At 67.6% G+C, this 57,671-nt stretch carries 39 protein-coding genes; 17 read left to right on the top strand and 22 right to left on the bottom strand.

The features are described 5' to 3' along the window. Positions 1-76: 76 nt before the first annotated feature. Together AC3WJI_RS08135 and AC3WJI_RS08130 are read right to left on the bottom strand one after the other, a co-directional pair. Entirely contained in the window at positions 77-550 is a 474-nt protein-coding gene (locus tag AC3WJI_RS08135; protein ID WP_492756758.1) for an SRPBCC family protein, read from the bottom strand. A 34-nt stretch (positions 551-584) separates the two neighbouring features. Continuing rightward, positions 585-1,448, bottom strand: a complete 864-nt coding sequence (locus tag AC3WJI_RS08130) for an SDR family oxidoreductase (RefSeq protein WP_492756757.1) — start codon at positions 1,446-1,448, stop codon at positions 585-587. A 105-nt stretch (positions 1,449-1,553) separates the two neighbouring features. Between AC3WJI_RS08130 and AC3WJI_RS08125 the strand changes: the two genes are divergently transcribed. The 3 genes from AC3WJI_RS08125 to AC3WJI_RS08115 are packed head-to-tail and all read left to right on the top strand — an operon-like array spanning position 1,554 to position 4,607. Continuing rightward, positions 1,554-2,447 carry a LysR family transcriptional regulator gene (locus tag AC3WJI_RS08125; protein ID WP_492756756.1) on the top strand — a complete coding sequence of 298 codons (894 nt, stop codon included), beginning with the start codon at positions 1,554-1,556 and terminating at the stop codon, positions 2,445-2,447. A gap of 49 nt (positions 2,448-2,496) precedes the next feature. Next, positions 2,497-3,735 carry a TIGR04063 family PEP-CTERM/XrtA system glycosyltransferase gene (locus AC3WJI_RS08120; RefSeq protein WP_492756755.1) on the top strand — a complete coding sequence of 413 codons (1,239 nt, stop codon included), beginning with the start codon at positions 2,497-2,499 and terminating at the stop codon, positions 3,733-3,735. Further along, the gene (locus AC3WJI_RS08115) at positions 3,732-4,607 is read left to right on the top strand and encodes a hypothetical protein (protein ID WP_492756754.1); all 876 of its coding nucleotides are present in this window, start codon (positions 3,732-3,734) and stop codon (positions 4,605-4,607) included. Before AC3WJI_RS08120 ends, AC3WJI_RS08115 begins: the two co-directional genes overlap by 4 nt. On the opposite strand, the gene AC3WJI_RS08110 is transcribed toward AC3WJI_RS08115, so the two are convergent. Beyond that, positions 4,608-4,922 carry a hypothetical protein gene (locus AC3WJI_RS08110; RefSeq protein ID WP_492756753.1) on the bottom strand — a complete coding sequence of 105 codons (315 nt, stop codon included), beginning with the start codon at positions 4,920-4,922 and terminating at the stop codon, positions 4,608-4,610. Then, complete coding sequence (locus AC3WJI_RS08105; RefSeq protein ID WP_492756752.1) at positions 4,919-5,101, bottom strand: hypothetical protein; 183 nt, start codon at positions 5,099-5,101, stop codon at positions 4,919-4,921. Before AC3WJI_RS08105 ends, AC3WJI_RS08110 begins: the two co-directional genes overlap by 4 nt. 93 nt (positions 5,102-5,194) lie before the next feature. Here AC3WJI_RS08105 and AC3WJI_RS08100 point away from each other — a divergent pair, with 93 nt between their 5' ends. The 3 genes from AC3WJI_RS08100 to AC3WJI_RS08090 all read left to right on the top strand — a co-directional run bounded on the left by AC3WJI_RS08100 (position 5,195) and on the right by AC3WJI_RS08090 (position 6,988). Next, positions 5,195-5,818: a S24 family peptidase gene (locus tag AC3WJI_RS08100; protein WP_492756751.1), complete on the top strand. Its 624-nt coding sequence runs from the start codon at positions 5,195-5,197 to the stop codon at positions 5,816-5,818. A gap of 67 nt (positions 5,819-5,885) precedes the next feature. Further along, positions 5,886-6,662, top strand: a complete 777-nt coding sequence (locus AC3WJI_RS08095; protein ID WP_492756750.1) for a DUF6973 domain-containing protein — start codon at positions 5,886-5,888, stop codon at positions 6,660-6,662. Next, on the top strand, positions 6,659-6,988 hold the full coding sequence (locus tag AC3WJI_RS08090; RefSeq protein WP_492756749.1) for a hypothetical protein: 330 nt from the start codon (positions 6,659-6,661) through the stop codon (positions 6,986-6,988). Before AC3WJI_RS08095 ends, AC3WJI_RS08090 begins: the two co-directional genes overlap by 4 nt. Here AC3WJI_RS08090 and AC3WJI_RS08085 read toward each other — a convergent pair. Beyond that, positions 6,985-7,758: a hypothetical protein gene (locus AC3WJI_RS08085; protein ID WP_492756748.1), complete on the bottom strand. Its 774-nt coding sequence runs from the start codon at positions 7,756-7,758 to the stop codon at positions 6,985-6,987. The genes AC3WJI_RS08090 and AC3WJI_RS08085 overlap by 4 nt on opposite strands. Before the next feature lie 6 nt (positions 7,759-7,764). Next, positions 7,765-7,947, bottom strand: coding sequence for a hypothetical protein (locus AC3WJI_RS08080; RefSeq protein WP_492756747.1), 183 nt, complete (start codon positions 7,945-7,947; stop codon positions 7,765-7,767). Positions 7,948-8,224: 277 nt separating this feature from the next. Between AC3WJI_RS08080 and AC3WJI_RS08075 the strand changes: the two genes are divergently transcribed. The 6 genes from AC3WJI_RS08075 to AC3WJI_RS08050 all read left to right on the top strand — a co-directional run bounded on the left by AC3WJI_RS08075 (position 8,225) and on the right by AC3WJI_RS08050 (position 29,746). Beyond that, the gene (locus AC3WJI_RS08075) at positions 8,225-8,437 is read left to right on the top strand and encodes a hypothetical protein (protein WP_492756746.1); all 213 of its coding nucleotides are present in this window, start codon (positions 8,225-8,227) and stop codon (positions 8,435-8,437) included. A gap of 185 nt (positions 8,438-8,622) precedes the next feature. After that, complete coding sequence (locus AC3WJI_RS08070) at positions 8,623-8,832, top strand: cold-shock protein (protein ID WP_492756745.1); 210 nt, start codon at positions 8,623-8,625, stop codon at positions 8,830-8,832. 66 nt (positions 8,833-8,898) lie between these two features. Continuing rightward, positions 8,899-9,108 (top strand): hypothetical protein, encoded by a 210-nt coding sequence (locus AC3WJI_RS08065; RefSeq protein WP_492756744.1) that lies wholly within the window; start codon positions 8,899-8,901, stop codon positions 9,106-9,108. Positions 9,109-9,214: 106 nt separating this feature from the next. Next, positions 9,215-10,987: an SLC13 family permease gene (locus AC3WJI_RS08060; protein ID WP_492756743.1), complete on the top strand. Its 1,773-nt coding sequence runs from the start codon at positions 9,215-9,217 to the stop codon at positions 10,985-10,987. Positions 10,988-10,998: 11 nt separating this feature from the next. Further along, positions 10,999-11,973, top strand: coding sequence for a quinone oxidoreductase family protein (locus AC3WJI_RS08055; protein ID WP_492756742.1), 975 nt, complete (start codon positions 10,999-11,001; stop codon positions 11,971-11,973). A 310-nt stretch (positions 11,974-12,283) separates the two neighbouring features. After that, a complete protein-coding gene (locus tag AC3WJI_RS08050; RefSeq protein ID WP_492756741.1) occupies positions 12,284-29,746 on the top strand; it encodes a hypothetical protein in 17,463 nt (5,820 codons plus the stop codon). A gap of 181 nt (positions 29,747-29,927) precedes the next feature. Here AC3WJI_RS08050 and AC3WJI_RS08045 read toward each other — a convergent pair whose 3' ends face one another. Beyond that, entirely contained in the window at positions 29,928-30,527 is a 600-nt protein-coding gene (locus tag AC3WJI_RS08045) for an invasion associated locus B family protein (RefSeq protein WP_492756740.1), read from the bottom strand. 203 nt (positions 30,528-30,730) lie between these two features. Between AC3WJI_RS08045 and AC3WJI_RS08040 the strand changes: the two genes are divergently transcribed. After that, entirely contained in the window at positions 30,731-31,519 is a 789-nt protein-coding gene (locus AC3WJI_RS08040; RefSeq protein WP_492756739.1) for a FadR/GntR family transcriptional regulator, read from the top strand. A gap of 124 nt (positions 31,520-31,643) precedes the next feature. Here AC3WJI_RS08040 and AC3WJI_RS08035 read toward each other — a convergent pair whose 3' ends face one another. Both AC3WJI_RS08035 and AC3WJI_RS08030 read right to left on the bottom strand, forming a co-directional pair. After that, a complete protein-coding gene (locus AC3WJI_RS08035) occupies positions 31,644-32,945 on the bottom strand; it encodes a sugar MFS transporter (RefSeq protein ID WP_492756738.1) in 1,302 nt (433 codons plus the stop codon). Positions 32,946-32,973: 28 nt separating this feature from the next. After that, positions 32,974-33,975 (bottom strand): arabinan endo-1,5-alpha-L-arabinosidase, encoded by a 1,002-nt coding sequence (locus AC3WJI_RS08030; protein WP_492756787.1) that lies wholly within the window; start codon positions 33,973-33,975, stop codon positions 32,974-32,976. A gap of 189 nt (positions 33,976-34,164) precedes the next feature. Between AC3WJI_RS08030 and araD1 the strand changes: the two genes are divergently transcribed. From araD1 to AC3WJI_RS08010, 4 genes are all read left to right on the top strand, one after another. Continuing rightward, a complete protein-coding gene (gene araD1, locus AC3WJI_RS08025; protein ID WP_492756737.1) occupies positions 34,165-35,151 on the top strand; it encodes an AraD1 family protein in 987 nt (328 codons plus the stop codon). A 71-nt stretch (positions 35,152-35,222) separates the two neighbouring features. After that, positions 35,223-36,764, top strand: coding sequence for an alpha-N-arabinofuranosidase (locus AC3WJI_RS08020; protein WP_492756736.1), 1,542 nt, complete (start codon positions 35,223-35,225; stop codon positions 36,762-36,764). 1 nt (position 36,765) lies between these two features. Then, the gene (locus tag AC3WJI_RS08015) at positions 36,766-39,096 is read left to right on the top strand and encodes a beta-L-arabinofuranosidase domain-containing protein (RefSeq protein ID WP_492756735.1); all 2,331 of its coding nucleotides are present in this window, start codon (positions 36,766-36,768) and stop codon (positions 39,094-39,096) included. Then, on the top strand, positions 39,093-40,424 hold the full coding sequence (locus AC3WJI_RS08010) for a glycoside hydrolase family 27 protein (protein WP_492756734.1): 1,332 nt from the start codon (positions 39,093-39,095) through the stop codon (positions 40,422-40,424). The genes AC3WJI_RS08015 and AC3WJI_RS08010 overlap by 4 nt, the downstream gene beginning before the upstream one ends. Positions 40,425-40,554: 130 nt before the next feature. On the opposite strand, the gene AC3WJI_RS08005 is transcribed toward AC3WJI_RS08010, so the two are convergent. From AC3WJI_RS08005 to AC3WJI_RS07945, 13 genes are all read right to left on the bottom strand, one after another. Next, positions 40,555-41,106, bottom strand: a complete 552-nt coding sequence (locus AC3WJI_RS08005) for a DUF3617 domain-containing protein (protein WP_492756733.1) — start codon at positions 41,104-41,106, stop codon at positions 40,555-40,557. A gap of 60 nt (positions 41,107-41,166) precedes the next feature. Beyond that, complete coding sequence (locus tag AC3WJI_RS08000; RefSeq protein ID WP_492756732.1) at positions 41,167-45,123, bottom strand: contractile injection system tape measure protein; 3,957 nt, start codon at positions 45,121-45,123, stop codon at positions 41,167-41,169. Between the two features lie 4 nt (positions 45,124-45,127). Continuing rightward, positions 45,128-46,456 carry an ATP-binding protein gene (locus AC3WJI_RS07995; RefSeq protein ID WP_492756731.1) on the bottom strand — a complete coding sequence of 443 codons (1,329 nt, stop codon included), beginning with the start codon at positions 46,454-46,456 and terminating at the stop codon, positions 45,128-45,130. Further along, the gene (locus AC3WJI_RS07990; RefSeq protein WP_492756730.1) at positions 46,453-48,348 is read right to left on the bottom strand and encodes a hypothetical protein; all 1,896 of its coding nucleotides are present in this window, start codon (positions 48,346-48,348) and stop codon (positions 46,453-46,455) included. The genes AC3WJI_RS07995 and AC3WJI_RS07990 overlap by 4 nt, the downstream gene beginning before the upstream one ends. Next, positions 48,342-51,722 carry a baseplate J/gp47 family protein gene (locus AC3WJI_RS07985; protein ID WP_492756729.1) on the bottom strand — a complete coding sequence of 1,127 codons (3,381 nt, stop codon included), beginning with the start codon at positions 51,720-51,722 and terminating at the stop codon, positions 48,342-48,344. The genes AC3WJI_RS07990 and AC3WJI_RS07985 overlap by 7 nt, the downstream gene beginning before the upstream one ends. Beyond that, entirely contained in the window at positions 51,719-52,147 is a 429-nt protein-coding gene (locus AC3WJI_RS07980; protein ID WP_492756728.1) for a GPW/gp25 family protein, read from the bottom strand. Before AC3WJI_RS07980 ends, AC3WJI_RS07985 begins: the two co-directional genes overlap by 4 nt. Further along, positions 52,148-52,447: a PAAR domain-containing protein gene (locus AC3WJI_RS07975; protein ID WP_492756727.1), complete on the bottom strand. Its 300-nt coding sequence runs from the start codon at positions 52,445-52,447 to the stop codon at positions 52,148-52,150. Continuing rightward, the gene (locus AC3WJI_RS07970; RefSeq protein ID WP_492756726.1) at positions 52,447-54,246 is read right to left on the bottom strand and encodes a phage baseplate assembly protein V; all 1,800 of its coding nucleotides are present in this window, start codon (positions 54,244-54,246) and stop codon (positions 52,447-52,449) included. Before AC3WJI_RS07970 ends, AC3WJI_RS07975 begins: the two co-directional genes overlap by 1 nt. Next, positions 54,243-54,935, bottom strand: a complete 693-nt coding sequence (locus AC3WJI_RS07965; RefSeq protein WP_492756725.1) for a CIS tube protein — start codon at positions 54,933-54,935, stop codon at positions 54,243-54,245. Before AC3WJI_RS07965 ends, AC3WJI_RS07970 begins: the two co-directional genes overlap by 4 nt. Position 54,936: 1 nt before the next feature. After that, a complete protein-coding gene (locus tag AC3WJI_RS07960; RefSeq protein WP_492756724.1) occupies positions 54,937-55,143 on the bottom strand; it encodes a DUF5908 family protein in 207 nt (68 codons plus the stop codon). After that, positions 55,143-55,661 (bottom strand): phage tail protein, encoded by a 519-nt coding sequence (locus AC3WJI_RS07955; RefSeq protein ID WP_492756723.1) that lies wholly within the window; start codon positions 55,659-55,661, stop codon positions 55,143-55,145. The genes AC3WJI_RS07960 and AC3WJI_RS07955 overlap by 1 nt, the downstream gene beginning before the upstream one ends. Beyond that, entirely contained in the window at positions 55,661-56,116 is a 456-nt protein-coding gene (locus AC3WJI_RS07950; protein WP_492756722.1) for a phage tail protein, read from the bottom strand. The genes AC3WJI_RS07955 and AC3WJI_RS07950 overlap by 1 nt, the downstream gene beginning before the upstream one ends. A gap of 41 nt (positions 56,117-56,157) precedes the next feature. Further along, on the bottom strand, positions 56,158-57,671 hold a 1,514-nt coding region (locus AC3WJI_RS07945), incomplete at its 5' end, for a phage tail sheath family protein (protein WP_492756721.1).

Below are 57,671 nucleotides of genomic sequence, written 5' to 3'. Positions count from 1 at the left end.
CCCGTCCATGCTCTTGCTTTCGCAGGAGCACAGACAGGCGCCAGGGGCTCTGGCTGCTTTGCCGCTCCGCATTCGATCAGAGCTTGCCTTCCGCCAGTAGCTCGCGAGTGCGCTTCAGGGTCGACAGTAGTGCGCTCTTATAGCCCTGTTCGCTGTCGAACTGTGCCTGCTCCGCCTGCTCCTCGGGGCCGTTGGGCTCCTTGCCGCGAAGGCCCAGATAGCAATAGAAGCGCAGGTGCAGCGCGCCGGTCGCATCCTCGTAGAGCTCGTTGATGATGGCGCCCTCGCGCGGGCCGGCGGCCTGGAAGAACGTCACCTTGGACTGCGCTTCCAGCGTGATGATCTCGCGCAGGTCGGCGCCGCCGATCGTCGCCTCGCGGACGAAATGCGTCGGGCTCTCTTCGGTGACGTCGCAGCGGGTGCACAGGCCCGGCGGGAGGAACAGGCGCGCGTCGCGTGCCTTGCGCTCCAGCCCGGCCCAGGCCTGGGCGCGCGTCAGCGGGGTTTCGCCTTCCGGATTCACCGGCACGGTTGCGGTCGAATAGATCATGATTGTCTCCTCTGAGGTCAGCAAGTTCGAGAAATCAGGCGGCGATCTCGGCGGCGAAGGCGCGATAGGAGCGCAGTGGGCGGCCGAGCAGTGTGGTGAGACGTTCGACCGCGCCGGCTTCGGGGACCATGCCGTCGCTCTGGAAGCGCTCGGCCATCAGCCGCATGTCGAATGCCATCCAGTCGGGCGAGAATTGCCGCATATTCTGTTCGAACGCGGCGGTGTCGTCGCCGGGATAGACGATCTGCCGGCCGAGGACTTCGCTCCAGGTCGCAGCAATGTCGGTGCCGGTCAGCGTGTCGGGGCCGACGAGGGTGATCCGGTCTATAGGGAGCGGCGCATCGGCCTGCTCGCGGCGGAGAAGCTCGATCGCCGCGATCTCGCCGATGTCGCGCGCGTCGATCATCGCTAGTCCCTTGCCGCCGACCGGCATAGGATAGACGCCGTAGCCGGTCACCACGTCCAGGATCGAGAGATCGTTCTGCATGAAATAGGCGGGGCGCAGGATGGTGGCGCCCATGCCCGACTGCTCGATCATGCGCTCAACCGCATACTTCACCGCGAAGTGCGGCACGTTGACGTAGAGGTCGCTGTGGATGACCGAGAGATAGACGATCCGGTCGATCCCGGCCTCGCGCGCCAGGTTGAGCGTGATCAGCGCCTGGGTGAATTCGTCGGCCGTCACTGCGTTGAGCAGGAACAGGGTCGAAACGCCGGACATCGCGGTGCGCACTGCGTCGACGTCGAACAGATCGCCCTGGACCAAGTTGACGCTGGCCGGGAGATTCGCCTTCGCGGGGTCACGGACGAGTGCGCGTACATCGGCGCCGCGAGTGACGAGCTGGTCGACGACTTGGCGGCCGATGCGGCCGGTCGCGCCGGTGATGAGGATGGTCATTGGGATCACTCCTTGGTTGAAGCCGTTTGGCAGCTCCGAAATTAGCGATCCACATTCGAACCAATAGACGCTAAATCTGGACGCATCGTCTCACAGGTGGAACGTATGGATTTGCTCGCCCTCGCCGATTTCAACCTCGTCGCGCGGCACGGCGGCTTCGGCCGCGCCGCGCGTGCCTCGGGGCGGCCCAAGGCGACCTTGTCGCGCAGGGTGGCCGAGCTCGAGGCGAGCCTGGCGCTCCGCCTGTTCGAGCGCGGCGCGCGCTTGCTCAAGCTGACCGAGGAGGGGCGAGCGCTCTACCAGCGGACAGGGGCGTTGCTCACCGAGCTCGACGAGACGGCGGCGGCGATTGCCTCGGGCGGCAGCACGCCGCGCGGGCGGTTGCGGATCAGCGCGCCCTTGCTGTTCTCGCAGGTTGCGATGGGCAAGCTCGCCGCCGGCTTCGCGACGCGCTTTCCCGAGGTCAGGCTCGACGTGACGACCGAGGACCGACCGGTCGACATGATCGAGGAGGGGTACGACCTCGTGATCCGGGTCAACCCAGACCCCGACGAGAATCTCGTCGGCCGCGCCTTTCTGCGCGATCGACTCGTCGTCGTGGCGAGTCCGGCGCTCGTCAGACCGGCGGACGGCGCCGCGGTCGCGGCGGTCGTGCGCGGCGCCGCCGACCGGGCGGCGGATTGGAAGATCCGTACCGCGAACGGAACGGCGAGCTTCGCAGTCGAGCCGATCCTCGGCCTGTCGTCGATGATCATGGTCCGCGATGCGGTTCTGGCGGGGGTCGGCGCGGCGCGGCTGCCGGTGTCGCTGGTCGGCCACGATCTGACGGCGGGCAGGCTCGCGCATTGGGGGGATGTCGACGCGCCCGAGATTGCCCTGTGGACGCTCTATCCGTCGCGCCGCCTGCTCAGCGCGCGCGTGTCGGCGTTCCTCGATTTCCTCAAATCGGCCTTCCCCACCGGAGCGCCCGAGGAACTGGCTGCGTTCATCGCAGGCTGAGCCGTCTCGGTTGACGGCATGTTAAGCGCCCGCGTGCCAGAGCGCGTGCATGCGGATCCTCCACATCCTCGATCACGGGCTGCCGCTGCACAGCGGCTACACTTTCCGGACCCGCGCTATCCTCAAGGCGCAGATGGCGCGGGGCTGGCAAGTCGCGGCGGTGACCGGGTGCCGGCACGGTGCGTTCGATGCCGACGAGGAGACGATCGACGACATCTCTTTCCATCGCACCCCTCGTGTCAGTGCTGGGCTACCGGTGATCGGCGAGCTGCGCGAGATCGCGGCGTTGGCGCGGAGGATCGAGGCGGTGGCACGCCAGTGGCGGCCCGATGTGCTGCACGCGCATTCGCCGGTGCTCGACGCGATGGCGGCGCAGCGCGTCGCCGACAAGCTCGGCCTGCCCTTGGTCTACGAGATCCGGGCGTTCTGGGAGGACGCCGCGGTCGGCAACGGCACCGGGCGCGAGGGCAGCCTGAAATATCGTGCCACGCGTGCGCTCGAGACCCGCGCGGTGCGCAAGGCGGATGCGGTCGCGGTGATTTGCGACGGACTCAAGAACGATCTCGTCGCGCGCGGGATCGATCCCGACAAGATCTTCGTCTCGCCGAACGGCGTCGATCTCGGGCTGTTCGGCGAGCCGTTGCCCCATGACGCTGCGCTGGCGGCCGAACTCGGGATCGACGGTGCCGAGACGATCGGCTTCATTGGCAGCTTCTACGATTATGAGGGCCTCGACGTGCTGATCGCGGCGATGCCCGCGTTGGTCGCGGCGCGGCCGGGCATGCATCTGGTCCTGGTCGGTGGCGGCCCGATGGAAGCGGCGCTCCGCGCGCAGGCCGAGGCCTCGCCGGTCGCGCACCGGATCCGCTTCGTCGGTCGCGTGCCGCACGAGGACGTCGAGCGCTATTACAGCGTGATCGACGTGCTGGTCTATCCGCGCAAGCACATGCGGCTGACCGATCTGGTGACGCCGCTCAAGCCGCTCGAGGCGATGGCACAGCAGCGCCTCGTCGCCGCGTCGGACGTCGGCGGGCACCGCGAGCTGATCCGCGATGGCGATACCGGCACCTTGTTCGCGCCCGACGATCCGGCGGCGCTCGCCGCGTCGGTGGCGCAGCTGTTCGACGCGCGCGACCAATGGGACGCGCGGCGTGCGCGGGGACGCGCATTCGTCGAGGAGGAGCGCAATTGGGCGGTCAACGTCGCGCGCTATCAATCTGTTTACCAGAATCTGACAGGGTCGCTTCTTATGAAGGACTCGCGGTCGCACGCCTCGGTGAACGCATGAACCTGCCGGTTGCCCCCATCGTCGCGGGCGGGCTCGGCGGCGCGGTCGCCTTGTGCGCGCTGCTGGTGCCGACGCCGCTGCTCGAGAGCCTGGTGATGGCGAGCGGGCTGCCTGCGGTGCTTCCGGCTGCCGAGCCGCCGCTGGGCTTTACCGCGCATGCTGCGCTGGCCGTGGTATTGGGCGGCGCCGCCGGGCTGCTCGGCTGGTTCGGGCTCGCCACCCTGCTGGGCGAACGCACCGTGTCGCTCGGCGAAGGCACGGCCTCCGCTGCGGGGACCGTCGTCACGCCAATCATCCGTCGCGCCGACGCGCACCCGGACGCCCCGCCGCGTCCGCCCTTGCTCGCAACGCGCGATCTCGGCAGGCCGTTCGGCGAGCCGCGGCCGCGCGTCGCGCCGATGCCTGAGCCCGAACCCGTCATAGTCGAAGCGCTCGCGCCGATCGAACCGATCGAGCAGCCTTTGCCAAAGGATTTGGATCAGCCGCTCTCGGCCTTCGATCCCGCCGCAGTGCCCGAAGTGCCGATCCCCGCGCCGGTGGTGCCGCACTCGCAGCGCCGCGCTGAGCGGCCGCCGGTCTTCGAGGAGACCGAGCGCTTCGAGACTTTCGAGCTCACGCCGCCGGTCCGGCCGATGCCGTCGCTCGTCGTCGACGATCCGGAACCCGAACCGGCTCCGCGCGAAGAGGCGATCACGCGTCCTGAAACCGATGCCACCGTCCACGCTTTGCTCGAACGGCTCGAACGCGGCATGGTGCGCAAGGCGAGCACGCCGGTCTCGCCCGTGCCTGCGCCCCGCGTCGAACGCCGCGCCCGGCCGCGCGGGATCGAGGACACGCTGGTCACGCTGCGCAACCTCGCTCAGCGGGGCTGATCAACGCTCCTCGACGGTCAGCGCTTCGACGGCGACCGTCACGGTCGGCCCGTCGCGGGTCATGCGCGTGACATTGATATCTGCCACCAGATAGCCGCGCAGCGCAAACTCGGCGTCGCATAAGCCGACAAGCCAGGCGTCGAGCATCGCGCTCGGTCCCGCAGTCAGCGTCAACATGTGCCGCGCGCCGGTGAAGGTGGCGCTCGCCCAGCGTGTCCAGTCGCTCGCGGCAACGGCGATCGGGCAACCTGCCGCCGCAGCTGCTGCGACAAGTGCGCGCTCGAGTTGCGTCGCCGCATCGGGACCGCGGCTCATGACTGCGCCTCCTGCGCGGCGAGGAACGCCTCGAGCCGCGCGGCGGTAGGCGGGCGCAGCTCGCGGCCGTTGCGCAAGTCGAAGACCAGCCGCGGATCGTTGACCGCGAGTCGGCCGAATTTGGTGGCGGGCATCTCCGTCCGCCGCAGGAACTTCTCGATCTTGCGATGCACCGACATGGCCCTTCTCCTACGCGAGTCGCTGAACTATGATCTTGTTTTGTTCTTGTTTTCCTACTTGTCTAGGAAAAATCCTATGGCTATGGAGCAATTATGGAACCGGCTGCGCAACGAGCCGCGCTGGAAGCGCTGATGGCGGAGCAGGGCGCGAGCTTTGCCGAGCTGTCGCGCGTGATCGGGCGCAACCCGGCCTATCTCCAGCAATATGTTCGCCGCGGGTCGCCGCGCGAGCTGGCGGAGCGCGACCGCGCATTGCTGGCGCGCTTCTTCGGGGTGCCCGAGGAGCGGCTGGGCGGCCGCGCGGCCGAAGGCCTGACCGAGATCGCGCGGCTCGACGTGCGCGCCTCGGCCGGGCCGGGCCGGCTGGCCGAGGATGAGGCGGCGCGGCGGCCAGGCGCACTGTCGCAGGCGCTGCTGCGCGAGCTCGGCGTGCGGCCCGCGGCGGCATCAATGATCCGCGTCGAGGGCGAGTCGATGGAGCCGACCCTGTCCGACGGCGATGAGATCCTCGTCGACCGCGATCGCCGCGAGGTGCGTGGCAAGAGCGGGATCTTCGTGATCCGGCTTGACGGCGTGCTGATGGTCAAGCGACTGCACGCGGCGGTCGGCGGCATGGAAGTGATCAGCGACAATCCCGCTTGGCCGACGCAGCTGGTGCGCGGCAACGAGATCGAAGTGATCGGTCGCGTGGCCTGGCTGGGGCGGGCTTTGGTCTAGTCGAAGCGGTTATAGTGCTTGGCGGAGACTTGCTCGATATTGGATCGCATCTTGTAGGAGAGTTGAAATGCTCGCGATCGATGGCGGCGGTTCGGTAAATGCCAGCTATGCCCGCGGACCTGCACCGGCCGGCGGCAGTCCCGACCCCAAGCAGGTCGAGCGCGACTATCAGGTACCCGACGACAAGGTGATCGACTGGAGCCCGAGCCTGTTCGGCGCGATTCCCTTGGGCGGGCTCGGCGGCACGCGGACGATCACTCAGACCGAGGGCAAGCTGCTCGACAACCTCACCCGTGATCGCGGGCTGCTCGGGCTCAACACGTTCAAGAACATCGCCGACCAGGCCTTTTCGGTGTCCGAGAAGCGCGTGCCGCCGCCGAGTTCGATTCCGGTCGAGGCGCAGCGCCAGATCGCCGCGCTGCCGCCCGAGGAACAGGCGCTGGCCGCGCGCGCTTATCCAAAGAATGACGGGCATACCGACGCCTTTCGCCACGCGTATTGGAACGCCCGGCTGACGGCCGAGTTCGGCGAGAACTGGACGAAGCAGTTCACCACGGCGCATGAAGGGCTGCCGGGCAATGGCGCAGTGCGGGAGGCGATGGACTTGTACAACAACGAAGTCGGGCGCCGGATCGCGGTGGAGAATCCCAACGCCTCGCCCGAGGAACTGGCCGATCTCGTCCAGAAGGCGCTCGACAATGGCGAGCTGATGGTGGTCGACCGCAGTGGGCATCTCGCCGCCAGCGACGATGTCGCGCGCGGGCAGCACGGCATGGCGGACCCGACGCCCGCCAACGGCGTGATCGCCACGCCCAAGGGCGATGCGAGCGCCAACGGTTCGTGAGGATGCTGCTCGGATTGGCGCTCGCGCTGGCCGGGTGCGGAGGGGGACAGATGAGCTTCGACAAGGCAGGCTGGGCGGCGGAGCGCGGCAATTATGACGGCGAGAGCCGGCGTGGCGGCATGGTGGCGCAGCTCGACGATGCTGGTATCACAGTCGGCGCGGCGCGCGAGAGCGTCCGCGCCTTGCTCGGCGAGCCCGATTCCACCGGGCCGGGGGCGGATATCTATTTCCTCGGGCGCAGCGCGACCGGGCCGAGCTTCGAGACCTATCGGATCGAATATGATGCCGCGGGCAAGGTGCGCGCGGCGCGGGTCCAGCGCAGCTAGCGCTCGGCCCCAGGAACACGCGTCCAGCCGCGCCAGGTCGGTCCGGCGCGGAAAGCGACATAGATGCCCGAGCCGGCCAGCGCGGCCATCAGCCCGACAACCAGGCTGTCAAATGCCATCAACGGCCAGATCAGCGCTTCGGGCTTGCCGAGCGCCAGCCGGTGGTCGAGCAGGTGGATCGCCTGGCTCGGCAGCATCGCCGCGAAGAATAATAGGAGCATCAAGGCTGCGGTCGGCAGATGCGTGGTGAGCCCCTGGCGCAGCGAGACCGAGCGGTCCTCGACCAGTTCGGCGACCACCCACACGGTCAGGCCTGACTGGAGCACGTTGCTGACTACCAGCACCGCCGCGCCAGGTATCGGCGGGAGCTGGGCGCCGAGCCAGGCCAGCGCCGCGCCGGCACCGAGCATCAGCGCAATGGCGAAGGCGGTGCGCAGCAGCACGCCCGGCGGGATCAGCAAGGCGCGCCGAACCGACTCGCCGAGCGCCCAGAAGCGCGCAGTGAACAGCATCGTCAGCGCGAAGCCGGCGAGCTTGGCATAGCCGAAGCCCCAGCGCAGCGGGCTGTCGGCCAGCGCATGCGCCGCCTCGCGGCTCTCGAACATGCCGATGCGGATCTCGACGACGTGCTGGAGGAATTCGGGGAGCACCGCGATCGCGACGATCAAGGGCGCCACGCGGAACATCGTGCCGCCGCGGCGATAGGTCTCGTAGATGCAGCGCGCAGTGCCGCGGATCGCGCTCCAGATCGCTCGGAAGATCCGGTGCATGCGCTGCTAGCGGACCCTGGAGCGGTCGATCAGCCACACTGCGAGCAGCAGCGCCAGCCCGACGCCGAGCCCCACGACGAAGCCGATCGACGCCTGGCCGCGGCCCGCGCCGATCACCGTGCCGATGACGAGGCTCATCGCAAGCAGGAAGCCGCCGGCCATCGGGGTACGGGAAGGAGTTTGCGCCATGCCCTCGGCTTTAGCGGGTCGCGCGGCGCTGCGCCACTGCCGCCAATCTCCACCCGGACCGATACTTCCCACCCCGGCGAAGGCCGGGGCCCAGTATCGATGAACCCGGCGGCATCCCGTCATCGCAAATCCGCGGCAACTGGGCCCCGGCCTTCGCCGGGGTGAGGCAAAGCTCGGCATATGGTTAGCGGCGCTTCACCTTGCTGAGCCGCGAAAGCTTTAGATTTCCGTGGGTAAGGCGGCGCGTCGGCCCAGTGGCCGCCCCGCCGGAGTATCCATGGAACATCTGCCCTATCTTGCCGATACGCGCGAAGTCGCCGACGCCGCCGAACTGATCAAGGCGTTCGGCGAGGATGCAGGCTCCGAGGCGGCGGCGCGCGCCGATCGCAGCCGCGACCTGGGCAACCACATCCACTTCTGCCGCTGGCGCCAGATCGAGCGGCTGGTGCTGCTGCTGTCGATTCCCCGCGCCGTGGGCACCGTCCACTGAGTCGCTGGCGGCGCCCCCGCCGGGCGCCGACCTTGTATTCTGCCGCGTAGAGCGCCATCTTGGCCGCGCTACAGTCGCATTTGAACGGTCTTTGGGCGCTTTGCGGCTCCTTTCTTCCTTCTCCTAGCCTCCGCAGCAAGAGGCCCGCCCGACCGGGGCGTGCCGATGACAGAAGGAATACCTCCATGAGCCAGCAAGGCACCGTCAAGTTCTTCAACACCGACAAGGGCTATGGCTTCATCGCCAGCGACAATGGCGGCCCGGACGCATTCGTCCACATCAGCGCGGTCGAGCGCGCCGGCCTCCAGACGCTCAACCAGAACCAGCGCGTCACCTACGACCTCGAACCCGACAAGAAGGGCAAGATGGCGGCGGTCAACCTCCAGGCCCAATAAGGTTCAAAGCGGCGCCTGCATCCTGCGGGCGCCGCTTTGTCCGATTTTGCCCATTCGGAGAGACCCATGACTGATCTAGCAGGTACGTATCGCGGCTATGCCGACCGGGCGCAGGCCGAGGCGGATGCCGCGACGCTCGAAAATGTCCGCAAGCGCAATCAGCGCGCCGCCGACGCCTGGTCGCAAATGGCCGAGCGCCAGGAGCGCACCGATCGCGGCCGGGCCGTCCGCGAGAACGCCGCTGTCGCCGCACGCGCCGAGGCGCAGGCGAACTAACCGCGAGAATGCATAGCGGCCGGTGCGGATCCCGCGCCGGCTTGCCGCGGGAGCTTATGGCGCGCCCGCGGGTTGAGGCTGTCCCTCCTGGATGTCGGCCAACTCGATGACTTTGCCCCAGATTTTGTCGGTCGCGGTACTCGCCGGCATGATGGTCCTCTTCATCTGGGGCCGCTTTCGCTACGATCTCGTCGCCGTCATGGCGCTGCTGGCAGCGCTGGCAGTGGGCATCGTCGATCCCAAGCATGCGTTCAGCGGCTTTTCGGACGACATCGTCATCATCGTCGGCTCGGCGCTGGTGCTCTCGGGCGCGGTCCAGCGCTCGGGGGTGATCGAAGGCGCGATGCTCGTGCTCCAGCGCCGGGTGCGGCGCATCCGCTCGCAATTGCTGCTGCTCTCCACCAGCGTCGGCTTCGCCTCGGCATTGGTCAAGAATATCGGCGCGCTGGCGATGATGATGCCGGTCGCGTTCCAGATGGCCAAGCGCTCGAACACTTCGCCGGCAGTGTTTCTGATGCCGATGTCGTTCGCCTCACTTCTCGGCGGCCTGATCACCCTCATCGGCACTTCGCCCAACATCATCGTCAGCCGCGTGCGCGAGGAGATGACCGGCGAACCCTTCAGGATGTTCGACTATGCGCCGGTCGGTCTGGGGCTGACCCTGATCGGGCTGCTCTTCCTGCGCTTCGCCTATCGGCTGCTCCCGCGCGACCGCCGCGCCGCGCCCACTCTGGGCGAGGCGATGGACATCCAGGATTATGTCACCGAGGCCGAGATCCCCGCCGGCTCGCCCGCGATCGACGAGACCGTCGCCGAGTTCCGCGCGCGGCACGATCATGAGGTCACCGTCACGGCGATCGTGCGCGGCGGCATTCGCAGCACCCCGTTCCCCGACAGCACCCTGAAGCCGGAGGATCTGCTGATCCTCGCCGGCGCCCCTGATGCGCTCGAGCGCGTCATCGCCGCCGACGGGCTCGAGCTCGAAGGCCAGCATCGCGGCAAGCCCGAGGGATCGGGCCGCGAGATCGGCGTGCTCGAAGCAGTGATCGGCACCGACAGTCCGCTGATCGGGCGCACCGCCGGGCGCGTCGGGCTGCACGAACGCTTCGGAGTCAATCTCATCGCAGTGTCGCGCCAGGGCGAGCGGCTGGCGACCCGGCTCGGCGATATCGAGCTGCGCGCCGGCGACGTCATCGTGCTGCAGGGGCCGCTCGAACTGCTGTTCGAGCAATTGGGCGCGCTAGGCTGTCTGCCGCTCGCCGAGCGTACCTTGCGGCTGGGCAGCGTCCGCAAGGGGCTGCTGCCGCTCGCCATCCTGGGCGTCGCGATGCTGGCGACCGCGACCGGCTATGTCCCTGTCGCCGTGGCGTTCTTCGCGGCGGCGGGACTGACGATCCTCAGCGGCGCGCTGCCGGTGCGCGAGGCATACGACCATATCGAATGGCCGATCCTGATCATGCTCGGCGCATTGATCCCGGTGAGCGACACGCTGCGCACCACCGGCACCACCGAATTGATCGGCGACTGGCTGTCGCATTTCGCCGCGACCCTGCCCCCCTGGGGTGCGGTGGCGCTGATCCTCGCCGCGGCGATGGCAGTGACGCCGTTCCTCAACAACGCCGCGACGGTGCTGGTGATGGCGCCGATCGCGGCGACCTTTGCGAGCGGGCTCGGCTATCGCCCCGAGGCGTTCCTGATGGCGACCGCGGTAGGCGCCGGCTGCGATTTCCTCACGCCGATCGGCCACCAGTGCAACACGCTGGTGATGGGGCCGGGCGGGTACCGCTTCGGCGACTATGCTCGGCTCGGCGCACCCTTGTCGCTGCTGGTGCTAGTCGTAGGTACTCCGCTCATCCTATGGGTGTGGCCGGTGCATTGAGCGGAGGCGGTATGGCACGCGTGGCGAGGATCGAGCGGACCGGCGGTCCCGAAGTAATCGACTGGATCGATGTCGACCTGCCGCCGCCCGGTCCGGGCGAAGTGCGGATGCGTAACGTCGCGGTGGGGCTCAATTTCATCGACACTTATCACCGTTCGGGGCTCTATCCGGTGCCGCTGCCCAGCGGACTCGGCCAGGAAGCCTCGGGCACGATCGAGGCGGTGGGCGAGGGCGTCAGCGACTTCGCGCCGGGCGACCGCGTGGCAACCTTCGGCCCGCCGATCGGCGCCTATGCGACCGAGCGCAATCTGCCCGCGTCCAGCCTGTTCAAGCTTCCCGATGCGGTCGATCACGAGACCGCCGCCGCGGTGCTGCTCAAGGGGCTCACCGTGGAGTTCATGGTCGAGCGCGCCGCGAAGGTCGAGCCCGGCTGGACCGTGCTGCTCCACGCTGCTGCCGGGGGCGTCGGGCAGATCCTCGTCCAGTGGCTCAAGGCGATCGGCGCGCAGGTGATCGGGACGGTGGGCAGGGAAGCGAAGGCCGAGGCCGCACGGGCGGCGGGAGCCGATCATGTCCTGCTTTCGCGCTCGGAAGACATCGCCGCGCGCGTCCGCGAGATCACGGGCGGGGAGGGCGTGCCGGTCGTGTTCGACGGAGTCGGCGCGGCGACCTGGACGGCGTCGCTCGCGGCGGCCCGGCGGCGCGGGCTGATCGTCAGCTATGGAAATGCCAGCGGACCGGTCGAGGGCGTCGCACTGGGGGCGCTCAATGCGCACGGCTCCTTGTTCGTCACGCGCCCGAAGCTGTTCGATTATTACGTCACCCCCGAAGAGCGTGCGGCCGGAGCGCAACGCTTGTTCGATATGCTCGGCACGGGATCGGTGCGTCCGGAGATCGGCCAGAGGTTTGCGCTGGAGGATGCCGCCGAGGCGCACCGGCTGCTGGAGGCAGGCGAGACGACGGGCTCGACGCTTCTGCATCCTTAAGGCTGATCCATGACAGGTAAATCGGCAGACCCAGACGCCGGTCATGATAGGATTCCCACCTAACTACTGTGTCGGAAAGGAAGAATATTCCACTTAGCCTGCGCTTCACGGTCGCTAAAAATACGCTTTGCATTTCTTAAACTTGTGGGTCGCGCCGCTTGCCTACGCTTGTTGCGCCGATTCCCCTGTGCTAATCCCGGGTTCGGGGTCGTCCTTAAAGTCCGCAAAATCCGCTCAGACGGAGGCGAACGCGTTCGCGTGGGAAAGCGCAGGTTGCCGTCGCAGCCTGCGAACAGGGATGGGATATAAAATGCGTAAGTGCAGCAAGGCGCGCCTTTTCTCGACGTGCCTGACCGGCGCCATCCTGGCAGCCGCCGCCCCGGCCTGGGCGCAGACCAGCGAAGCCCCCACCTGGAAGCCGCGCGCCGAAGTCGACGCACAGGTCGGCAAGGATATCGGCGTCTCGACCTCCCTGTTCGCGCCGGTCGCGCAGAACGACTCGGCGCTCGTCTACGTCGACGGACGCATCGGCTATGACCAGCGCTACGACCGCAACGGCTCGGCGACGATTGGCGCGCGCACGCGCGTGGGCGAGGACGTGGCCATCGGCGCCAATGTCGGCGCGGACTTCTATCGTTCGGACATCGGCTCGCGCGACCAGGCCGCGGTGTCGATGGGGCTTGAGGGCTTCACTTCGGTGTTCGACGTCCGGGTCAATTACCGGCTGCCGCTGAGCAAGACCCGGACGATCGGCTTCATCGATCCCGCCGCGGCGGGCTCGGGCGCGCTGGTTCTCGAGAACAATCGACTGATCGAGCGCTATAGCGGCTTCCGGCTCGAGGCGATCCCGCTCCAGGGGTTCAACGGTGAGGGCGGCGTGCGCCTGCCGGTCGGCGGCAATGCCAGCATCCGCGGCTCGGTCGGCGGCTTCGATTATTGGGACAAGGATGCCGACCGCAATTACCGCGGCATTCGCGGCGGGCTCGAGATGGATATCGAGGACCGCGACAGCGGTGCGCGCTTCACCTTCGGCGGCACGGTCGAGCACGACAATCGCTATGGCACCGACGCGCGCGCGACCGTGCGTCTGTCGATTCCGCTGGGCGCGCGGGCGAGTGACCGCGGCTCGGTGCCGACCGGACTCGACCGTCAGATGGGCGACCGCGTCCGCCGCGACTATGTCGCGCGCTCGGGCAGCCGCTTCACCGACCTGACCAGCAGCCGCTTCGCGATCGATGCGCGCACCGGCAATGCGTTCGGCGGCTTCTATTATGCCAATGGCACCGGCGTGGCGGGCGCCGCGGGGACGCTCGCCAGCCCGACTTCGATCGGCGACGCAGTAACGCGTGCGGGCGCCAACGGCGTCGTCGTGGCGTTGGGCAATGCCGGCACGATCGCGACCACGGGCGTGACGCTGGCAACCGACCAATATCTGGTCGGCGGCGCCAGCACGGTCGACGTGCGGCTGCGCAATGGCAGCACCACGGCATTCGCGCTCGGCGGCACCAACGGCGTGATCGTCGGCACCAATGCCGCGGGCGCGGCGGTGACGCTTGGCCAGGGCTCGGTGGTGCGCGACGTGACGGTGCGCGGCGCGGGCGTCGGCATTGCGGCCAATGGCGTCGGCGGCTTCGGCCTCGACCGCGTGACGATCGAGAATACCGGCGGCGCCGGGCTGTCGCTGACCAATACGCTCGGCGCGGTATCGCTCACCGGGCTGACGATCCGCGGCGGCGCAGGCGCGGGCGTGCTGGTCAATGGCGGCAACAGCGTCAGCCTCGCCAACTCGACGATCTCGGGCGGCGCCGGCGCAGTCGACATCAACGACGGCGGCGCGGCGCTCGCAGTGTCGCTGTCGAACCTGACGCTTTCGGCGACGGGCGGCAACGTCCTCGATGTGGACGGTTCGGGCGCGGGGACCGTCACGGTCACCGGCATGTCTGGGATCACGATCCGCGGCGGTACCGGCGAGACCGGCGGGCTCAGCGTCCGCTCGGCGACCTTCGATGCGAACACGACCACGGCGGGGATCCAGACGGTCAATGCCGGCCGGATGGAGATCGGCACCACCGGTGCGCGCGTCAACGGGCAGGGCGCCTTCTTCACCGACGTCACCGGCAGTCTGAGCTTCGCCGATCTCGACATCGCGAACAGCGGGGCCACCGGCCTGCGCGTCGTCAATTCGAAGGTCAACAACTTCACCCTCGCGACGCTCGACGGCACGATCGACACCGTCGGAGGCACCGCGGCGGACCTCGACCCGCTGGTGATCGACCTCAACTTCGCCGGGATGAGCTCGGCCGGCGCGGGCGGGCCCGGGCTGATCCTCAACGCCGTCCAGGGCGGCGGCACCGGCGGAAATGCGCTCACGGTGGGCACGCTGACGATCTCGAACAGCGGCGGCGACGGGCTGGTCCTGCTCAACTCGACCGGGCTGGTCCGGGTCAATGGCGGAACGATCGGCAATAGCGGCGGCAGCTCGGTTCGCATCGGCACGCAGGGCGTGGCGGGGAGCGGCGGCAGCGTCGGGCTGGTATTCGCGGGATCGATCACCGATCCGGCGGGTACGTCGCCGATCGTCGCGATCTTCAATGCGGGCGGCACGATCAATTTCACCGGACCGATCACCGGCAGCGGCAGCGTCGTGGTCCAGGATACGCTCGCCGGCTCGGCGATCAGCTTCGGCGCGATCACCCTGACCGGCACCGTGGGTGACGCTGTCACGCTGGGCGGACTGGCGGGCTCGACCCGCTTCAATGGGCTGCTGACCATCGCCAATCCCGGCGCCAACGGCATCGTCATCGGTAGCGTGCCCGGCGGCGTGACCTTCGGCGATGTCGACATCACCGGATTGGGCAATTTCACCGGGCTCGACGTGCGCGCCGCACAGGGCACCGTCTTGTTCAACACGCTCGACATCACCGGCAATGGCAGCAACACCGGCACCGGGATCGACGTCACCGGCTCGACCAATGCCGGCAACGTGATCATCCTGAACGGCAGCGTGATCCAGGGTGTCGAGATCGGTGTCGATCTGACCCAGGCGAACATGACCGGCCAGTTCCGCTTCGGCGACGGCGATGCCGGCGTGATGAACAGCCGCATCACCGCGAACGTGCCGATCGTCATCGACCAGATGAATGCCGGACACGGCAGCTACAATTTCGCGGACGTCATGCTGCAGGGTGACACCAGCAACCTCACCGGCGCCGGGATCAGCGCTTATTATGCGAAGGTCGGCGCGACCGGTGCGGGTACGCGCGACGATCCGGGCAGCCTCGCCGGCGCGGACGCGTCGAGCGCGCAATATATCGTGCTGCTCAACGATCCCGCGGGCGGGCAGGACGTATTCGACGCTGCAAGCGCGGGCGGATCGTTCGACCTCGCCGCCGGCCAATCGCTGGTCAGCTTCCTCAACGGCGATTTCGTCGCGGTGAGCAGTGGCGGCATGCCCGCCAATCTGGTGGTCAGCGGTCTTGGGCCGAGCGGCATCACCAACGTCTATGCCGGCTCGGGCGGGGCGGTGCTGACCACCACCAGCGCAGGATCGGCGACGGTCAACCTCGCCAGCAACAGCGTGATCGACGGTCTCGTCATCCGCAATGCCGGCGGCGATGTCGGAGTCGAGGGCAGCGGCGTGAGCAACGCCCGGATTCTCAATTCGGATATCAGCGGCGCCACCGGCGCGATCGCGATCAGTGACGGCGGGGTGGCGAGCTCGGTCCAGCTGACTCATCTGGACCTGGCGTCGGACGCGGGCACCACGCTCGTCTTGAGCGGCGCGGGGGCGGGCACGCTCACCGTGTCGGGCGCGGATATCGACATTGCCGCCACCGGCACCAGCGCGGCGCTGGCGATCGACGACGTGACGTCGGGCGGCCTCGGCTTTGGCAGCGTCGCGACCGGCGCTTCCGCGACCGGCGGGGTGTCGGTCCAGAACGTCACCGGCGGGAACCTCGCCCTTGGCAACGTCGCCATCGCCGGGACCTCGGCGGGGGCGGGGGTTTCGATCGGCGGCAGCGCCAGCACCGTCACTGCCCAGTCGATCAGTGTGAGCGGCAGCGCGGGCGACGCGGTCCAGCTGGCCAACAACAGCGGCGCGATCACCATCGGCAGCATCACCGCGAGCGGGAGCGGCGGCAACGGCGTCGCGCTCAGCGGCAACAGCGCCGTGACGATCGGCGGCCTCACGGTGAGCGGCGCGACGGTGGGGCTCGACCTCCAGAACAGCCTCGGCACCGTGACGATCGGTGCCGGCGCGATCAACGGCGTCGCCACCGGCATCGCGATCGATGGCGTCGCGGCGAGTGGCAGCGTGTCGATCGGCAATCTCGGCATCAACGGCGCTTCGGGCAGCGGCATCGTCCTCGCCGATGTCGACGGCAGCGTGACGTTCACCGGCACCACCGACATCGCCGGCGTCGGCACGTCGGGAATCGTCTTCGGCGCGGGCAGCGCGGGCTCGATCGCGTTCGGGGACGTCAACGTCACCGGGCTCGCGGCCGGCCGTACCGGCGTCGACGCGCGCGCGGCATCGGGCACGATCCGCTTCAACACGCTCGACATCAGCGGCAGCTCGACCACCGGCACGCGCGGCATCGACCTGACTGGCGCGACCTTCGGCACCAGCTTCGCCGTGACCGAAAGCAGCAGCATCACCGGCGTCGGCGTGGGCGTCGACCTGACCAATGCCGCGATCACCGGCAGCTTCCGTTATGGCGACGGCTCGAACACCGATGCCGACGGCGCTGCCTCGACGATCAATGCGGTGACGCCGATCGTCATCACCGGCGTCAATGCCGGCACCGGCGGCTATGATTTCCGCGACGTCGTGCTCACCGGCGACACCACCACGCTCAACACCTCCGCGACACTCTATTTCGTCAAGGCCGGTGCGACCGGAATCGGCACGCTCGCCGATCCGGGCAGCCTCGCCGGCGCCGAAGGCTCGAGCGCCAGCACGATCATCCTGCTCAACGATTCCGCGGGCGGCCAGGACGTGCTCGACGCCGCGGGTGCGGGCGGATCGCTCGATCTCGACGCCGGGCAGACCTTGCTCAGCTTCCTGGGCGGCGACACCTTGCTGCTGCCGGGCGGCGCGCCGACGAACATCCTGCTCTACGGCATCGCGCAGGGGCAGGTTGCCAATCCCTATGCCGGATCGGGCGCGCCGATCCTGACCACCACCATCGCGGCGGCGAACACCGTCACGCTCGGCGGCGGCAACCTGATCGACGGCGTCGTCATCCAGACCGGCGCGGCCGGCGGGGCCGGCATCTATGGCAGCGGCGTCGCCAATATCCTGATCCGCAACAGCGATATCTCGGGCGCGGGCGGCGCGATCCGCCTGCTCGACGGCGGCGCTGCGGCCGACGTGGCGCTGCGCAATTTGCGGCTCGGCGCGAGCGGCGGCAACATCCTTCAGCTCGACGGCAGCGGCGCCGGCACGCTGACGGTGACTGCGCTGGACGGGCTCACCCTCACCGGCGGCAATGGCGAGACCGGCGGCCTGATCGCCACCGACGTGCTGTTCGACGCCGACCTCGCGACCGCCGGCACGCAGGCGGTCGTCGGCGCGGTCACCGCGGGTGCCGCGGGCGCGCGGGTCGACGGCATCGGGTTCAGCGTCACGGGCGACGGCAATCTCGACCTCACCAGCCTGAATGTGATCAACACCAACGACGTCGGCGTCGAGCTGATCGGCAACGGCGCACTGACCGCGGTCGTTCGCGGCGGATCGATCGATACGCTCGGCAACGACGCGCTGTCGGGGCAGAATGCCGCGCTCGCGCTCACTTTCGACAGCATCACCGCCACCGATGGCGGGGTCTTCATGGTTGCCAACACCGCCGCCGGCGCCGCTCCGGTGCTCAATGTCGCTAGTCTCAGCCTCACCAACGGCGGGCTGATCCTGTCGGGCACCGGCGATTATGTCTTCGCGAATGCGGCGATCACGCACAATGTCGGCGTCGCCGTGCTGCTCGGCGGGGCGGTCAATCTGGACTATGCCGGCGACATCACCAGCGTCGCCGGGGCGAGCGCCACCGTGGCGACGACCGGGCCCGGGCACGTTGGCACCGCCGCCTTCCATGACGGCACGATCGACGTCACCGGCGGCGACGGCTTCCAGTTCATCGACGCCGACGGCAATTACACTTTCGCCGGCACGACGACGCTCCACGGCGGCAATGCCGGGATCAACATCGCGAACGGCTCGTCGGGAACCTTCCTCTTCGGCACCGGCACCAGCGTCACCGACGGCGCGGTCGCCAATTTCGTGCTGCAGAATTCGGACGCCAACGTCACCTATCTCGGCAGCCTCAGCCAGGGCCTGAACACCGACAATCTCGTCGTGAGCGGCCAGACCGGCGGCGTGCTCGACTTCTCGCAGGCGATCGTGAGTGCCAGCGCGGGCACTGGGCTGCTGTTCATCGATGCCGACGGCACCACCACCCTGGGCGACGTCCAGCTCTCGGGCGGCGCGGGCATCGCGATCGGAGCGGGCTCGGCAGGCACGATCGGCTTCGGCAATGTCGACATCACCGGGCTCGGCGCCAACCAGACCGCAGTCGACCTGACCGGCGCGACCGGCAACGTCACCTTCCGGACGCTCGACATCACCGGCATCTCGACCACCGGCAGCACGGGCATCGACCTCAGCGGCTCGACCACCGCCGCGAATATCATCATCAGCGAGAGCAGCAACATCACCGGCGTCGGCGTGGGCGTCGACCTCACCAATGCCGCGATCACCGGGAGCTTCCGCTTCGGCGACGGATCGAACACGGACGCCGACGGTGCCGCCTCGACGATCAGCGCGACGACTCCGCTGGTCATTACCGGTCTCAATTCGGGTTCGGGCACCTACGACTTTGCCGACGTCAATCTCGCCGGCGACGTCAGCGGCCTGCAGAGCAACCGCACCTTGTACTGGGTCCAGGCAGGCGCGAGCGGCGCGGGCACGCGCAGCGATCCCGGCAGCCTCGCCGGCGCCGAGGCGTCGGGGGCCGACGTCATCATCCTGCTCGACACGCAAGGCGTCGGCCAGGACGTGATCGACGCGGCCTCGGCGGGCGGCTCGTTCGACCTCGCGGCCAATCAGAGCCTGCTCGGCTTCGGCAACGGCGACACGCTGAACGTCGGCGGCGGCGCGCCTTCCAACCTGCGGCTGTTCGGCATCGCCGCCGGTTCGGTGACCAATCCCTATGCGGGCTCGGGCGCGGCGCTGCTGACCACCAGCCAGGCGGGCGCGACCACGGTCAACCTTGCCTCGGGTGTGCTGATCGACGGCGTCGAGATCGGCAATCTCGATTGGCGCGGCGTCTTTGGCGCCGGAATCGTCGGCGCGACGATCCGCAACAGCGTGATCCATGGCGGCGTCAACGCGATCCGGATCGTCGACAACGGCGTCAACGCCGACGTCGCGCTCAGCAACCTCATCCTTTCGAGCGACACCGGCGACGTGCTGGCGCTGCTGCGCACCGGTGCCGGCCAGCTGACCGTTACGCAGCTCGCCAACATCACCATCGAAGGCGGCAATAGCGGCGCCGGCCTGTCCAGCCTCGAGACGAACTTCGACGCCGATCTGGCCGCGGCCGGCATCCAGGCCGTCACCGCCACGGTGAACATCGGCAGCGCGGGCAACCGCGTGGGCGGGGCCGGGCTCGTGATCGAGGATGTTACCGGGGCGCTCAACCTCACCACCAACGTGTACAATAGCGATGGCGTCGGCCTGCTCGCGCGCGGCGGGGCGGGTGGCTTCACGCTGACGATCGCCGGGGGCAATATCGACACCGGCCTGGTGAGCACCACGGGCTCGGCCTTGTACCTCTCCGATCTATCGGCCGACATCCAGCTGGCCAGCATCACCTATGCCGGCCCCTCTTCGGGAGTAACCGCGTTCAACGTCACCGGGATTGGCGCCGGCGGACGTGCGCTCGACGTCGGCGTGCTGACCGTCGCCGGCGGCGCCGACCGCGGCATCTTCCTCGACGGCACGACCAGCGGCAATTTCAGCTTCGGTGCGGGATCGTCGATCGTCGGGACGATCGGGGCAGGAATCGCGCTGGCCAATAGCGGCGCGGGCAGCTTCAGCTATCTCGGCAACGTCACCGGGGTAACGGCGGGCGCGTTGGTGTCGGTGACCAGCGGCCATGTCGGTACCGCTACCTTCGGCGGTACGCTGAACGCCACCGGCGGCACCGGACTGCAGTTCGACAACGCCGATGGCACGTACAACTTCACCGGGACGACGACGCTGAACGGCGGCGATGCGGGAATCGACGTGGTCAACGGGTCGGGCGGCACCTTCTCGTTCGGCACCGGCACGTCGATCACCAGCCCGAGCGGCACCGGCATCAATGTTCAGAACTCAACTGCGAGCATCACCTATTCGGGCAATCTGACCTATGCCACGGCGGGGCAGTTCGCGGTCCAGGTCGCCGGGCATTCGGGCGGGACGATCGTCTTCCAGACGGGCACGATCAACGCGACCAATGGCAGCGGCGTGCGCTTCGACAATGCCGACGGCACCTATGCGTTCACCGGCACGACCACGCTCTCGGGCACGGCGGCGGGCTTCGATATCGACAACGGATCGAGCGGCACCTTCAATTTCGGATCGGGCACCAGCATCAATGCAACGGCGTTGGGTCTCGGGCTGACCAACTCGACAGCGAACGTGACCTTCGCCGGAACGCTGACCTCGAACGCCGGCTATGCCGTTGCCGTGTCGGGGGCTGACCAGAGCACGCTCGATATCAGCGGGGCGACGCTCAACGTCACCAGTCTCGGCCTCAATTTCAACGACGCCGACGGCAGCTACACCTTCGGCTCGTTCGCGCTCTCCAACGGCGCCGGGATCATCGTGGCAAACGATAGCGATGGCAGCCTGACCTTCGGCGACGTCGATATCAGCGGGACCGGCGCGGGCCAGAGCGCGGTCAACCTGATTGGCGCGATGGGCGACATCACCTTCGCGACGCTCGACATCACCGGGGCCTCGACGACCAACAGCCGCGGCATCAACCTGAACGGCAACACCGGGACCGGCGACATCGTCGTCACCAACAGCAGCACGATCAGCGGCGTCGGCATCGGCGTCGACCTGAGCAACGCCAACCGCACCGGGCTCTTCCAATATGGCGACGGCGAGCGCGCGGTCGACGTCGCATCAACGATCACTGCGACGACGCCGGTCGTCATCACCGGGCTCAATGCGGGCGCGGGCACGTATAATTTCGCCGACGTCAATCTGGTCGGCGACACCAGCGGGCTCTCGACCTCGGCGACGGTCTATTACGTCCTCGCCGGCGCGACCGGCACCGGCACGCTCGGCGATCCGGGCAGCCTCGCCGGCGCCGAGGCGGCCACCGCCGACTATATCATCCTGCTCAACGATCCGAACGGCGGGCAGGACGTGCTCGACGCGCTCGGCAGCAACGGCAATGACAGCCTGGTCCTCGATGCCGGCCAGGCGCTGCGCAGCTTCCGCGACGGCAACACGATCGTGCTGCCGGGCGGTGCTCCCGCCAACGTCATCCTCACCGGGGTGATGACCGGGCAGGTGCAGAACCCGTATGGCGTAGTGGGCGATACCGCGACCGACCGTGCGCCGATCCTGACCACGACGGGCGCGGCGGCGAGCCTGGTCCTCGCCAACAATGCCACGGTCGATGGCGTGTTCGTCCAGAGCGTGAGCGGGCAGGCCGCGGTGGAGGGCACCGGCGTCTCGGGCGTGACCTTGTCCAATTCGACCTTCTTCGGGCCCGGCGTGGCGCTGCGGCTGAGCGACGGCGCAGCCTCGGCCTCGGCGACGCTGACCAATCTCACCCTATCGGCGAGCGGCGCGAACCCCGCCGTGGTGCTCAGCGGTGCGGGCGCGGGCTCGCTGACCTTGAGCGGATCGGGCAACAGCGTGTCGCAGAGCGGCACGGGCGCATTGTTGACGATGAACGACGTGCTCATCGGCAGCAGCAACCTCGGTTTCACCAGCGTGGCTTCGACCGCCACTGGAGGCGGGGTCGATCTCGGCTCCATCAGCGGATTCGGAGCGCTCAATTTCGGCAGCATCAGCGTCGCCGGCGCGACCGGAAACGGCGTTTCGCTTCACGATTCGAGCACCTTCGTCAATCTCGGCAACGTCACGGTGTCCGGCGCGGCGGGAACCGGCATCGCGTTGACCTCTAATAGCCGCGCGATCACGATCGGCACGATCGACGTGAGCGCCAGCGCCACCGGCCTTTCTGCCAGCGGCCTCACCAGCACACTCGTCGTCGACGGCGGTACGATCGCCGGCGCAACCGTTGCCGGCATCCTGATCGGCGCGGGCAACACCGTGCTGCTCAACTTCGGCAATATCGACATCACCGGTCTGCAGACCGGCGCCCGCGGCGTGGATGCGCGGCTGACCGGCGGCGGCAACGTCCTCTTCCAGACGCTCGACATTTCGGGCGCCTCGGCCACCGGCACGCGCGGAATCGATCTCACCGGCAACGCCAACGGTGGTGCCTTCACCGTCAATGAAAGCAGCGCGATCACCGGGGTCGGCATCGGCGTCGACCTCACCAATGCGAACCGTAGCGGCTCCTTCCGGTACGGCGACGGCTCGAACGGCGACGCAGACCTCGCGGCCTCGGCGATCAATGCGTCGACACCGATCGTCATCACCGGGCTCAACGGCGGCAGCGGCACCTATGACTTCCGCGACGTCACCCTGACCGGTGATATCAGCAACCTTCAGGCCAGCGCCTTCTTCGTCCGCCAGGGTGCGAGCGGGGTGGGCAGCGCCAACAACCCCGGCAGCCTTGCCGCCGCCGCGGCGTCCGGCGCCAGCTACATTGTTCTGGTCAACAACAATTTCGGCGGCAGCCCCGAGACGATCACCGGCCCGCTGACGCTTGCCGATGGCCAGACGCTGCTCGCCTTCCGCGACGTCAATTCGTTCAACGTCGCCGGCGGCGCGCCGGCCAATGTCTTCCTCTTCAACGTCACCACCGGAACGATCACCAATCCGTTCATCGGATCGGGCGCACCGATCCTGACCTCTACCGATGTCATCGGCACGGTGCGACTCGGCGGCAACAATGTGATCGACGGCGCGATCATCGCCAACACCGGGACCGGCGCGGGCGTCTATGCCAACGGCGCGGCAGGCACCTTCGCGATCCGCAACAGCACGATCTCGGGCGGCAGCGGCGCGATCAACATGCTGTCCGGCGCGGCGACGTTGAACCTTGCCTTGCAGAATCTCGCGCTGCGTAACGGCGGCGGTGCGGCCGGGCCGTTGCTCAACCTCAACGGTACCGGCGGCACCTTCACCGTCACCGGCATGTCCGGCCTGACGATCGACACGAGCGGCGGCGAGAATGGCGGGCTGATCTTCAATACCGTTACCTTCGACAGCAACCTCGCCACCGCCGGCATCCAGGCGGTCAATGCCGGCGCGATCACTATCGGTACCACTGCTGCGCGTCTCCAGGGCGATGCGCTTAGCCTCACCAACGTCCTGGGTTCACTGGCTTTCACCGATCTCAACATCGCCAACGACGGCGGCACCGGGGTACGGGTCGCAAATCCGAAGGGGAGCCAGTTCGAGCTGACCGTCCCTCTCGGCAACAGCAACATTGATACGACCAACGGCACCCCGATCGACATCGATCCAGTGACCGTGGACATGACGTGGACGAGCATCACCGGCAGCGGCGGCGCCTATGGCCTGCTGCTCGATCAGGTTCAGGGTAACTTCACGGTCACCGGCGCGGTGAACATCACCGGCGCGACCGTCGCCGGCATCGCAATCCGGAACAACACCGGGCCGCTCACGGCGAACTTCAACGGCGCGGTGACGATCAACAACACGACCGGCGCCGGCCTTTCGCTGACCAACAACGGCGGCGCGACGGTCGCCTTCTCAGGTGCCGGCACCGGCGTCGACATCGTCACTACCAGCGGCGCCGGTCTCGTCGCCTCGGGCGGCGGCACGATCAGCTTCGCGGGCAGCGGCAACACCATCCAGACCGCGACTGGCCAAGTGCTGAGCCTCGTCAACCTGGGCGCGGCGGCGGGCGGCATCGCCTTTGCCTCGCTGACCAGCACTGGGACCGTTGCCGGCGCTACGGCGATCAATATCAACAATCTCGATGGCGGCGCCTTCAACGGCGGTATCGTCTCGATCGCGGGAACCAGCGGCGCGGCAAGCGACGGCATCTTCCTTGGCGGCGGCTCGAGCTCGGCGGTGAGCTTCGGCACGACCACGATCGCGGGCACCGGCGACGAGGGTATCGAGATCAGCGGTGCGGGCAACAGCGCGATCAGCTTCTCGAGCGTCACGATCGACAATACTGCCGGCGACGGCGTCTTCATTTCCGGCTCCAATGGCAACGTGACGATCAGCGGCGGCGCGATCGGTGCGACCAACGATCCTAGCGGCGTCGGCGTCAACGTCAGCGGCGGCGCCGGTGGCACGATCGCGATCGGCGCCAGCATCGCCAAGACGACCGCGGGGCGCACCGTCCAGGTCGACGGTCGCACCAGCGGCAGCGTGACCTTCTCTGGAAATCTGGCGGCGTCGGGCGCGGCGGGCGGGCTCTACGTCGCCAACAACAGCGGCAGCGCGAACGTCACCTTTTCGGGCGCGTCCAAGTCGATCAACGTCACCGGACTGACCGCCATCGACCTGCTCGCCAATAGCGGCGCGACGGTCGATTTCACCAATGGCGGCCTTGTGATCGCCAGCACCGCAACCGGGCTCAACGCGCTCGGCGGCGGCACGTTCAGCATCACCGGAGCCGGCAACACGATCAGCAGCGGCGGCGGTAATCCGCTAGTGCTGAATGGCGTGGCCGTCGCGGCCGGCGGGATCAATTTCGCCAGCATCTCCACCAGCGCAACGACCAGCGGCATCGCGCTTACCGGCACAGGCGGCGGCGCGATCGCGCTAGGCACGGTGAATCTGCAGGGAGTCTCCTCGCGCGGCATCGATATCAGCGGCGCGTTCGGCTCCGCGCTGACGATCACCGATCTCGACATCGGCCTGACCAATCCGGGCGCCGTAGCGTTCGACTTCAACGGCGCCGCGCTCTCGGCATCGATCACTGTGGGTGACTTCGACGTCACCAATTCGGCAGCACCGGGCACCAGCGTCGGCGTGGATTTGCGCGGCGTCACCGGCGGCCAGACCGTCCGGCTTGGCGACACCGCCGCCGCGGGCGCCGCCGCGAGCATCGCGGGCGTCGCTACCGGGGTCTGGCTCGACGCTGGGACCAACGCCGCCTTCACCTATGGCGATGGCGAGGCGGCGACCGACGGCACTTCGACGATCTCGGCGGTCACGGCGATCAATGCCTCCGCGGCGCCCACTGCCGGTACTTACGACTTCCGCGACGTGACGTTCACGGCGAGCCCGGGCCTCGGCTTCGGCGTCGGCCGCACGTTGTTCGTCGATTCGGACGGCAGCGTCGGCGGCGGCAACGGGTCGGGCGGTGACGGCGCCAACCCGATGACGCTCGCCGCGGCCGAGCTGGCGCTCGCCGCCACCGACGTGATTGTGTTGGTGAACAACGGGGCCGCGATCAGCACCGCGGGCTCGAACGCCGACAACACGCTCAACCTGCTCTCCAACACGCAGGTACGTGGCTTTGGCCAGGGGCCGCTGGTGCTCACGCTGAGCGTCCCCTCGACGATCCAGCTGTCGAGCAGCACGATCAACGTCACCGATCCGACCGGCAACGGCGCGGCGACGCTCACCTCCGCCGCCGGCGCCGACGTCATCACGCTGGGTGCTAGCGGCAACCGCATCTCGGGCTTCATACTCGATGGCGCACCCGGGAGCGCGCTGCGCGGGATCGTCGACAATGGCGGCGCCACGGGGACCGTCGTCAACTTCATGACGATCCGCAATTTCAACGCGGTCGGCGGCTATGGCATCGAGATCACCCCCTCGACCAACAGCGTGATCGACAATGTCAGCTTCTCCGGCAACACCAACGACATCTTCCTCAACGCCGCCGGCAGCACGATCAGCAACGTCACTGCAACAGGTGCGACCGGCACCTCGATCACGCTGAACAATGCCACCGGCACAACGTCGCTGACCAATGTCAACATCAGCGGAGCTGCGACCGGACTTTCGTTCACCACCGCCGCCGGCACGATCGTCGCGACCAATGTCGACATTGCCGGAGCGGGAACCTCCTCGCTTACGGTGAGCGGCGGGACTGCCAGCTTCACCTTCGACGCGGCCAGCTCGATCGTCCAGGCCGCGGGCGGCGTGGCGGTGAACTTCACCGGCAATCACACCACGGGCACCTTCGGCTTTGCCGGGCTGATCAATGCGACCAGCGGCACCGGGCTGCAGTTCGACAATGCCGACGGCACCTATAATTTCACCGGCACGACCACGCTCAACGGCGACAATGCCGGGATCGATATCGTCAACGGCGCGACCGGCACCTTCGCGTTCGGCTCCGGAACGACGCTGACCCACAACAATGCGGGCAACGCCTTCTCGTTGCTCAGCAGCGCGACCGTGACCTTCGATGGCACGATCACCGACAATAACGGCATCGCGGTCGAGATCGACGGGCACGACGCCGGCACCGCCACGTTCAACGGCGCGATCAGCAGCAGCATCGCCAACGGGGCCACCGTGATCTCGGTCGCGAACAGCAATGCCGGTACGATCACGTTCAATGGCCAGATGGCCATCCAGAGCACAGGGACGGTAGTCAGCCTGCTGGCCAACGACGGCGGCACGATCACCTTCAACGCGGGCGGCACCGGGCTCGACATCGTCAGCACCACCGGCACCGGCATGACGATCAGCGGCGGCGGCACCGTCAACGTGCTCGGCAGCGGCAATTCGATTGCGACGAGCAGCGGTACTCTCCTGAGCGTCACTAATACCGGCGCGACGACGACCACCGCCAACCTGGCATTCGCCTCGCTGACCAACACCGGCGGCACCAACGGCATCTTCGTCCAGCGTACCGCTGGCACCTTGGGCGGCACGGTGGCGATCAGCGGGGGCGCGATCACTGCGACCACCCGCGGCGTTGCGATGAGCGGTGACGCGCTCAACCTGAGCTATGGCGGCACGATCACTACCAGTGGCGGCGCGGCACGTTCGTTCGAAGCGAGCAGCCGCACCGGCGGCACCGTGGCGCTGTCGGGTAACGTGACCGATACCAGCCTGGGCATCAACATTGCCAACAACGTGGGCGGCACGATTGGTTTCACCGGCCAGTCGATCAGCCTGAGCACGGGCACCAGCAATGCGCTGACCCTCCTCAACAACGTAGGTACTACGGTCAACTTCGCCTCCGCCGCAGGGGGCAACGGCCTCGACATCGTCACCAGCTCGGGCATCGGCATGAGCGCGAGCGGAGGCGGGACGCTGACGATCAGCGGCAGCGGCAATAGCATCCAGACCGCCACCGGCCAGATCCTCTCGCTCTTCGGCGTGAGCGCGGGCGCGGCGGGCATCAGCTTCGGCAGCCTGCAGAGCACCGGTACGATCACTGGGATCGCCGTCAATTTCAGCGATTTCGACAGCATCGGCGGCGGCGGCTTCAGCGGCGGCACCACCAGCATCGCTGGCACGACGGCGGGCGACGGTATCTTCATCGGCAACGGCTCGAGTGCCAATATCAGCTTCGGAGCGACCACGATCGGTACCACCGCGGGCACGATCGGCGGCGACGGGATAGAGGTCAACGGAACGGGCAACGGCTCCGTCACCTTTTCGAGCGTCGACATCGACGGGACGACTGCGCACGGCGTCAACATTACCGGCGCTGCCGGGGCGACCGGCTCGGTCTCGATCAACGGCGGCACGATCGGCGCCACGGCAGGCCCCGCTGGCGATGGCGTCAATCTCACGGGCGGCGGAACCAACGTCACGATCGCGGCGGCGATCACCAAGACTAATGGCGGCAATATCGTGGAGGTGAGCAACCGGGCCGCCGGCACTGCTGTCTTCTCGGGGAACCTTTCGGCCACCGGCGGTGTCGCCAATGGCATCCTGCTGAGCAACAACACTTTCGGTAGCATCACTTTCTCGGGCGCGAGCAAGGTGATCAGCACCGGCACGAACAACGCAATTCAGTTCGACAACAGCACTAGCTTTGGTAGCGCGACCGTGTCGTTCACCGGCGGCGGGCTCGCCGTCACCACCAGCAGTGGCCGTGGCATCACCGCGACGTCGTCGAGCGCAGGCGGGGGAACGCTGGCGATCACCGGAACGGGCAACACGATCACGTCGGCCGGCGGGGTCGCGCTCAATCTGGTCAACACGAATATCGCCGCCAGCGGGCTCAACTTCCAGTCGGTCTCGGCGAATGGCGGCGCGCGCGGCATCGTGCTCAACGCCACCGGCGGGGCGGGCGGCCTGACGATCACCGGCACCGGCACTACCGACGGATCGGGCGGCACCATCCAGAATATCGGCACGCGCGGCCTGGAACTGATCGATACTGATTTCATCAGCATCAGCAATCTGAACCTCACCAACGCCAACAATGCGGCGGATACCGCCGGCAGCGATACCGACGTGAGTGGAGCGAACGGTGCAATCTATCTGAACAATGTTAACACCGCGGTGTTCAACAACATCAACATCACGGGAACGACGCTCGACAACGGCATCACCGGCACCACCGTATCCGACTTCCAGCTCAACAACAGCTTTATCGCCAACGCTGGAAACGGGGCCAACGAAAGCGGAATTGAGTTCATAAATTTGTCGGGTACCTCCTCCCTCACCAATACCGAGATCGCATTCTCGAGCACCAACAGTCTCGATATCCGTAACACCGATGTGAGCCTGAATAATCTGACGCTCAACAACGTTGTCTTCCGCGACTCTCAGACCATCGGAGGCCAAGGTGGGCTCCGATTCCAGAGCTTCAGCAACGCGTCGACGCCTACGACCAATATCGATATCGTAGACAGTGATTTCTTACGTCTGGGTGGGGCGATTTCGGTTATCGGCAGAAACAGTTCGGTAATTAGCACAGACATTACCAATAGCGTTATCGATGCCGGCACTGGTGCAGGAATCGGTATGGTTATTAATGGTCGCGAAACTGCGAGCATGCAGTTCAACGTTATCGGGAACCCTACGATACGCGCGGCTGGTGGTATTGCGGTCAACATTGTGGCTCAGGATAGCGCAAATCTAATGGGTCGAGTGGTGAACAACGCCAGCATCTCGAACTACAATAATCAGGATACATCTGTCAGTGGCGCCTATGGCAGCAATGTGCATGCTGCTGCGGAGGGCAGCTCGCATCTGACAATTGCTGTAACCGGCAATGCGATGTCGCAAGGCGTCGGCAACAACGACTCGTCTGTCGACGTGGCCGCCTCCCTGGGAAGTGCCCGTCTCGATCTGACGATGACGGGCAACACCATCAGCGTAGTCGATCCGCAGACATTGGCTGCGATTAATTTGACGAGCGGCTCGTCGTCCGCCGCGGTTACCGAGACCAACCAGATCTACGCCAATATCGCCAATAACAATGTGACTGTCGCTGGCTCCGCTAACCTGCTGCGCCTGCGCGTGTCCGAACTTAACAATACGCATGACCCGCGGATCTTCCTGCAGGGCTTTGTCGAGGGCGGCAGCGGACTCGACGACGATGCGGTCGCGACGTGGAATGCCAATGGCAATACGGCGACGGCGAGCACCGCAAACATCGCAGTCAGCCTGTCAGGCACGGCGACGGCGCCGAGCGCGGGCACCGCGCAGACGCCCAGCAACCCGCTGCCTTAACGGCGGCGGGAAGGGTGGCGCGGCGCTTTGATCCCGTTCCCCCGGCGAAGGCCGGGGCCCAGGTTCGACGAAGCCGGTGAGTATGCAACGCCCTCTCGGACCACATCGCGACTGCTCCCCGGCCTTCGCTGGGGAGCAGCCCACTTCAATCCGACCGTATCGGGTCAGCCCGTAAGCGGGACTATTTGGGTTTTGCCGGTGCCGGCGCCGGCGGCTTGGGCGCCGCAGGGAGCGGGCCCTTGTCGAGCGCGACGAGGCCCGCCGGAAAATCCCGGAGGGTCACCGGTACCACGATCCGCTGGCCGTTTCCGGCGGTGAAGCCAATCTTGAGCGTCTTCCCGCCGCGCAGTGCGCTGAGCAACGCCGCATCGACCGCAACCCCGGTATAGGCGCCGTTCTGGTCGCTGGTCTGCACCGCCAGCGGCTTCTCGGCCGCCTCGTCGACCTGAAGGCTGATGCCGGCAGGAAACAGCACCCCATGCGGCAGCGCGACGGTCATATTGTGCCCGGCCTGCGGCGTGCGCTGGAGGATCACGGTCAGCAGCCGCTGCTTCTGCTCGCCGGCCAGCAGGTTCTGCACAAGGCTGCACGGCTGGTTCACCGCCGGGGCGGGCGCCGGAGCAGGGCTGGCGGCGGCAGCGGGTGGACAGATCAGCTGCCATGCCGGGCCGGCGGCTTGCGCGGGTGCCGCGGCAGGCGCCTGCGCGGTCTGCGCCGGCTGCCCGGCTTGCAACGCCAGCCAATGCGCACTCGCTGCCAGCAATGCCGCGATCTCGTTCATGTCATTCTCCCGTGCGCGCAGCCTAGCCGCGACGCGTTCCCGGTCAACGCCGAACTGGCCATTGCGCCGGCGCCGCATGCGCGTGCCTTTTCCGACGGGGACCTCGAGGCGGTCTTGGAGCCGCTCTCGTGGAATGTTTTCGTCACCCGAAGCGCGCGATCGACCAGTTGTACCCGGCCCCTTCGCAGCGCTAGGATCGAGCGATGGTTGCAAAGGTCAAGACCGCCAAACCGCTGAATGTCCGGGCGCGGCGCAAGTCGCTGCGTCTCCACGGCACGATCGCCCGCGATCTCGGCATCCTGATCGTCTCGGGGCGCTACAAGCCCGGGGAGGTCCTCAACAACGAAGTCGCGGCGAGCGACCGGCTCCACGTTTCGCGCACTGCCTATCGCGAGGCGCTACGCATCCTCGCCGCCAAGGGCCTGGTCGAGAGCCGCCCGCGCACCGGAACGCGAGTCAGCGACCGCGAGAAATGGCATCTGCTCGATCCCGACGTGCTGTCGTGGATCTTCGAGTTCGAGCCCGACGACGAACTGCTCTACAGCCTGTTCGAGCTGCGCAAGATCTTCGAGCCCGAGGCCGCGGCGCTCGCCGCCGAGCGCCGCTCGGACGGGCAGCTCAAGCGCATGGCCGAGGCGCTCGAGGGAATGGCCAGGCACACCCTGGCGGTGGAGGAGGGGCGGGTGGCCGACCAGGACTTCCACGCCGCCTTGCTCGAGGCCTCGGCCAATCCGTTCATCACGTCGCTGACAACCAGCGTCAGCGCGGCGGTGGCGTGGACCACGATCTTCAAGCAGCGCAACAGCCCGCTGCGCCGCGATCCGATCCCCGATCACCAGCGCGTGTTCGATGCGATCGCCGCGGGCGATCCTGAAGGCGCGCATGCGGCGATGGCGCATCTCGTGGACATGGCGTTCCTGGATACGACGCGCAGCAAAGGGCCGAAGCTCCGTCAGCCCAAGGGCACGCGCGGCGAGGTTGTGGCAGGCTAGATTGGATCAGCTGTTCCCCGGCGAACGCCGGGGTCCAGTTGCCATGTCTTTCTAGGGGCGGTCCCCCTCGCCGGTTCGTCGAACCTGGGCCCCGGCTTTCGCCGGGGAACAGATCCCAAATCGCTTACTTCACCGGCGCGTCGGCAACCGCGTTGGTCACCTTGCAGCCCCACAATGCGTAGAACAGCACGTAGAGCGCGCAGGCCGCGGTGACCAGGAAGCCCCAGTGCAGTCCATAGGTGTCGCCGATCTTGCCCTGGAACGCGGCGAGCGCGCCGCCGGCGATCGACATGATCAGCAGCCCCGACCCCTCTTCGGTCAGCGGCCCGAGCCCGCGGATCGCCAGTGCGAAGATCGCGGGGAACATGATCGACAGGCCAAGCCCGACCACGATCAGCCCGTACATCGCCGCCGGCCCGGTCGCGAACACCGCGGTCAGCGAGCCTGCGATCGCGATCAGCGCGAACACCGCCAGCACGCGCTCGGGCGCGATCCGCTGCATCAGCGCGGCGCCAGCGAAGCGGCCGACCATCATCCCGCCCCAGAACAAGGTGAGGTAGGTCGCGGCATTCTCCTGGGTCAAATTGGCGACGTCGGGCTGCGAGGCGAAGTTGATGAAATAGCTGCCCACCCCGATCTCGGCGAGCACGCAGAGCGCGATGCCGACGCAGCCGAGGATCAAATTGCGGTGGTTGAACAGCGAGAGGCCGCGGCGCGCCTCGGCCGAGACGCGGCTGGTCGCCGATCCCAGCGCGGGAAGCTTGGCGCGCGCGATCATCACGGCGAGCACCGCCAGCACGACCGCGACGATGAAATAGGGCAATTCGGTCGCCTGCGCGTCGGCCAGACGCTGCTCGGGGGTGAGCACCGTGCCGTGCGCGGTGGTGCCGGCGGTGGTGCGGGCCAGGATCAGATATTTGCCGAACAGGATCGCCAGCACGTCGCCGGTGGTGTTGAACGCCTGCACCAGAGTGAGGCGCCGCTCGGCGCTCTCGGGCGGGCCGATCACCGCGACATAGGGGTTCGCCGCGACCTGGAGCAGCGCGATGCCGCACGAGACGACGAACAGCGACGCGACGGTCACTTCGTACGAGACGAGCCAGGCGGCGAGGATCATGCCGAGCGAGCCGAGCGTCATGACCGAGAGCCCGACGGTCAGAGCGCGCTGATAGCCGATCCGCTCGATCAGCTTCGCGGCGGGAAGCGAGGCGAGCAGATAACCGATGAACCACACCGATTCGATCAGCCCGGTCTCGAAATAGCTGAGTTCGAACACGCTGCGCAGATGCGGCAGCAGCGTGCCATTGATGACGCTGATGAAGCCCCACATGAAGAACAAGGTGGCCAGCATCGAGAGCGCGGCGCGATAAGGCACGCCTGCGACCGACGGGGCGCCGGCCTGGGGTTGAACGGGGGCTGCTGGCATGGGCTTGTTCTTCTCCTGAAGGCTTTTCTTAGAGTGCGACCGGCCAGCCATCGCCCGTCCAGCCCAGCGGCTGAATACGGAGCGTCGACGCGCCGGAGGCGTGCGTATCATAAGCGTGGTAGACGATGTAATCCTGCTTCGGATCGCGCAGGATCGCGATGTGTCCCGGCCCAGCGAAGCGCTTTTCGGGGTCGAGATCGGCGCGGAGGACGATCGAGCCGCCACCGTCGAGCATCCCTTTGCCGGCGCGGTCGCGATAGGGGCCCTGCGGGTCCTTTGAGCGCCCAACGACGGTATAATAGCTGCTCGCGGCACCGCGGCAGCAGAAGTCGAACGAGGCGAACAGATAATAGAAGCCGCCGCGGCGGATCACGAACGGCGCCTCGATCGCGCCGAGGCCGGGGCGGCGGGCGATCGGTTGAACCTCGGCGCCGGGCACGCGCAGGCCGGTCTTTGCGTCGAGCCGGACCAATTTGAGCCCGGACCAGAAGCTGCCGAATGCCAGCCAGTGGCGGCCTTGCGCGTCGACGAAGGCGGCGGGGTCGATCGCGTTGAAGTCGTCGCCGACGCCGGAGGCGATCACCAGCCCCTTGTCCGTCCACACCGGATCGGCGAGCGACTTCGTCGTCACCAGTCCGATCGCAGAGCGGTTCTTGCCGAAGGTAGAGACCGAATAATAGACGCGGTACTCGCCCTGCGCGAAGCTGACATCCGGCGCCCAGATCCCCCGCGCGCCGGGGACCGCTTCCTTCACCCAGCCGGGCATCGCGGCGAAGACGGGCGCGGCGCGCGTCCAGGTCGCGAGATCGGCTGAGGTGCGGATGTGGATCAGGCCCTGGCCGGCGCGCTCCTGGCTGGTGGTGAAGAGGTAATAGGTGCCGCCCTGGCGGACGATCGCTGGGTCGTGAACAGGCGTGACGTCGCCAGCCAAGCGCAACCCCGTCCGCGTTGAAGCAGGCGCAAGGCTCTGTGCCGCCGCTCCGGTGGCCCAAATGCCCAGCATTGCCAAGGCGATACGAGCGGTCCGGATGACAATCTCTCCCCTGCGAACCCGCTTGCTACGCCGACTGGGTCGGTCCGATCAGCAAATGGGATTAGTCAGACAAAAATACGAAGGTCGGCACGTCGTGCAAGCGCTTTGTGTTCCGGCGGATTGCCTGCTGAACGATCTGTATTATAAGTCTGACTATTATCAGAATCGGAAGAGGGTCCCAAGGTTATGACGTTCAGGCTCGTGCAGTTTCGCGATGCGCCCGGCGAACGCGGCGTCGCGGCGTTCCTCGACGATGCCCCGGTGCGGCTGAACGGCGTGACCACCACCTATGAGCTGGCACTCGCGGCGATCCGCGAGAATGTGTCGCTCGAAGCTGCGGCGCGGGCGAGGGCAGGCGAGGCAGTCGACCTCGCCGCGGCCGAGGCCGAGGGTCGGCTGCTGGCGCCGATCGATCATCCGGATGCGGCGCATTGCTACGTCACCGGCACCGGGCTCACCCATCTCGGCTCGGCCGAGGGGCGCGACCAGATGCACAAGGCCGCGGCGGGGGGCACGCTCACCGATTCGATGCGGATGTTCAACATGGGGCTCGAGGGCGGCAAGCCGACCGATGGCCAGCCCGGCGTCCAGCCCGAATGGTTCTACAAGGGCGACGGCTCGACCCTGGTCGGCCCCGGCGAGCCGCTGCCTTCGCCGCATTTCGCGCTCGACGGCAGCGAGGAGCCCGAGATCGCCGGGATCTACATCATCGACGACCAGGGGCGCCCGCGCCGGCTGGGCTTCACGCTGGGCAACGAATTCTCGGACCATATCACCGAGCGGGGCAATTATCTGTGGCTCGCGCATTCGAAGCTGCGCCACGCCTCGCTCGGCGCCGAACTGCTCGTCGGCGAGCTCCCCGCGGACGTGCGCGGCACCAGCAAGATCGTCCGGCGTGGCGAGACGATCTGGGAAAAGCCCTTCCTGTCGGGCGAGGCGAACATGTCGCACGCGATCGCCAATCTCGAGCATCACCATTTCAAATATGGACTTTTCCGCCGCCCGGGCGACCTCCACGTCCATTTCTTCGGCACCGCGACCTTGTCGTTCGCCGACGGCGTGAAGACCGAGGAAGGCGACGTGTTCGAAGTCATCGCGGCACCGTTCACGCTGCCGCTGCGCAATCCGCTGCAGACGGTGCCGGGCGGCGAATCCGCGGTCCTGCCGCTTTAATCGCGGCTCGACTCGGGGTTAAGTAAGACAATAACGCGCGGACCTGCGCCGCCGCACAGGGGAGAAATGGCATGAAGCATTGGAAACTGGGGCTGTTGCCGATCGCGGCGACGGTGATGGCGGCGCCGGCTTTTGCCCAGGCGCCCGTCGCGGTGACCGTGACGGTCGACACCAGCAAGGCGGGTCCGCGGATCGAGCCGGCGATCTACGGCCAGTTCGCCGAGCATCTCGGCCGCGGCATCTACGAAGGCGTCTGGGTCGGACCCGATTCGAAGATCCCCAACACCAACGGCTATCGCAACGACGTGCTCGCCGCGCTCCGTCACATCAAGGTGCCGGTGGTGCGCTGGCCGGGCGGATGCTTCGCCGACGAATATGACTGGCGCGACGGCATCGGCCCCAAGGCCAAGCGCCCGGTCCGCATCAACCGCCACTGGGGCGGCGTGACCGAGGACAACCAGTTCGGCACCCACGAGTTCATGAACTATTCGGAGTTGCTCGGCACCGACGCCTATGTCGCCGGCAACATGGGCTCGATGAGCCCGCGCGACATGAGCCAGTGGGTCGAGTACATGACTGCCGAGAAGGGCACGCTCGCCGAGCAGCGCAAGGCGAACGGCCGCGACAAGCCCTGGACGGTCAAGTATTTCGGCGTTGGCAACGAGACCTGGGGCTGCGGCGGCAGCATGCGCGCTGAATATTCGGCCGACCTTCACCGCCGTTACCAGGAATTCGTCAACGCTCCCGCCGGCAAGCCACGGATCGTCAAGGTCGCCAGCGGCGCCAACGCCAGCGACTACAACTTCACCGACGTGATGATGCGCGAGGCGGGCAACAAGATGAACGCGCTCAGCGTCCATTACTACACGCTCCCGACCGGCAAGTGGGACAAGAAGGGCGCCGCCACCGGCTTCAGCGAGGACGAATGGGCCTCGACGCTCGGCCGCGCGATCTTCATGGACGAGCTTGTCAGCAAGCACGCCGCCGCGATGGACAAATATGATCCCGAGAAGCGCGTCGGGCTCTATGTCGACGAATGGGGCACCTGGTACGACCAGGAAGCGGGCTCGGTCCCGGGCTTCCTCTACCAGCAGAACAGCCTGCGCGACGCCGAAGTCGCCGCGCTGACGCTCAACATCTTTCACCGGCACACCGACCGGGTGAAGATGGCGAACATTGCCCAGATGGTGAACGTGCTCCAGGCGATGATCCTGACCGACAAGGGCCGGATGGTGCTCACCCCGACCTACCACGTCTTCGATATGTACGTTCCTTTTCAAGGGGCTACGCCGTATAATGCAGACGTAAAGGGGCCGAACTACGAGCGCGCCGGGTTCAAGGTGCCGATGGTCGACGTGTCGGCCGCGCGCGGCACCGACGGCAAGCTGTGGCTTTCGCTGACCAACACCGACCCGAACAAGCCGGCGCGCGTGACGACCAACCTGACCGGCACCGCGCGTGGGCGAATCCTGACCGGCCCGGCGATCGACACCCACAACACGTTCGACCAGCCGAACACGATCATGCCCGCCGCCTATTCGGCGCGGAGCAGTGGCGGCAAGCTGACCTTCGACCTGCCGGCGAAGTCGGTAGTCGTGGTCGCGGTCGACTGAGATGCTGACGCGGCGGTTGTTCCTGGGTTCGGCGAGCGTCCTGGCGCTTGCCGGCCCGGCCCTTGCCCGCGTCGTCGTCGACGAGAAACCGATCACGGCGCGGCCGCTGCCGCTCTCCGCGGTGCGGCTCAAGCCTTCGCTCTATCGCGATGCAGTCGAGACCAACCGTCGCACCTTGCTGTCGCTCTCGCCCGAGCGGCTGCTCCATAATTTCTACGCGAGTGCCGGGCTGCCGACGAAGGGCGAGACCTATGGCGGCTGGGAGGCGCGCGGGATCGCCGGGCATACGCTCGGCCACTATCTCTCGGCGCTGTCGCTGCAATTCGCCCAGACCGGCGACGTCGCAGTGCGCGATCGTCTGCGCCACACCATCGCCGAGATGGCACGGATCCAGGCGGCGCACGGCGACGGCTATGTCGGCGGCACCACCGTCGAGCGCGACGGCAAGACCGTCGACGGCAAGATCGTCTTCGAGGAGATCCGCAAGGGCGACATCCGCACCGGCGGGTTCGACATCAACGGCGGCTGGGTGCCGCTCTACACCTGGCACAAGGTCCATGCCGGGCTGATCGACGCGGTTCGCTTCGGCGATGTCGATGCGGCGATGCCGGTGATGCTCGGCATGGCCGGCTATCTCGGAGCGATCCTCGAGGGGCTCGACGACGCGCAAATGCAGAAGCTGCTCGCCGCCGAACACGGGGGACTCAACGACAGTTACGCAGAAACCTACGCGCTGACCGGCAACCCCCGCTGGCGGCGGCTGGCGGAGCGAATCTATCACCGCAAGGTGCTGGCGCCGCTGGCCGCGGGCAAAGATGATCTCCCGGGCCTCCATGCCAACACCCAGATTCCCAAGCTGATCGGCCTTGCCCGGCTGTACGAGCTGACCGGCGAGCAGCGCCACGCCAATGCCGCGCGCTTCTTCCATCGCACCGTGATCCAGCACCACAGCTACGTCATCGGCGGGAACAGCGAGCGTGAGCATTTCGGGGAGCCCGACCAGCTCTCGACGCGGATCACCGAGCGCACCTGCGAGGCGTGCAACAGCTACAACATGCTCAAGCTCACGCGGCACCTTTATGGGTGGCGGCCGGATGCAGCGCTGTTCGACACCTACGAGCGCATCCACCTCAATCATCTGCTCGGGCATCAGCATCCCGAGACCGGCATGTTCGTCTATTTCATGCCGCTCAGCGCCGGCGCGCGGCGCACCTATTCGACACCCGAGGACAGCTTCTGGTGCTGCGTCGGCTCGGGGCTCGAGACGCATGCCAAGCATGGCGAGAGCATCTATTGGCACGATGATTCCGCGCTGCTGGTCAACCTGTTCATCCCGTCGACGGCCGAGTGGAAGGAGCGGGGGCTCGAGGTCGCGCTCGAGACGGGGCATCCGTTCAGCGAACAGGTGACGCTGCGCGTGACCAGAGCGCCGCGCGCCGTGACCGGGATCGCGCTGCGCCTGCCCGGCTGGTGCGACGCGCCGGCGCTGGCGCTCAACGGCAAGCTCCAGCCGCTCGATCGCAGCACGGGCTATGCCCGTCTCGATCGGCGCTGGCGGGCAGGCGACCGGATCGAGCTGACGCTGCCGATGCGGATCCGCGCCGAGCCGACGCCCGACGATCCGCGGATGCTCGCTTATCTGAGCGGCCCGCTGGTGCTTGCCGCCGATCTCGGCCCCGCCGACGCGCCGTTCGATGGCCCCGCGCCGGTATTGGTCAGCGAAGATCCCGCCGCGGCTTTGGTGCCGATCGCCGCCGCCGAGCATCGCTTCCGCCTCGCCGAGGCTCGGCCGCAGGCACTGACCCTGGTACCGTTCTTCCGCCAATATGATCGCCGCACCGCAGTCTATTTCCCGCGCTTCACCGAAGCGCAGTGGAAGAGCGAGGAGGCGGCCTATGGCCGCACCCAGCGCGAGAAGGCGGCGCTAGACGCGCGCACCGTCGACATCCTCAACCTTGGCGAGATGCAGCCCGAGCGCGACCATGAGTATCGCGCCAATCACAGCGATCTGTTCTCCTGGGGCGGGCGCAGCGCGCGGCAGCTCCCTTGGGGAACGGGCAATTACCTGGAATTCACTCTGGCGGTGCGGCCGGGCCCGATGCTGCTCCGCGCGCTCTATTGGGGCGAGGAAGTGGGCAAGAATTTCGACATTACCGTCGAGGGCACGCGCATTGCCAACGAACGCCGCGCGCTGCCGCCGGAAAAGCGTTTCGTCAGCGTCGACTATCCGATCCCCGAGGCGCTGACGCGCGGCAAGGACAAGGTGACCGTGCGTTTCGAGACCAAGGGTACCGACGCGTTCGTCTACGAAGCGCGGACTTTGGCGAAGTGAGCCGGCTCAGCCGCCGCGCGGCGCTCGGGCTGCTCGCGGCGGCGCCGGTCGCCGCGCAGGCGCGCGGCCAGCGCAACTTCAGCGATCTCGCGCCGCGCCCGCCTTTGGGATGGAACAGCTGGGACAGCTTCGCCGCGACGATCACCGAAGAGCAGGCGCGTGCCAACGTCGCGGTGATGGCCGAGAAGCTGCTGCCGCACGGCTATGATGTCTTTACCGTCGACATCCAATGGTACGAGCCCGGCGCGACCGGCTTCGAGTATCGCACCGGGGTCGAATTGGCGATGGACGGCAACGGGCGGCTGCTGCCCGCGCCCAACCGCTTTCCCTCGGCGGCGGGGGGCCGGGGGTTCAAGCCGCTCGCCGACTATGCCCACCGGCTCGGGCTCAAGTTCGGCATCCATCTGATGCGCGGCGTGCCGCGGCTCGCCGCCGACCGCAACCTGCCGATCCTCGGCAGCAAGTACCGCTGCGGCGACATCGCCGACCGCGTCAATATCTGTCCGTGGAACTCGGACATGTACGGCGTCGACATGACCAAACCCGGCGCGCAGGCCTATTATGACAGCGTCTTCGCCCTGATCGCGTCGTGGGGCGTCGACTTCGTCAAGGTGGACGACATCGCCCGGCCGTACCAGCGCAACCATCCCGAGATCGAAGCGGTGCGCCGCGCGATCGACCGCAGCGGCCAGCCGATGATATTGAGCATCTCGCCCGGCGAGACCCCGCTCGCCGCCGCGGACCACGTCGCGTCGCATGCCAATCTCTGGCGGATCAGCGACGATTTCTGGGACGAGTGGCCGCTGCTGCTTGCGCAATTCAGGCGCCTGGCGGACTGGGCGCCGCATCTTCGGCCGGGCGCCTGGCCCGACGCCGACATGCTCCCGCTCGGTTTGCTTGCGCTTGGCAAGCGCCGGACGCGCTTCACTGCCGACGAGCAGCGCACGATGATGACGCTCTGGTCGATCGCGCGCTCGCCGCTGATCATGGGCGGCGACCTGCGTGCGCTCGACGCCGATACGCTGGCGCTGCTGACCAACGACGAGGTGCTCGGAGTGAACCAGCATGGCAGCGCGGCGCGGCAGCTGTTCCGGTCCGGCAATCAGGTCGGTTGGACGTCGCGCGATACGCGGTCGGGTGCACGGAATCTCGCGCTGTTCAATGTAGGCGAGCAGGCGGAGGAGGTCGGGGCGGACCTGCGCATGCTGGGCATCACCGGAACTGCCAAGATACGCGACCTGTGGGCGGGCAGAAACCTGGGTGCCGTCGAGACGCGCGTCGCCGTCGCATTGCCGCCGCACGGCTCTGCGCTCTACCAGTTTAGCTGAAGGGAGCTGTTCCCGGCGAAGGCCGAGGGCCAGTTGCAAGCGGTCTCGATGGCGGCACCGGCTTCATAATTGGCCGATGCGGGGCCACGGCCTTCGCCGGGGAGAAGAGGTTATCGCCGCCAGATAAGGTTCAGCTCTTTTCCTTGCCCGTGCATTCGCCGGTGCGCCGCGCTTCCATCTTCATCGACATGGTGTGCGCGGTCATCGGCTGGCCGGGGACACCGTCGCTCTTGGTGGTCATCGCCAGCTGGAAATTGTCCTTCGAGAAGGTGCCCGCCATCGTCGCGTTCGTGGTCATGCCGCCGTTCGTGCACACCATCTTCGCGTCGATCTTGCCGCCGTCCATGCTGAAATGGTCGTAGCGGCAGTCCTTGTTCTGGCCCGAGAAGAAGTCGGCGCTCGGCTTCTCGGCCTGCTCGGGCGTCAGGCAATTTTCGAACTTCTGGGCCTGGCCCATCCGCGACTTCATCTGCGCGGCAGCTTCGGGGGGCAACCGGGGGATCTGCATGTCGGTGATCGTCGCGTTGCCTTCCCAATGGCCCGGTGCCATCTTGACCGTCACGCCGCTCGCCGCGACCTTGTCGGCGACTTCCTTGGCGCTGGCATTGCTCGCCTCGACCGACGGACCCGAATGGCAGGCGGCAAGCGCCAGCGGTGCGACCAACAGCAGCTTCCTGATCATGCAAATTCTCCCTGTTCGAAGCCTTCAGCATATGGAAGGGGTGGGTCCCCGGCAAGCAGCTCAGCGCCACTGGACGGTGAGCGGGACCGGCATCCACGGATGCAGGATCGTCGAATAGCCCCAGGGCAATTGGTCGAGCAGGATGTCGAGCACGCGCTTCTCGACTTCGAGCCGCCACCCGGCGTCGGCGTGCGTCAGCCGGCCCTGGCGCTGGAAAAAGGTCTCGCGCAGCGCAACGTCGCCGCTCTCGGCAAGCGGCGGCCAATTTGCCAGAATGGTGCGCAGCAGCATCGCGGCCATCCGCAGTTCGCCTCCGTCGAGCTGGACTTCCGCCGGCACCGGCTCGGCGATCGGCAAGCCGCAGAGGAGCTTGTTGAGCGCCAGTTGCGGCTCGGGCGCGTCGGTACGCTCGTCGACCAGCCATTGCAGCAGATGGACCGCACGCGCCTGGCATGCCGCATCGCGCCAGCGCCAGCCAGCCTCTGCATCGGGCTCGACATAGTCGAGCGACTGGAAGAGCCGCGGGAGGAAGGCGGAAGCGAGCACCAGCCCGGCATTGGCGACGTACAGCACCGCCGGTGCCGCGTCGGTATCGGCGCGACGTGCGTCGGCCGCGCGGCGCTTGCACTCGCTTTCGCGCAGATCTAGCACCACGCGCAGCGGCGCATCGCGCATGCCCTCGAGCGATTTCACAAGCACAGCCTCGACCCGCCGGCGCAGCGGCGCCGGCGTTGCCGCGGTGCCGTCAAGCAGCAGGTTCGTCAGCTGGAAGACCGGCCGCGCGCTCCTGGCGGCGGCGAGGATGGCATCCCATTGCGCGGTGCGGGATAGCGGCGCTGCGCAGGCCCTCCACGCTGCCGCGAGCCGTTCGGTTGCGTGAAGCAAGCCGCTCGCGCCGGTGGGCGTGAGGATCGTCAGCAGCCGGACGATCTCGGCTTCGGAGAGCTCGCGCGCCAGCAAGGCGCGGTTGCGCGGCTGATCGAGCTTGCGCCGGACCGCACTCACCGGGCTGTTCGCGGGTAGGCCGAGCAACGTGGCAACGCGGGCGAAGGAATCGGGGCGATGCGCTTCGCTCGAGGCTTTCCCGTCGTCCGCGAACCCGCCCGGCGGCGCCAGTGGCTCCAGCTTTGCCAGCAGGCGCCGCACCGCCGCCTGCTCGGCAAGCCCGGTGAGTACTTCCAGCTGTCGCAGCCACTCGGCAGCGAAGCCGGTTCCGCCGCGGCTTCGCCAGTCGTGCCTTGCCGCGGCGAGCGCCAGTGCGTGCGCGACCTTTGCCGGGTCGACGGCGCGGCGGCCTGCGCGTCCGGTCAGCGCCCGAAGCAACGCGGCTGCGCGGGCACGCTCGGCCGGGACCATCGCGGCGAAGAGCAGCGGCGCGCTGTGCCGCTTGTCGAGCAGCACGGCCAGCTCGGCGGGCGCTTGGGGACTTTCGGCGATCAGGCGCAATGCGTCGAAAGGTCGTGCTCGAAGCAACGCTGCTATCTGCGGTTGTTCGGAGGAGCGATTTGGTCGGCGGTTGGCCGGGGGGAGGAGCTCAGATGGGGAAGCCGGCTGGCCGGTCAGCGCTGCGGAGAGCAGGGCTGGCAGGCCAGCGACGGGCCGTTGCCGGATCTCGGCCTTCGGGATCGATAGCAACAGCGCCAGCCGCGCGGGCGCGGTTCCGGACATCGCAGCCAGCGTTCGGTTGAGCATCGCCCTGCTTCGCATGTCGGAGGACAGCTGCGCACGTAGCGTCGCCGCCGTCGCGCCGGATAGCCGAGGCAGCAGCCGCGCCAGCGCTTCGGCGCGCGCGGGTGGAGATAGCAGTGCGCCCTTGTCGCACAGGAAGGCGAATTGCTCGACCGCGGCGTGGCGCGATCCGAGCCGGGCAATCGCGCGAGCGGGGAGCAGGCATGCAAGGAGGGACGTTTCGCTGTCGACCGGCACCTCTCCAACATATTCTTCAGCTTGAACTGTTGGGTCTGGGAGGGGATGTCGAGGTTCGACGCCTTGCCCTTGGTCTGGTTTGGCAGGCGTTGGAGGCGCGTAGGCTGGCGCGTCCCGCCACATTATGGGCGAACTCGGCGCTGCGGAATCCGGGTTTTCGCAACCCTTCTCATCGGAGCGAAGAGAGTGCGTGTCGCGCCACAGAACCCGATTGGCGCGAGCGCGTGCAGCCCCCCGGCGAAGGCCGGGGTCCGGTTGCGAGTGTTCTGAGGTCCGGTAAATCCTATCGTTTTTGCCGAAGCTGGACCCCGGTCTCCGCCGGGGAACGCTTTGGGCTGCCGCCACCAGTTGCTCGCGCAGGCGGGCTGAAGGAACATGACGGGCGCGGGCCAGCGCCTGGATTGCCCGATCGATCAGAGTTTCAGGGAATTCGTCGTCCTGCGTCGCGGCGGCCGCCGCAAGCAACAGATGCCACTCCGTCCGCGTGCATCGAGCGAAGCGGGCCAGAGCGACCAACGCCGCGTAGAGGTGGGCCGGAAGCAAATGCCGCGCCACGCTATCGGGCGTGTCGGTCTCGCCGAGAAGCGCGCAGAGGCGGGTCGCGTCGGCGGCGGCGAAGTCGCGCAGAACCTGTCGGGCTTGTGCCGGCTCGACAACCCGCGCGTTAGCGAGATGTTCGCGTATTTGTGCGAGTACGGCCGGGTTCGGGTGCTGCGGCGCTCCGACCAACGCCTCTACCAACCCTGTGCAAGCGCCGGAGGGCGTCACGCGCTGCCGCAGCGGCACGACTTCTGCAAATGCGAAGTCGACTTGCTCGAGCTCAATGCCGCGTATTTCCGCAAGCAGCGTCCGCGCCGCCTGCACGGCGCCTTCGCCGACCGTCGCGGATTGCGCCGCAAGGGCGAGCAAGGCGCTGCGTTCGGCAGGGCTGGCCGCTGCCGCTTCGAGCGCGGCGGGAAGGCCGGCCGAATCGATATGCCAGATCGCGCCAAGCGCCTGGGCAAAGGACAGCACCCCGGCGATCGACGCATCGAGCCGTGCCGCATTCTCGTGCGCAAGCCTCTGCAGAAGCCGGCGCAATTGCGCCGCACCGGCGGTTGCGACCAGCCGGCGCGCAAGACGCTGCTCGCGCCGCGTCAGGCTGGTGCGCCCGAGCAAGGCCGCGAGCTCGGCCATCCCGGCCTGACCGGCTAGCAATGCCGGCTCCTCGGCGATCAACTCGCTCAGCACCGCGACGAGCGAGCCTGGCGCGCGGCGGCGTGCCAGAATCCGCGGCAATCCCCTACGTAGCTGCGCGATCAGCGCCGCAAGCGTCGTGCCGCCGCTTCGCGCCAGCTGCAGCAACAGCCGCCGAAGAAATGCCTTGCGATTGGCTTGCAGCCCGCTTTGCTGGAGCGTGTCGCGCAGCACGATGATCCAGAGCATCTCGGCGAGTTCGGCGGGATTGGCCGAGATCAGCCGTTCGGCGGCATGGCTTTCGCGGACCTCGCCGACATAGGAGAGGGTGTACGCCGCGTGGACCGGCTCGAGCCGGTGGAGCAAGGCGGCGAGGAGATGCTCCGGCATCTGGCGGACCAGCCGGCGCAGCAGCGCGTCGCTCGACCCGCGGCGACGCAGCATCGCGACGAGCGCAAGCGGATCCTCCGCGACCAACTGCGCGAGCATATCCGCCGGGCGCAAGGTCAGCGCGATCGCCCGCGCGCCAGGCCAGGCGCCGTGGAGCAGATAATGCTCGAACGACGACACCAAGGCGCGGTCCTCGCGCTCGTTTCTCGACCTCTGCCCGTCCGCGCCGAGCGCGTCGGCAAGCGCGCTGCGCAGCCGATCGCGCAGGATCCCCGCGGCGCGATCGAGATCGTCCGGTGCGAAGCTTCCCAGCGCGATCGACAATTTGTCGATGCTGACGAGCGCGCCCGGCGTGTCGAATTCCTCGGCAATCTGCGCGAGCACCGGCACGAACCGCCGCCGGTTGAGCTCGGCAACGCGGTCGAGCAGCGCGGGACCGGCCAGCGCCGGCGCGACATCGATCGTCAGCGTCTGCCGTTCGAGCAGATGCGCGAGCCGGACGCGGTCGGTGGGCAGGCTGGCCACCGGCTCAACCCGCGACGCGGCCGCTGCCGGCTAGCTCGCGCGCGACCGCGTCGGTAATGCGCGCCTCGGGCACGTAGCGATCGCCGTCGATCAGTGCGTGCACGCTGAGGCGGCGCAGGATGTTGATCATCTCGCCGCCGCTCAGCTCGTGGCGGCGCGCGAGTGCGTCGAGCGCGACGCCTTCAGCCAGTCTCCCGCGAGGCTCGGCGAACGCCATCTGCCAAAGCTTGAGCCGTGCCGTGGCATCGGGCATTGGAAAATAGAGCGTCGCTTGCAGGCGGCGCGCAAAGGCAGCGTCGATATTGCCCTTCAGGTTACTCGCCAGGATGACCACGCCGGGCGAGTCCTCGATCCGCTGGAGCAGATAGGCGATCTGCTGGTTGGCGTGGCGATCATTGGCGGTCTGGGTATCGCCGCGCTTGCCGAACAGGGCATCGGCTTCGTCGAAGAACAGGACCATGTCGCCGAGTGCTGCCTGGTCGAAGAGCGCGCCCAGATTCTTCTCGGTCTCGCCGACCCATTTGCTGACCACGCGCGACAGGTCGACGCGGTAGACCGGCAGCCCCAGCGTCTTGCCGATCACGGCGGCGGTCATCGTCTTGCCCGTGCCGGGGGGGCCGTGGAACAGGACGCGGTAGCCCGGCTTGAGATGCTTCCCCAAGCCCCAATCCTCCCTCAGCAGCCGCTCGTTGCGCACCCAGGCGAGCATCTCGTCGAGCGCCTCGCGGATCGTAGGGCCGATGACGAGATCGTCGAATACGTAGGGCGTCTCTAGCAGATGTGCGGGGAATAGTGGCCCTGCCGCTAGCGCTCCCGATCGGCCAGTGGTGACGCGATCGAGCCAGCGCTGGCTGACCGCGAGCGGCGCCCAGGGGCCGCCGGTTTCGTCGCTTTCGAGAATGCGCTTCGCGCGCAATGGGCTTTCGGGTGCGAGGAGCGGCAGCACGGCGAGGCGCCGGTCCATGTCTTCGCCCGCCAGCAGGAACAAGGCCGTCTCGCGGGTGGGCAAGAAGCCGTTCTGCGGATGCGCGTCACTGCCGCCGAATTCGGTGAAGCGTCGCTTGGTCGCGTCGTTCTGGATCAGGAAGGCGTCCAGCGACTGCGGACGGAGGTGCGGGAGCAATGCGAGCATTTGCACCAGCCGCTCACCCGGCGACAGGCCCGCCTCTCGAACCGCAACTGCATAGGGGGCGGCCGAGCGGGTCAGGTTGGGGATGGTCGAGAGGGCCAGGACATCGCCCCGTTGCTCGGCGGCGTGGAGGCGAAGCCGGTGGTCGACTGCGGTCTGGAACCAGGCGATTTCGCCCTCGAGCACCGCGGCGTTGCTCTTCATTCCGCTTCCCCATCGCGCTGAGTCCAGCGGTCGAGCAAGTCGCGTATCTCGACGGCAAGCTGATCGGCGGCGTGGCGTGCGTTGACCCGCAGCGCGGCGCGCCAGAGGTGTTCGAGGTTGCGCAGCCGGCGCCAGCGGGGCGGATCGACGAAGTGGATATGGAGCCCGATATGTGCGGGCAGTTCAGCGCGGATCGCCTCGGCGATCTCGGCACGATAGCGCTGGTCGCCGCGGTCTTCGGGAAGCATGATCGCGGCGCTGACCGCCATGGCATATCGATAGCCGTCGCCCTCCAGCGCGCGACGGGCGCGAGTGCGCGGACGCAGCATCATATGCTCGATCAGGCACATTCGCGTGCCGCGCTTGCGGTGCGCCCCCAGCAACAGCCCGACATGCAATTCGACACCCGAATGCCGGCGCCCGGCGCTCCGCGCCTCGGGATCGAAGCCACGCCCGCGCCGCCGCGCCAGGGCATCGCGCCGATCGAGCAGCGTCTGTTTCACCGCGACGCGGTGCCGCGCCGCGGCGTCGTGCCGTCCGGCGAGGTGCTGTGGCATCGGGATCGTGTCCGCCGCTACCCCATAGAGGGCGAGCTGCATGTCGAGCAGCTTTTCACGCGGCAGGGCAGGGAGCGCTGAGGCGGGCTTGCCCTCCGCCAAAGCCGCCGTCGCAGTGAGCCGCGCGCAGAAATCGGCCATGACGGTTTCGAAGATCTTGAGAAACCCCTCGAGTTGCGCGGCCGCCGGGGTGTCGGGCTTGTCGGGTGTCGCGAGGCCGTAGACGCGCGGCAGCTGCGGCCCCAGCGGCGCGAAGTGCGCCAGCGCGCGGGGCGTGCCGCGCGGCAGAACGAACGCTTGCCGATAGGCAGGGCCGAGCGGCCATGATGCCCGGTGCGCCTCCCACCGCCGCAACAACCGGCGCAACACTTCGCCGCGATCGACGGCACAAGGTCGCGTGCCGACGGTCAAGGCGAGCGGCAGGGTGTCGTGCTCGATTCCGGCATCGAGGCTGCACCACGCGTCCGGATCGACCGCAGTGATGCCTTCGCACGTCCCGACTCCTTCGAGCCAGAGCCACGGTTCGCGCACCCGCAGCACGCCGGGCGTGTCGCGCAGAAGCTCGGCAAGCGCATCCGAATCGATCGTCGCGGGCTTGTCGCCGAGTTCGCCGTCCGCGATCAGTCCGCGCCGCAGCCGCGGTCCCTCGAGCGTCGCCGCGGCCGCTTTCGGATGCAGCGGGGTGCGGCGCGGCTCGGGGGCGAGGACGATCGCCAGCCGGAACAATGCTTCGGCCATCACCGCTTCGGGCCGTGCATCCCGTTCGATCTCGATCCCGGCGTGCATCACCGTGCGCAGTGGGCGCAGCACGCGAATCGAGCCGATATCCTCGCAGATCGGGCGATGGCGTTCGAACACGCGCCGCACCCGCCGCACCAGCTCGCGGTAGCGCAGATGGCCCTCGGGATGCACGCCGGGCAGCGGCAGCGCGGCGTGGATGCGGATGTCGTAGAGCCCGGTCGGCCCGCTATCGTCGCTTCGCGGCGCGAGCCAGACATTGCCAAGCCCCTCGACTCGATCGAGCAGGAGGCGGCGGAAATCGGCAATAGTGACGGGCGGCGAAGGCAGAGCGCGCCAGGGCGGGTAGATGCCGCCCGGGTCCGCCAGCGTGGCGGCGGCGAGCAGATTCTCGATCGGCAGCGCCGCGCGATAGCCGAGGTCGGTGAGCGCATAGCTGAGCAGTTCCGCCAAGGTGAGCCCGGGGTCGTGCGCATTATAGTCGGTCCAGCCGGCGCAGAGTTGCTGGAGATGCCGGACAGCCTCGGCCTTGAGCGCGGCGAAGTCCTGGCCCGGGGGCAGCGCGGGATCGCGCGCGATCGTTGCTGGGGCTACCATGACGCCGTCGCCAGCGCCGCGACCCCGGCAAGCGCGATCTCGCCGGGAACGGGCACGCGCCAGCCGGCGTCGGGTCCGGCCAGCGTCACTTCAAGCCGCTCGATCGACCGAATTTGCGGCTGCGCGAGGAGGAAGCGCGCGATCGCGGCGCGAATGCGATCGGTGCCAGCATCGTCGTCCAGGTCGAGGCCAGGATCGGTGTGCGGTGAAAGGAATGTAGTGAGCGCCGTCTCGACCCGCGCGAGGTTGGGATCGTCGAGGGCCAGGCGGGCGGCGATGTTCACCCGCACATAGAGCGGATCGGCAATCGTCACGCGCGCGAAGGGGCTCGCCGCTTGGCCGATACGGTCGGCGATTGCGGCGCGCAGCTGCGGGGAGATGGTCGCTGCCTCGGTCGCGCTGGGCATGACGACAACCCAGATCTCTGCCGCGGCGGTGCCGTCCGCGGGATCACCTTGGGTAAGGACTCGCACGCGTTCGATCTCGGGGAAGTCGGAGAGCACCAGCCGCTCGATATCCCAGGCGGTGACTGCGCGGGCGCGGTGGCGGACGCGCTCGGCGGTGCGTGCGCGCAACATTGCCGGCGCCTCAGGAGGCTGGCCGCCGGCGCTGTCGAGCGGCTGGAGCACGCGGGCCACGCCGGCGAGACGTGTCACGCTGCCAGCGGGGATTGGCGCCAACGCGGTTTCGCCGCCATCGGTCAGTCGCGTTGCCGACACCGCGTCGGGTAGGATTGCGATGACGGCCGGCGGTGTCTCCGCGTCGCCGAAGTCCAGCCGCAGGGAGGTCGGCGACGCCGCATCGGCTGGAAGCGCGATCCGGACGATGCCCGTGGTGGTCAGGCCCTGGGTGTCGTCAGCGAGAAGTGCGTCGGAGGGAAGTGTCTGCCATCCGGCGGCGGTGCGATAATGCCACGCCGGATGCTGGCCCGGGTCGGCACCCGCCACCCGGACGAGCAGCGCCAGCACGTCGCGCGGTCGGGCGCCGTCGAAGACCAGGTCGAGGATCAGCGCGGCGGGAGACGCGGGAAACAGCAACGCGCCTTCCAAGGGTAGTGCCGTCGTCGGCGCCGCCGTCTCGGCGTGGCGAAAGGTCAGCGCTTCCGCGGTCACCGACAGCGCATAATCCATCGAAATGCCGGAAAGCAGCGGCTGGAAGGGCGGATTGGGCATGAGCACGATCGCCGGTTGCGCCGGTTCCGGCTCGTCGCTCTCCACACCCTCGATCTTGCGCAGGATCTTGGCGGGAAAGCCCAGGATCGCGCGCAGCAGCCGGCGGAAAAGTCCCGGCCGGCGGGCAGGGGGCGCCTCACCGCGCGCGATCGCCTCGATCGCATATTGGACATTGGCGGCGTGCAGCGCCTGGCCGAAGCCGAAAATGGGGCCCGCGAGCGTCACGCAGATATGATCGGCAGTCGTGCCACCCTCGGGTCCGGCCGCGGCGGCGAGCCACGAGCCCGGGGCGAGGGGGCCGCGCTCGGGCATCAGTGGCGGCGCAGGCTCGAAATCCGCGGCGAAGATGTCCGGCGGCAGGGCGGCGGTCACGGGCGGTGCGCTGCCGAGGCTGGCAGGCGCGAATAGCGGCACCCGGTGTGACGCGTCCCAGCCGGGCACCGGCGCCGCGAGCGTGACGGTGAAGGCCGCATTGTCGAACGGCGGCCAGTCGAACAACTGACCCTGCGCGTCGACGACATAGCCCTGATAATAATCGGCGAACCCGCCGTCGCCGGGCGGCAGGCCGGCCCAGTCGAGGCGGACGACGAGCCGGTCGAGCGGCGGCCCGGCGAGCACCGGGTGATCGAGGCGCAGCCAGCCGCCTGGGCCGGGCGGGGTGCCGAACGGGGCCGCGGCCAACGTGCTGGCAGGACCGGACGGCGTCCGGACTTGGAGATCGGGGAGGTCCTTGACCGCGATTGCTAGATGCGCCGTGCGGATGCGTGCGTCGGTCCGGCCGCCGGCGAGGGTGAGGCGGAGTGCAGGCATGTCCGGAAAATCGACTTCGGCCGGGCCCAGCGCCGGAAAATCTGTCGGGAGGTTGACCTCGACGCGCAGGGTGCCAGCCTCGAATGAGGTATCGGCGTGAACGGGGAGCCACCCCTCCGCCGTGGTCACGCTGGTCTGTAGCCGCGGCACACCGGACTCGAAGCTCCCGTCGAGCTGCAACGCGAGCGTGATCCGGCGCATACCGCCCCGCAACGCCAGCAGCGGCGTGGCGAAGATCGCATGCGCTTCCGCACGGGTGCCGGCAATTGGCGCCGCCACGCCAAGAAGCGGGTCGCTCAACGTCCCGTCCGGACCGGGTGCGAACCGCACCAACGTCGCGTCCCGCTGCCATAGCCGCGCCTCGCGCAAGGTCGCGCCGGTGACGGCCAGGGCGGCATCGGTCACGAAGCTGACCGGCGCGCCGTCGGCGCCCTTGCCCGCCGGGATCAGACTGCCCTGTAGCAGCGCCGAGCGTGTGCCCGGCCTCGGCACGAATGCCAACAGCATCCGATCGGGGCGTGCTTTTGCTGGCGTGGCGTGCAGCAACTTGGCTTGGTAATGGTCGATCCACTGTTGCGGGATGCGGTTGAGCAGCGCGGTGGCGTGCGCGAAGAGCTGGGCGAAGGTAATCAGCAGCGCCGGGTGGGCGCTGTGGTCGCCCGAGGCGAGCGATGCAACGAGCGCATCGTCCGCGCGGCGGCCGAGTTGGCGCATTTCGCTGAGAAAGTGCTCAACCGCGTCGGCGAGCTCGCGAAGCATCCGGTCTGCCCAGGCCCGCTCGACCGCTTCGGCGACGCCGCGCGCCTCGCCTTCGAGCATCGCCCGGCGCCACGGCCGGCGCAGTTCGTGCCAATGCGCGTGGCGGAAGTGCGCGGTCAGCTCCGCCTCTTCGGCTGCCGCGACATGATCGACCAGCCGCTGCAGCTGCGGGCCCAGCACGCGCTCGATCACTTCCTCGGCGAGCAGCCGGATCGATTGGCCGCGCGTGACGCCCCCCAAGTCGGCTGGCGCCAGCCAGGCGTCGAGATCGTCGGCGAAGCGCAACAACCCTTCGACTAGCCGGGTCAGCAGCATTTCGTTCTCGTGCGGGCTACCGCCGCGCCGCGCCTGTTCGAGCAAGCCGTCGAGCGGTTCGGCGCGCGCATCGATCCGGGCGGTGACAAGCAGTGCCAGCACGAAGCTCGGATCGGCGAGCAAGACGCGGCGCCAATTGCCGTCGACTGCGCCGGAATCGTCGTGAAAGGCAATGTCCGCAGCCGACCGCGCGATGTCCGCCAGCATCTCGGCTAGACTGCGCGGATCTAGGCGCGTGTTCGCCGGGTCGAAAGCAGCGGGCGCGCGGCCGGCCTGGCTCGCCCAGCGCGTGATCAGTCGGGGGGTAGGCGCGATCACGGGCCCTCCACCAGCGTGCCCTCATTCGTGTAGAAGGGGAAAACGAGGTTGTTGCGCGTGTTGGTCGCACGTACGCGATAGTCCACACCGATCAGTACCAGCGCCGGATCGTCCGGGTCGATCGTCGCGATGACGTCGATCAAGTCGATGCGCGGCTCCCATCGGAGGATCGCGGTGGAGACGATCTCGCGCAGCTCGCTGAGCAGGCTCGCGGTGAGGTCGGCAAAGACGAAGCGTGGCAGGTCGCAGCCATAAGTGGGGACCATCACCCGCTCGCCCTGCGGCGTGGAGAGCAGGATGAACAGGCTCTGGCGGATGTCGGTGTCGCCTTCCTCCATCTCTGTGCCGAGCGTTGCCGAGGAGACGCGCGGCGGGAAGCTCCAGCCGCGGCCGAGGAAGGCGATGGGCTTGGCGGGAGGCGCCATTTATCCCCCGATCAGCACGGTGGGCAGGCCAAACACGACGCTGCCGCCATGCGCGCAGGTGTCGCCCAGGCGGGCGGCGGGCATGCCGGCGATCAGCACCGTCGCTGATCCCATCACGATGCTGTCGGGCGGGCCGACGCAGACTGCCATGTCGCCGATCCGCGCGGCGGGCAGGCTGCCGATCAGCACCGTCGGCGCGCCGGGGCCGCTGATCGGGCCGCCGACATGCGGGATCGGCGGGACGCCGGGGGTCTGCATCGGGCACGCATGCATGTCGGTGAGGCGTGCGGCGGGGGGCATCAGTTGATCTTCACCAGTGCGCCGTTGACCTCGAGGACCGCCGCAGCCTTCAAGGAGCCCACGCCGTTGCTGGCGAGCGCGAGTTGGCCCGATGCCGTGGTGTTGATCTGCACCGCGCTCGTGTCGCACTTCACAGCAGCCTTGATTTCTAGATTGGCGCCGCAATCGATCGTCATGTTGGCAGCCGACTTGATCGTCATGTTCGCGGCGCTGATCAGCTCGACCGCGTCGCTCTTCATCACCAGCTTGTTGGCGTTGGGATCGGTGATGGTGACCGTGCCCGTCTTGTCGTCGAGTTCGACATAGCGGCCACCCGGGGTGCTGATCTTGAGGATCACATCCTTGTCGTTGAAATTGACCTCCATCTTCGAGCGGGTGACCAGCGCCTTGACGTCGTTGGGCTTGTCGGGCGTGTGGGTCGGTGCGCGCGCGCTCGAATAGACGCTGCCCATAATGACTGCGCTCGCCGGGTCTTCGTTCATGAAGCCGAGCACGACTTCGTCGTCGACTTCGGGGAGGAACGACCAGCCGAACCCCTTCGAGGCATAAGGCTGGCCGAGCCGAGCCCAGACCGCGTTGTCTGCGTCCGTGAGCGGCAGCGTCACCTGCACGCGGAAGTCGCCATTGGGATCCTCGGCGACCGCCTTGACCTGGCCGACATGCAGCCCGCGCAGTGCCGGAGCGAGCCCGGCGGCGGGCGGGTCGGCGATCTTGCGGTCGCGGCTGGCGAAGCGCTCGGCGGGCATGCCGAGATCGGCGATACTATGCCAGTCGCCGCCGCGGATCAGGTGGCGGACGCCGCTGACGAAGGCGTCGCCATTGAAGCGCTCGCCCAGCCCGTCGAGCGTAACCGTCTTGCCTGGCTTGGCCAGGGCGCTGCCCTGGAACTTTACCGTCCCGACGAATTGCGAGAGCTTGGCGCGCATCGCCGCGGCCGCGGACCATTTGCCGAGCGCGGCGTCCGAGCGTGCCGCCGCTGTCTGCTGGACGAAGGCGGTCACGCCGAGCACGGCGGCGAGCGTCGCGACTTCGATATTGCCGGGGACGGTGACGTCGGTCGTGCCGCTAGGCCCCGCCTCCATGACGGCCTGGTCGGTATAGCTCCAGGCGCGGCTGTTGACCTTGCCCTCGCCGATCTGGGGCACCGCGTCGATCTGCGCGTCGAACGCCAGGATCGAATCGCCATATTCGAGCGTGAGCACGGCGGTGCCTCCGACGGTGGGGTCGATGATGTCGACTTTCCGGTCCTCGACGAGCACCAGGCATCCGCTCGCCTCGGCGCGCAGCAGCATCAGGTCCCAGTCCGAAGCATGCGCCTGGACCATCGCCTCTACCGGGGCGGTGCCCGCGGCGTTGGTTCCCATGCTGCCGTCATTGGCCGAGACCAGGGCCGCGATCAGCGCGGCGTCGGTTGCCTTTTCGGTGACGGCGCTGTGGCGGGAGAGCGTCATCTTGAGCAACGGATCGGCGGTCTCGACGACCAGCTGCGCCGAGGTCCCGGGCAGGATGCGCAGCCCGTGGCGGACGACGACGCCTTTGTGGATCACTGCCAGGTCCGAGCCATAGCCGGCGGAGAGCACGATCTTGGCGCCGGGGACGAAGGTCTCGGCATCGCTGAACGGGAAGCTCTCGGTGTCGGGCTGGCCGTCGTAAAGGATGATCCGCGCGCGGGGTATGCGATTGGCTTCCCACCAGATTTCGACCGAGGCGATCTGGTCGGTATCGACCGTCTCGCCATCGGCAGTCAGCTCGAGCGTGACCGGCAGGCCGGTCTTCGATCCCGGCGAGACCGCGTTCATCGCCCAGCCTGCGCAAGCGGTGGGAAGACCAGCGCCTGGCCGGGCTCGAGGGTGCGGAAATCGTCGAGCTTATTATGGTCAGCGATCGCTAGATAATAGCGGCTATCGCCATAGATGCGGTGGCACAGCAGCGGCAGCGTGTCGCCGGCGAGCACGGTGACGATATGCGTCAAATCGGGCGAACTCAGTTTCTGCGCGGCGCGCCCGTCGGTATTGTCGTGATAGCCGAGAAAGGTAGCCTTGACCTTGGCGCGGAGCGCCGTGCCGTCGGGCGCGAACAGCGTGCGGTCGATCCCCATCGTCTTGAGCCGTCCCTTGAACAACAGACTGCCCCAGGCGAGCTGAACGTAATTGGGCGAGTGGATGTCGCCGTTGATCTCGTAGATCAGCCGGCGCAGGTCTGCGAGCTGGTCGTCGACCGGCTTGGTCGGTGCGTCGGGGACGGTGCCGGTCCCGTCGAACACGAGCTCGAGTTCGAGCGCCTCCCCCTTGTCACGGTTGAACACAACTTTCTTGCCGGTGCCGCCCGCGCCCTGCTGCCTGGTGTAGCAGACTCCCATCGCCTGCGAATATTGGCTGGGGTTGATCATCACCTTGATTGGATTGGGCTTGGTCTTGGCCTGGCCGTTGAAGCCCGGATCTGCGAACCCCGTGATCGTCAACTTGTCGAGGCCGCCCTTGCCGGCCATCTCACCACTCCTCACGCCGCGCGAGCTCGGCGAGCACCGCCTCGACGCAGCGCTCGACCAGGGCCGCTTGCTTTTCCTCTTCGTCGCCCTTTTCGTCGTCGCAGTCGCAAAGCTCCATGATCGAGCGTGGGCCGCGGGGCTGCTCGACTTCGCCAGGATCCTCGGCGACGCGCATCTGGATGGCGATCTCGCGGATTTCGAGCGGCATCAGGCGGCCTGCGGGAAGTTCTGGCGCTGGAAGAACTGGTAGGTCAGCTCGACCGTCTCGATCAGCACGTCGTTGCCCATCGCGTTGAGCGGGGTGTGCTCCCAGCGCAGCGGATAGGCGCCGAATACGTTCCACGCGACCAAGGGCTGCTTCTTCTCGTTGATCAGCTTGATTCCTATGGTCTTGGCACTGCCTCCGCGCTGCTGGACCAGTCCGCCGGACAGTGCGTGCGCCACCCAGCCGCCGAATGTCGACTTCTGCGTCACCACGCCGCGCTTGAGCAGCAGGTTCGAATATTTGGTGCGCGTCGGCAGGCGGTGGACGAAGCGGTTCTGCCCGCCCTCGACGACATCCTCGGTCTCGAACTGCACTTCGAGCCCCGACACTTCCTGGAAGCTGGTATCGCTTTCCGCGCCGTCGATGTCGACGCGGAAGGCGAATACCGGTGGGGGAACGTAGATATCGTCTTCGCGCAGCGGGCGTTCGCGCGGATCCTTGGCTAGGGGGGGCGAAGGCATCAGGCAGCCTTCACCGCCAAGGTCTCATAGGCGAGCTCGAGCGTCTCGATCGCGACTTCGCTAGCGTCGGACTTCATGTCGGTCGCCTGCATCTTGACCGGAAACGCATTGGTCAGCGTCCAGGTCATCATCGGCGACGCCTTTTCGTTGAGCAGGTTGATGATCACTGTGCGGCGCTTGATGATGTTGAGCTGGGTCTCGTTGAACCAGTCCCAGAAGATCGAATCCTTGGTGAACACGCCTTTCTTCAGCGTGACGTTGCCGACGCTGCGCAGTCCCGGCATCTTGATCGGCGAGAACACCGCGCTGTCGCCGTGGCGATATTCGATCGCTTTGGCCTCGCTCTCGAGTCCGCTGATCTCGGAAAAGCCCTGTGTCTTGCCGTCGCCGAGATCGATGTTGAAATAGAATTTGGGAAGCGGCCAGACTTCATCCTGTGCACTGCCGTCAGCCATGATCTGCTCCTGTCAGAAATTGGAAAGGGAAAAGCGGGTCCTCAGGCGCCGCCGAGCATCTGCTGCTTGAAGGTGAGTTCGATGAACTCGGCCGGGTGGACCATCTGCAAGGTGACTTGCACCCGCATCACGCCGTTGAGCACATCGTCGGGCGTCATCGTGCTGCCGAGCCCGGCGACGACGTTGTAGGCCTGGGCCGGGCTGTTCCCCATCAGCCCGCCCGACGCCCATAGGCCGTGGAGGAAGCTCTCGATCATCGAGACGACGGTGACCCAGGTCTGCGCGGTGTTGGGACGGAAGACCATCGCATCGAGCGCCTGCTTCACCGACTGCTCGACATAGATCATCGTCCGGCGCACCTGGATGTAGCGCCAGTCGTTCGACAGGCTGTCGAGCGTGCGCGCGCCCCAGATCAGGCTGCCGCGACCCTGGAAGGTGCGGATCGCATTGATCGCGAGGCCTTGGACCGGGACGTTGAGGTCGTCCTGGTCGTCGCCGGCGATCGGCAATTTGGGCATCACCATAGTCGCGATACCGACATTGGCGGGCGCGTTCCACACCCCGCGCGAGGCGTCGTTGGTCGCCCAGACGCCGGCCATCGCGCCGCTGGTCGGCAGGACGCCCTGCGTCGCGGCGATCGCAGTGAGCAGGTTCTGGAAGCCGGGAACGGTGGCGACCAGTGCCGACGTCAGTTGTTTGTGGGTAATGCCCGTCGCCACCGAATTGGTGTCGGCGGGCTTGGGGAGCACCGCCAGCGAGCTGCCGATCTGCTGGACGTAGCTAGCATAGATCGTCTTGCCCTTCTCACTGAGCAGCGCGAGGTTGGCGGGCGGGGTCTCCCCATTCGCGGGCGGCGGCGAGGGCGGCGGTGTCGCGCTGGCGCCGCCTTCCTGGGTCTCGGTATTGGCGGGTTTGGTCGGTGGCGGGGGCGGCGCGGGATAGGCGCCTGTCAGGACGCTCAGCAAGGCGGTCTGCAGCGTCGTCTTGTTGTCGCCGTCTGTGGCGAAGTTGGAGATATCGATCTCGCTCGGCGACACAACCGACGTCACCAAGGGCGGGAAATAGGCCGCGCCGAATCGCCACATCTCGGGCGGCACCTGCGACGATATGCCGGTGCGGAACGCAGTGACCACCGCTTTCCAGTCGTCACGCGGGCCGAGCGTGTTCGCGCCCCAGACGTCGAGCAGCGCCATCCGGTCGCCTGTCTTGGCGCAACTGCGCAGCATCTGCGAGGTGACATTGGCGAAGTCGGTCCGGTTGGCGAGCTGCATCGCATCTGGGATCGCCACCATCGTCGGCCCTACGAAGCTCTCGCAAACCTTGAGCGCCCCGATGAAATCGTCGGGAGAGACGGTAGTGGGCGTGTCCGCCGTACCGAACGCGCCGCACGAAATGACGAAGCAGGCCCCGCCGCCATTGGCGTAGAACAGCCGCATGCTGTTGTAGAGATTGAAGATGTTCTTGCCGACCTGCATCAGCGCATAAGAGTTGGTGCCGTCGAGTGAGACATTGCCCCAATTGGTGTCGGGCGAGGCGGCGGGAGTGGGGGCTGGGG

It is taken from the genome of Sphingomonas sp. FW306-1B-B10E (assembly GCF_058782005.1).
This window is presented reverse-complemented; position numbering and strand designations above follow the sequence as displayed.

Bases quoted from the DNA above. Each gene is read 5' to 3' on its own strand.
- AC3WJI_RS08135 (WP_492756758.1), bottom strand. From the start codon at position 550: ATGATCTATTCGACCGCAACCGTGCCGGTGAATCCGGAAGGCGAAACC.
- AC3WJI_RS08130 (WP_492756757.1), bottom strand. From the start codon at position 1,448: ATGACCATCCTCATCACCGGCGCGACCGGCCGCATCGGCCGCCAAGTC.
- AC3WJI_RS08125 (WP_492756756.1), top strand. From the start codon at position 1,554: ATGGATTTGCTCGCCCTCGCCGATTTCAACCTCGTCGCGCGGCACGGC.
- AC3WJI_RS08120 (WP_492756755.1), top strand. From the start codon at position 2,497: ATGCGGATCCTCCACATCCTCGATCACGGGCTGCCGCTGCACAGCGGC.
- AC3WJI_RS08115 (WP_492756754.1), top strand. From the start codon at position 3,732: ATGAACCTGCCGGTTGCCCCCATCGTCGCGGGCGGGCTCGGCGGCGCG.
- AC3WJI_RS08110 (WP_492756753.1), bottom strand. From the start codon at position 4,922: ATGAGCCGCGGTCCCGATGCGGCGACGCAACTCGAGCGCGCACTTGTC.
- AC3WJI_RS08105 (WP_492756752.1), bottom strand. From the start codon at position 5,101: ATGTCGGTGCATCGCAAGATCGAGAAGTTCCTGCGGCGGACGGAGATG.
- AC3WJI_RS08100 (WP_492756751.1), top strand. From the start codon at position 5,195: ATGGAACCGGCTGCGCAACGAGCCGCGCTGGAAGCGCTGATGGCGGAG.
- AC3WJI_RS08095 (WP_492756750.1), top strand. From the start codon at position 5,886: ATGCTCGCGATCGATGGCGGCGGTTCGGTAAATGCCAGCTATGCCCGC.
- AC3WJI_RS08085 (WP_492756748.1), bottom strand. From the start codon at position 7,758: ATGCACCGGATCTTCCGAGCGATCTGGAGCGCGATCCGCGGCACTGCG.
- AC3WJI_RS08080 (WP_492756747.1), bottom strand. From the start codon at position 7,947: ATGGCGCAAACTCCTTCCCGTACCCCGATGGCCGGCGGCTTCCTGCTT.
- AC3WJI_RS08075 (WP_492756746.1), top strand. From the start codon at position 8,225: ATGGAACATCTGCCCTATCTTGCCGATACGCGCGAAGTCGCCGACGCC.
- AC3WJI_RS08070 (WP_492756745.1), top strand. From the start codon at position 8,623: ATGAGCCAGCAAGGCACCGTCAAGTTCTTCAACACCGACAAGGGCTAT.
- AC3WJI_RS08065 (WP_492756744.1), top strand. From the start codon at position 8,899: ATGACTGATCTAGCAGGTACGTATCGCGGCTATGCCGACCGGGCGCAG.
- AC3WJI_RS08060 (WP_492756743.1), top strand. From the start codon at position 9,215: ATGACTTTGCCCCAGATTTTGTCGGTCGCGGTACTCGCCGGCATGATG.
- AC3WJI_RS08055 (WP_492756742.1), top strand. From the start codon at position 10,999: ATGGCACGCGTGGCGAGGATCGAGCGGACCGGCGGTCCCGAAGTAATC.
- AC3WJI_RS08050 (WP_492756741.1), top strand. From the start codon at position 12,284: ATGCGTAAGTGCAGCAAGGCGCGCCTTTTCTCGACGTGCCTGACCGGC.
- AC3WJI_RS08045 (WP_492756740.1), bottom strand. From the start codon at position 30,527: ATGAACGAGATCGCGGCATTGCTGGCAGCGAGTGCGCATTGGCTGGCG.
- AC3WJI_RS08040 (WP_492756739.1), top strand. From the start codon at position 30,731: ATGGTTGCAAAGGTCAAGACCGCCAAACCGCTGAATGTCCGGGCGCGG.
- AC3WJI_RS08035 (WP_492756738.1), bottom strand. From the start codon at position 32,945: ATGCCAGCAGCCCCCGTTCAACCCCAGGCCGGCGCCCCGTCGGTCGCA.
- araD1 (WP_492756737.1), top strand. From the start codon at position 34,165: ATGACGTTCAGGCTCGTGCAGTTTCGCGATGCGCCCGGCGAACGCGGC.
- AC3WJI_RS08020 (WP_492756736.1), top strand. From the start codon at position 35,223: ATGAAGCATTGGAAACTGGGGCTGTTGCCGATCGCGGCGACGGTGATG.
- AC3WJI_RS08015 (WP_492756735.1), top strand. From the start codon at position 36,766: ATGCTGACGCGGCGGTTGTTCCTGGGTTCGGCGAGCGTCCTGGCGCTT.
- AC3WJI_RS08005 (WP_492756733.1), bottom strand. From the start codon at position 41,106: ATGATCAGGAAGCTGCTGTTGGTCGCACCGCTGGCGCTTGCCGCCTGC.
- AC3WJI_RS07995 (WP_492756731.1), bottom strand. From the start codon at position 46,456: ATGAAGAGCAACGCCGCGGTGCTCGAGGGCGAAATCGCCTGGTTCCAG.
- AC3WJI_RS07990 (WP_492756730.1), bottom strand. From the start codon at position 48,348: ATGGTAGCCCCAGCAACGATCGCGCGCGATCCCGCGCTGCCCCCGGGC.
- AC3WJI_RS07980 (WP_492756728.1), bottom strand. From the start codon at position 52,147: ATGGCGCCTCCCGCCAAGCCCATCGCCTTCCTCGGCCGCGGCTGGAGC.
- AC3WJI_RS07975 (WP_492756727.1), bottom strand. From the start codon at position 52,447: ATGCCCCCCGCCGCACGCCTCACCGACATGCATGCGTGCCCGATGCAG.
- AC3WJI_RS07970 (WP_492756726.1), bottom strand. From the start codon at position 54,246: ATGAACGCGGTCTCGCCGGGATCGAAGACCGGCCTGCCGGTCACGCTC.
- AC3WJI_RS07965 (WP_492756725.1), bottom strand. From the start codon at position 54,935: ATGGCCGGCAAGGGCGGCCTCGACAAGTTGACGATCACGGGGTTCGCA.
- AC3WJI_RS07960 (WP_492756724.1), bottom strand. From the start codon at position 55,143: ATGCCGCTCGAAATCCGCGAGATCGCCATCCAGATGCGCGTCGCCGAG.
- AC3WJI_RS07955 (WP_492756723.1), bottom strand. From the start codon at position 55,661: ATGCCTTCGCCCCCCCTAGCCAAGGATCCGCGCGAACGCCCGCTGCGC.
- AC3WJI_RS07950 (WP_492756722.1), bottom strand. From the start codon at position 56,116: ATGGCTGACGGCAGTGCACAGGATGAAGTCTGGCCGCTTCCCAAATTC.